Source organism: Dyella flava (assembly GCF_016904955.1).
In the GTDB taxonomy this organism is placed as follows: Bacteria; Pseudomonadota; Gammaproteobacteria; order Xanthomonadales; family Rhodanobacteraceae; genus Dyella_B; species Dyella_B flava.
In genome coordinates, this window is record NZ_JADIKE010000034.1 from 57,672 (window position 1) to 115,342 (window position 57,671).

At 61.6% G+C, this 57,671-nt stretch carries 51 protein-coding genes (2 of these 51 cut by a window edge); 39 read left to right on the plus strand and 12 right to left on the minus strand.

All coding sequences use genetic code 11. The features are described 5' to 3' along the window. The 4 genes from ISP19_RS08490 to ISP19_RS08505 all read right to left on the minus strand — a co-directional run. Positions 1–1,494, minus strand: the 5' portion of a protein-coding gene (locus ISP19_RS08490) for an MGH1-like glycoside hydrolase domain-containing protein (RefSeq protein WP_204680936.1). 687 nt of this gene lie to the left of the window's left edge; only the first 1,494 of its 2,181 coding nucleotides appear in the window; it begins with the start codon at positions 1,492–1,494; its stop codon lies off the left edge, out of view. 285 nt (positions 1,495–1,779) lie between these two features. Beyond that, positions 1,780–4,152, minus strand: coding sequence for a TIM-barrel domain-containing protein (locus ISP19_RS08495; protein WP_204680937.1), 2,373 nt, complete (start codon positions 4,150–4,152; stop codon positions 1,780–1,782). A gap of 174 nt (positions 4,153–4,326) precedes the next feature. Further along, on the minus strand, positions 4,327–5,898 hold the full coding sequence (locus ISP19_RS08500) for an alpha-amylase family glycosyl hydrolase (protein WP_239556682.1): 1,572 nt from the start codon (positions 5,896–5,898) through the stop codon (positions 4,327–4,329). 330 nt (positions 5,899–6,228) lie between these two features. Beyond that, positions 6,229–9,153: a TonB-dependent receptor gene (locus ISP19_RS08505; RefSeq protein ID WP_204680938.1), complete on the minus strand. Its 2,925-nt coding sequence runs from the start codon at positions 9,151–9,153 to the stop codon at positions 6,229–6,231. Positions 9,154–9,612: 459 nt separating this feature from the next. On the opposite strand from ISP19_RS08505, the gene ISP19_RS08510 reads away from it, so the two are divergent. Further along, positions 9,613–11,235 (plus strand): alpha-glucosidase family protein, encoded by a 1,623-nt coding sequence (locus ISP19_RS08510; protein ID WP_204680939.1) that lies wholly within the window; start codon positions 9,613–9,615, stop codon positions 11,233–11,235. Positions 11,236–11,569: 334 nt separating this feature from the next. Next, entirely contained in the window at positions 11,570–13,075 is a 1,506-nt protein-coding gene (locus ISP19_RS08515) for a hypothetical protein (protein WP_275577116.1), read from the plus strand. A gap of 3 nt (positions 13,076–13,078) precedes the next feature. Here the strand turns inward: ISP19_RS08515 and ISP19_RS21395 are convergent, their stop codons facing one another. Both ISP19_RS21395 and ISP19_RS08520 read right to left on the minus strand, forming a co-directional pair. Next, the gene (locus tag ISP19_RS21395) at positions 13,079–13,204 is read right to left on the minus strand and encodes a hypothetical protein (protein ID WP_275577117.1); all 126 of its coding nucleotides are present in this window, start codon (positions 13,202–13,204) and stop codon (positions 13,079–13,081) included. After that, positions 13,201–14,085 (minus strand): patatin-like phospholipase family protein, encoded by an 885-nt coding sequence (locus ISP19_RS08520; RefSeq protein ID WP_204680941.1) that lies wholly within the window; start codon positions 14,083–14,085, stop codon positions 13,201–13,203. Before ISP19_RS08520 ends, ISP19_RS21395 begins: the two co-directional genes overlap by 4 nt. A 407-nt stretch (positions 14,086–14,492) precedes the next feature. On the opposite strand from ISP19_RS08520, the gene ISP19_RS08525 reads away from it, so the two are divergent. The 22 genes from ISP19_RS08525 (at position 14,493) to ISP19_RS08630 (ending at position 38,682) form a co-directional block, all read left to right on the plus strand. Continuing rightward, the gene (locus ISP19_RS08525) at positions 14,493–14,651 is read left to right on the plus strand and encodes a hypothetical protein (protein ID WP_204680942.1); all 159 of its coding nucleotides are present in this window, start codon (positions 14,493–14,495) and stop codon (positions 14,649–14,651) included. Beyond that, on the plus strand, positions 14,648–15,490 hold the full coding sequence (locus ISP19_RS08530) for a ferritin family protein (RefSeq protein ID WP_204680943.1): 843 nt from the start codon (positions 14,648–14,650) through the stop codon (positions 15,488–15,490). Before ISP19_RS08525 ends, ISP19_RS08530 begins: the two co-directional genes overlap by 4 nt. Positions 15,491–15,500: 10 nt before the next feature. After that, on the plus strand, positions 15,501–16,379 hold the full coding sequence (locus ISP19_RS08535; RefSeq protein ID WP_204680944.1) for an SAM-dependent methyltransferase: 879 nt from the start codon (positions 15,501–15,503) through the stop codon (positions 16,377–16,379). A 4-nt stretch (positions 16,380–16,383) separates the two neighbouring features. Further along, positions 16,384–16,827 (plus strand): acyl-CoA thioesterase, encoded by a 444-nt coding sequence (locus ISP19_RS08540; RefSeq protein ID WP_204680945.1) that lies wholly within the window; start codon positions 16,384–16,386, stop codon positions 16,825–16,827. 49 nt (positions 16,828–16,876) lie between these two features. Beyond that, positions 16,877–17,767 (plus strand): alpha/beta hydrolase family protein, encoded by an 891-nt coding sequence (locus tag ISP19_RS08545; RefSeq protein WP_204680946.1) that lies wholly within the window; start codon positions 16,877–16,879, stop codon positions 17,765–17,767. An 88-nt stretch (positions 17,768–17,855) separates the two neighbouring features. After that, complete coding sequence (locus ISP19_RS08550; RefSeq protein ID WP_204680947.1) at positions 17,856–18,650, plus strand: TOBE domain-containing protein; 795 nt, start codon at positions 17,856–17,858, stop codon at positions 18,648–18,650. Between the two features lie 128 nt (positions 18,651–18,778). After that, positions 18,779–19,354: a molybdopterin-dependent oxidoreductase gene (locus tag ISP19_RS08555; protein WP_204680948.1), complete on the plus strand. Its 576-nt coding sequence runs from the start codon at positions 18,779–18,781 to the stop codon at positions 19,352–19,354. A gap of 63 nt (positions 19,355–19,417) precedes the next feature. Further along, entirely contained in the window at positions 19,418–20,989 is a 1,572-nt protein-coding gene (locus ISP19_RS08560) for a porin (RefSeq protein WP_204680949.1), read from the plus strand. Between the two features lie 105 nt (positions 20,990–21,094). Next, positions 21,095–21,313 carry a hypothetical protein gene (locus ISP19_RS08565; RefSeq protein ID WP_204680950.1) on the plus strand — a complete coding sequence of 73 codons (219 nt, stop codon included), beginning with the start codon at positions 21,095–21,097 and terminating at the stop codon, positions 21,311–21,313. A 171-nt stretch (positions 21,314–21,484) separates the two neighbouring features. After that, on the plus strand, positions 21,485–23,860 hold the full coding sequence (locus ISP19_RS08570) for a 3'-5' exonuclease (protein ID WP_204680951.1): 2,376 nt from the start codon (positions 21,485–21,487) through the stop codon (positions 23,858–23,860). A gap of 198 nt (positions 23,861–24,058) precedes the next feature. Continuing rightward, complete coding sequence (locus tag ISP19_RS08575) at positions 24,059–24,646, plus strand: FUSC family protein (protein ID WP_204680952.1); 588 nt, start codon at positions 24,059–24,061, stop codon at positions 24,644–24,646. An 87-nt stretch (positions 24,647–24,733) separates the two neighbouring features. Further along, complete coding sequence (locus ISP19_RS08580) at positions 24,734–26,623, plus strand: DEAD/DEAH box helicase (RefSeq protein ID WP_204680953.1); 1,890 nt, start codon at positions 24,734–24,736, stop codon at positions 26,621–26,623. 819 nt (positions 26,624–27,442) lie between these two features. Beyond that, positions 27,443–27,715: an XAC0095 family protein gene (locus tag ISP19_RS08585; RefSeq protein ID WP_204680954.1), complete on the plus strand. Its 273-nt coding sequence runs from the start codon at positions 27,443–27,445 to the stop codon at positions 27,713–27,715. A gap of 269 nt (positions 27,716–27,984) precedes the next feature. After that, positions 27,985–28,329, plus strand: a complete 345-nt coding sequence (locus ISP19_RS08590) for a hypothetical protein (RefSeq protein WP_204680955.1) — start codon at positions 27,985–27,987, stop codon at positions 28,327–28,329. Between the two features lie 294 nt (positions 28,330–28,623). Then, positions 28,624–28,716: a K(+)-transporting ATPase subunit F gene (gene kdpF, locus ISP19_RS08595; RefSeq protein ID WP_204680956.1), complete on the plus strand. Its 93-nt coding sequence runs from the start codon at positions 28,624–28,626 to the stop codon at positions 28,714–28,716. After that, a complete protein-coding gene (gene kdpA / locus ISP19_RS08600) occupies positions 28,713–30,515 on the plus strand; it encodes a potassium-transporting ATPase subunit KdpA (RefSeq protein WP_204680957.1) in 1,803 nt (600 codons plus the stop codon). Before kdpF ends, kdpA begins: the two co-directional genes overlap by 4 nt. A 19-nt stretch (positions 30,516–30,534) precedes the next feature. Beyond that, positions 30,535–32,607, plus strand: coding sequence for a potassium-transporting ATPase subunit KdpB (kdpB, locus tag ISP19_RS08605; protein ID WP_204680958.1), 2,073 nt, complete (start codon positions 30,535–30,537; stop codon positions 32,605–32,607). 282 nt (positions 32,608–32,889) lie between these two features. Next, positions 32,890–33,093 (plus strand): hypothetical protein, encoded by a 204-nt coding sequence (locus ISP19_RS08610; protein WP_204680959.1) that lies wholly within the window; start codon positions 32,890–32,892, stop codon positions 33,091–33,093. Between the two features lie 65 nt (positions 33,094–33,158). After that, positions 33,159–34,649: an outer membrane beta-barrel protein gene (locus tag ISP19_RS08615; protein WP_204680960.1), complete on the plus strand. Its 1,491-nt coding sequence runs from the start codon at positions 33,159–33,161 to the stop codon at positions 34,647–34,649. A 10-nt stretch (positions 34,650–34,659) separates the two neighbouring features. After that, positions 34,660–35,238: a potassium-transporting ATPase subunit KdpC gene (gene kdpC, locus ISP19_RS08620; protein WP_204680961.1), complete on the plus strand. Its 579-nt coding sequence runs from the start codon at positions 34,660–34,662 to the stop codon at positions 35,236–35,238. 97 nt (positions 35,239–35,335) lie between these two features. Next, positions 35,336–37,987: a sensor histidine kinase gene (locus tag ISP19_RS08625; protein ID WP_204680962.1), complete on the plus strand. Its 2,652-nt coding sequence runs from the start codon at positions 35,336–35,338 to the stop codon at positions 37,985–37,987. Further along, positions 37,984–38,682 (plus strand): response regulator, encoded by a 699-nt coding sequence (locus tag ISP19_RS08630; RefSeq protein ID WP_204680963.1) that lies wholly within the window; start codon positions 37,984–37,986, stop codon positions 38,680–38,682. Before ISP19_RS08625 ends, ISP19_RS08630 begins: the two co-directional genes overlap by 4 nt. 267 nt (positions 38,683–38,949) lie before the next feature. Here ISP19_RS08630 and ISP19_RS08635 read toward each other — a convergent pair whose 3' ends face one another. The 3 genes from ISP19_RS08635 to ISP19_RS08645 are packed head-to-tail and all read right to left on the minus strand — an operon-like array spanning position 38,950 to position 42,134. Continuing rightward, positions 38,950–40,209, minus strand: a complete 1,260-nt coding sequence (locus ISP19_RS08635) for a heme biosynthesis HemY N-terminal domain-containing protein (protein ID WP_204680964.1) — start codon at positions 40,207–40,209, stop codon at positions 38,950–38,952. After that, positions 40,206–41,318 (minus strand): uroporphyrinogen-III C-methyltransferase, encoded by a 1,113-nt coding sequence (locus tag ISP19_RS08640; RefSeq protein ID WP_204680965.1) that lies wholly within the window; start codon positions 41,316–41,318, stop codon positions 40,206–40,208. The genes ISP19_RS08635 and ISP19_RS08640 overlap by 4 nt, the downstream gene beginning before the upstream one ends. 9 nt (positions 41,319–41,327) lie before the next feature. Further along, positions 41,328–42,134, minus strand: a complete 807-nt coding sequence (locus ISP19_RS08645; RefSeq protein WP_204680966.1) for a uroporphyrinogen-III synthase — start codon at positions 42,132–42,134, stop codon at positions 41,328–41,330. 172 nt (positions 42,135–42,306) lie between these two features. Here ISP19_RS08645 and ISP19_RS08650 point away from each other — a divergent pair, with 172 nt between their 5' ends. The 3 genes from ISP19_RS08650 (at position 42,307) to ISP19_RS08660 (ending at position 43,754) form a co-directional block, all read left to right on the plus strand. Further along, positions 42,307–42,789 (plus strand): YiiD C-terminal domain-containing protein, encoded by a 483-nt coding sequence (locus ISP19_RS08650; protein ID WP_204680967.1) that lies wholly within the window; start codon positions 42,307–42,309, stop codon positions 42,787–42,789. Positions 42,790–42,815: 26 nt separating this feature from the next. Continuing rightward, the gene (locus ISP19_RS08655) at positions 42,816–43,232 is read left to right on the plus strand and encodes a hypothetical protein (RefSeq protein ID WP_204680968.1); all 417 of its coding nucleotides are present in this window, start codon (positions 42,816–42,818) and stop codon (positions 43,230–43,232) included. A gap of 78 nt (positions 43,233–43,310) precedes the next feature. After that, positions 43,311–43,754 (plus strand): rhodanese-like domain-containing protein, encoded by a 444-nt coding sequence (locus ISP19_RS08660; RefSeq protein WP_204680969.1) that lies wholly within the window; start codon positions 43,311–43,313, stop codon positions 43,752–43,754. 79 nt (positions 43,755–43,833) lie between these two features. Here ISP19_RS08660 and ISP19_RS08665 read toward each other — a convergent pair whose 3' ends face one another. Beyond that, complete coding sequence (locus ISP19_RS08665; protein ID WP_284385125.1) at positions 43,834–44,907, minus strand: 2Fe-2S iron-sulfur cluster-binding protein; 1,074 nt, start codon at positions 44,905–44,907, stop codon at positions 43,834–43,836. A gap of 84 nt (positions 44,908–44,991) precedes the next feature. Here ISP19_RS08665 and ISP19_RS08670 point away from each other — a divergent pair, with 84 nt between their 5' ends. From ISP19_RS08670 to ISP19_RS08685, 4 genes are all read left to right on the plus strand, one after another. Further along, positions 44,992–45,432, plus strand: a complete 441-nt coding sequence (locus ISP19_RS08670; RefSeq protein WP_204680971.1) for a hotdog fold thioesterase — start codon at positions 44,992–44,994, stop codon at positions 45,430–45,432. A gap of 191 nt (positions 45,433–45,623) precedes the next feature. Then, positions 45,624–46,574: a serine/threonine protein kinase gene (locus ISP19_RS08675; protein ID WP_204680972.1), complete on the plus strand. Its 951-nt coding sequence runs from the start codon at positions 45,624–45,626 to the stop codon at positions 46,572–46,574. A gap of 207 nt (positions 46,575–46,781) precedes the next feature. After that, positions 46,782–47,219, plus strand: coding sequence for a hypothetical protein (locus ISP19_RS08680; RefSeq protein ID WP_204680973.1), 438 nt, complete (start codon positions 46,782–46,784; stop codon positions 47,217–47,219). Between the two features lie 59 nt (positions 47,220–47,278). After that, a complete protein-coding gene (locus tag ISP19_RS08685) occupies positions 47,279–48,451 on the plus strand; it encodes a class I SAM-dependent rRNA methyltransferase (RefSeq protein WP_204680974.1) in 1,173 nt (390 codons plus the stop codon). Positions 48,452–48,581: 130 nt separating this feature from the next. Here ISP19_RS08685 and ISP19_RS08690 read toward each other — a convergent pair whose 3' ends face one another. Next, on the minus strand, positions 48,582–49,226 hold the full coding sequence (locus ISP19_RS08690) for a Pr6Pr family membrane protein (RefSeq protein ID WP_204680975.1): 645 nt from the start codon (positions 49,224–49,226) through the stop codon (positions 48,582–48,584). Positions 49,227–49,303: 77 nt separating this feature from the next. Between ISP19_RS08690 and ISP19_RS08695 the strand changes: the two genes are divergently transcribed. Further along, positions 49,304–50,728 (plus strand): DNA recombination protein RmuC, encoded by a 1,425-nt coding sequence (locus ISP19_RS08695; RefSeq protein WP_204680976.1) that lies wholly within the window; start codon positions 49,304–49,306, stop codon positions 50,726–50,728. A gap of 104 nt (positions 50,729–50,832) precedes the next feature. Here ISP19_RS08695 and ISP19_RS08700 read toward each other — a convergent pair whose 3' ends face one another. Beyond that, the gene (locus ISP19_RS08700; RefSeq protein WP_204680977.1) at positions 50,833–51,657 is read right to left on the minus strand and encodes a shikimate 5-dehydrogenase; all 825 of its coding nucleotides are present in this window, start codon (positions 51,655–51,657) and stop codon (positions 50,833–50,835) included. 129 nt (positions 51,658–51,786) lie between these two features. Between ISP19_RS08700 and folE the strand changes: the two genes are divergently transcribed. From folE to dinG, 7 genes are all read left to right on the plus strand, one after another. Continuing rightward, complete coding sequence (folE, locus tag ISP19_RS08705; RefSeq protein ID WP_204680978.1) at positions 51,787–52,389, plus strand: GTP cyclohydrolase I FolE; 603 nt, start codon at positions 51,787–51,789, stop codon at positions 52,387–52,389. Next, positions 52,389–52,715, plus strand: coding sequence for an EF-hand domain-containing protein (locus ISP19_RS08710; RefSeq protein WP_204680979.1), 327 nt, complete (start codon positions 52,389–52,391; stop codon positions 52,713–52,715). The genes folE and ISP19_RS08710 overlap by 1 nt, the downstream gene beginning before the upstream one ends. Before the next feature lie 195 nt (positions 52,716–52,910). After that, positions 52,911–54,260 carry a TCR/Tet family MFS transporter gene (locus ISP19_RS08715; protein ID WP_204680980.1) on the plus strand — a complete coding sequence of 450 codons (1,350 nt, stop codon included), beginning with the start codon at positions 52,911–52,913 and terminating at the stop codon, positions 54,258–54,260. Continuing rightward, positions 54,257–54,763, plus strand: coding sequence for a DUF1993 domain-containing protein (locus ISP19_RS08720; protein WP_204680981.1), 507 nt, complete (start codon positions 54,257–54,259; stop codon positions 54,761–54,763). The genes ISP19_RS08715 and ISP19_RS08720 overlap by 4 nt, the downstream gene beginning before the upstream one ends. Positions 54,764–54,889: 126 nt before the next feature. After that, on the plus strand, positions 54,890–55,543 hold the full coding sequence (locus ISP19_RS08725) for a DsbA family oxidoreductase (protein ID WP_204680982.1): 654 nt from the start codon (positions 54,890–54,892) through the stop codon (positions 55,541–55,543). A 163-nt stretch (positions 55,544–55,706) separates the two neighbouring features. Then, entirely contained in the window at positions 55,707–57,371 is a 1,665-nt protein-coding gene (locus ISP19_RS08730; RefSeq protein WP_204680983.1) for an NAD(P)/FAD-dependent oxidoreductase, read from the plus strand. Beyond that, positions 57,361–57,671 carry the start of an ATP-dependent DNA helicase DinG gene (gene dinG / locus ISP19_RS08735; protein ID WP_204680984.1) on the plus strand. 1,792 nt of this gene lie beyond the right edge of the window, so 311 of the gene's 2,103 nt are visible here — the first part of the coding sequence; its start codon is at positions 57,361–57,363; the stop codon falls past the right edge of the window. Before ISP19_RS08730 ends, dinG begins: the two co-directional genes overlap by 11 nt.

Here is a 57,671-nt window from a genome sequence, read left to right on the forward strand (position 1 = left end):
ACGCTGAGTGACTTTGGCGGCAACCAGCAAGTCGCCATGCAGGTTGCGTAGGCGATGCAGGGTAATACTGCGATCGGGCATTTGCAGGCGGATGCTGTCACGGTCGCCAAACAGCATCGGCACCAGCGAGACCGGCAGCTTGGGTTCGATGCGTCCGTCCTGAGTGAGGCCGAATACGCCTTCGCTCACCATGTCCAGATAAGCCGCCACCGACCACAGTTGTCGTGGCGAATCGACCACCGGACCACTGAGCTTGCCGTCATCCACGTGGGTGAGCTGGGTCATCAGCTCGTAGTTCTCCATGTTGGAGCCGGACAAGGCGGCGCCGCGCATGATCGATCGCAGTTCGTGGGCAATCCGCGCGGGATCATTGATAGCCCGCGCCGCACGCAGGGCATAGGCGCTAACGAACGGCCAAATGGCGCGGTTGTGATAGATCGGCTGATCGGCACGTTCGGGCCAGATCACCGGGCTACCCGCCGGCCAGGTCGGATAGTGGGTCAGCGCCTGACGCGCGCGATCGCCGTCGGCCACGCCACTGGTGACCGCCAGCGCGGTGCCCAGCAGGTCGTAGGTGTCGTAGGGCGTACCGTCACCACCGATATAACTCATGTACATGCCGCGATCGGCGCGCCAGAAACGCGCATTGATCGCTGTCTTCAACGTGGCCGCCTGTTCGGCGTAGCCCTTCGCTTTTGCCGCATCGCCGTGCTCGCCTGCCAAACGTGCGGCGAGCTGCAAGGCCTGGTAATGCAATACGTTGGTCGACAGCGCATACGACTGCGCAATAAACACCACATTGTCGGCGGTCCAGGCCGGATAGGTCTGCTCGCGCCAATCGAGGAAAGACGTCTCGCCCCGATACAAACCGAAATCAGCATCGAAAGCATACTGGCGATCCTGCGCCAGCGTGTCGCCGAGTGCGCGATAGGTGTCATCGGCAAACGTCTTGTCATCCAGCAAATGTTGCGCGCCCAGGAACCAGACCACGCGGTCGGTGCTGATCGGCCAGCTGCCACCCGAGCCGGTGTCCTGCATCACATACAAGCCTTGCGGTGCCGTGGCGTCACGAACATCCGACAGTTTGAATTGAAGCCCGTTGCGCGCACGCAGCGGATCGAGCTTCCACAGTCCCAGATCGATCGAATAAGACAGATCCCGCGTCCACACGTATGGCCACTTCGCGCCTGTCTCGAAACAAGTGCATGGTATGGGCTGGCCGTGATCGAAAGCGGCGTCACGAATGGCCGTTACGGAGTCTTGCGCAAGATCATCCTGCGCCATGGCGAACAGGCCATCGAACATGGTGCTGGCGGTGTCCACGCGCATGCGTTGCGCGTCGATGTCTCGCTTCCCGAACGGACCGGTCAAGGTGTAGCGTCCGCTGGCCGCGGCCGTCATGCGCGCCTGTTCACCGCCCCAGACAATCTGATCCGACCAGCTATCAACGCCGGTTGTCGCGGCGAGCGCCGCCATCATCACCACACTCAGCATGCACACTCCGCGTTTTGCCGCATCTGCTGGCCCTCGATCATCGGCGGCCTGCTCCACTGCAGGGTTATGTCACGACGCCTGGCTGCACACATGCTGCGACCGCAGCATGAAACGCCATGGTTTTGCGTGAGCGATCATGCATGGTAGGCAACCGGGCGCGTGCCGGCAGCCTTGTGCATACGTATTCATGCATGGAATGGGGGCGACTGAAGCCTGAACCGGCGGAAAGCCCTGGCGCAAAGACGCGAGGCCTTCGCGGCGTAACGAGCGGAAAGCCTCAATGCATCAGTGCGCGGTACCGGCCTGCTTCACCGTCATGTGTTGCGCCACACCCGCCGCCATCCGCACCAGGGTCACGCTGCCATAGCGGTCGTGATCGACCGCCCAGCCTTCGCCTTTGGCGGCGTTCAGAGCAGCCGCATCCGCATAGGGCTTGAGCGCGCCGTCGCCCAGCTGGACGCCCGTTGCTGCGACACCATGCAGTTTCACCAGGTAATACTTCAGTGCCGGCTTGAAACTGCCGTGCGGCTCGTCGGTGTTGAAGCTCACGCCATCCTGGTTGCGCTGGGTCGTGAGCCGCTGCGCGAAGAAGGCACCATGTTCATAGGCATAGGTGTCGCCGTCGTCATCGTAATAATCGAAATGGGTGGCGTGTTCGGCCGGGAACACATCGACCGACAGCTCGGTGACGGGGTGTTCGTCGACATAGTCCATCACAGGCTGCGACGGGATGATCGCGCCCTCCCGGATAAACAGCGGAATGTCGCTCCAATTCTTGCTGTCCACGGCGTACTGAATCGTCTGGCCACCGTGATAGACCGTACCCTTGAAGTAGTCGATCCACTGGCCCGCCGGCAGGTAGATGGCTTTTTCGGCCTGGCCCTTGGTCACGACCGGCGCGACCAGCAAGCTGTCGCCGAACATCCAGGCATCGACGTCGCCGCTTACCTGCGGGTCATTGGGATAGTCGAAGTACAGTGGACGCACCAGTCCCACGCCATCGGTCGTCGCCGCACGTTCGTAACTGTAGATATAGGGAATCAGCGCATAGCGCAGGCGAATCGCATCCGACGCGGCTTTCTCGGCAATGGGACCGTAGACCCAGGGCTGTCGCTTTTCGCCCACGGTGCCGTGTACGCGGAAAATCGGCACGAACGCCGCAAACTCGATCCAGCGCGCGTAGTTTTCATCATCGGGATGGCCTTTGAAGCCACCCGTGTCCATGCCCCACTTCATCTCGCCGACGTCGATCGCGCTGAGCATGCGTTGACGTTGCGCGGCCATGCTGTCAAAGCCGGTGTCGATATCGCCGGACCACAGGCCGTAGGCGTAGCGCTGCGCGCCCAGATAGAAGTCGCGATTGATGGACCACACGCGGATGGGTGTATACGCGCGCTGCCCTTCGTACAGGGCGCGCTGCATATTGAGGAATTGCGTATCGCTGTCGGTATCGTCAGCCTCGTCATTCCACCAGCCGACGATGCCGGTGTCGAACGAATGCTTCAACGCGGCATTGAAGAACCAGGCACGCACGGCAGCCTGGTCGAAATCCAGCTCGCGCACCGGCTCAAGCGAGAAGTAGTCGGTCGTTTGCGGACGACTGGCGGCCCAATAGCTATGCGCCTGGGCGTAACGTCCTTCTTCGGTGTTCACATGGATGCGCGGCTTCATGATGCCGGTCATGTGCATGCCGAGCTGATCCATCGTCTGCTTCAACGCGCCGCTGGGGCCATCCGGAAATTTTTTCGTGTTCCAGCGGAACTCGCCGTAGTTGTCGTCGCCCCAGGCTTTCCAATCGAAGTCGAAAGTGAAGTTGTCGATCGGGATATGCCGGGCGCGATAGCCGTGCACGATCTCCAGCAATTCCTGCTGGTCGATGCCCCACTGGCTATTGGTAAAGCCCATCGCCCATTTCGGGAACAGTGGTGGCGCGCCGCTGAGGTCGGACAGACCTTTGAAGATCTGCGGCGGCGTGCCGGCTATCACGTCGTAACTGACATCCGGACGGCTGATGCCGCTGACCTTGATATGACCATCGGCAAGATCGAACTTGGCGCCGATGGTGTCCACCAGCACGCCATAACCATGCGTGCTCCACACAAAGGGTGCGCCGGGATAACCCTGTTCACCCGCCTTGACGACCTGCACGCCACTGCGTGTCACGCCTTTCCCCGCAGGTTCGAAGGCATCGTAGCCGCCGATACCATAGAGCGTATCGGCTGCATCACGCCGCAGATCGATACGCTCGTCCATCAGCGTCGCCGGATCCGTTTGCAGCAGGGTATGCCCCTGGCTATCGGCGATCGTCAGGCTGTCAGTGCGCTTGTCCCAGGTCACGGACAGTTCGTCGGTTCCCACCATCGCACTATCGGCGGTGGTGCTGACATGCAGATCGGACAGTGCCTCGTGGCTGGCATGCGGGTCCATCACGATGCCGGGCTGGGTGTTGAGGCCTTCGGGCATGCCGTGGATCTGCACGATGTTCGGCGCGACAAAGCGCAACATAATGCGATCCTTGCCATGCGCCAGGACCATGCCGTGCTGATCCGCGTGTTCAAGCTGGAAGCTTGCAGTGCCGGTATCGGCGAGTCCTGCCTGAGTGGATAAGGTGGCTGTAAGCAACAAACCACTGATGACCCAGTTACGCAGTGTTGTCATCCAACCATCCCTTCTTCAGTACCGGATCTTTACGGCATCGGCGCGCCGTCGCGGCCGGTGCTGCGACCGCGGGGTCGCCCGACTATAACCGCAGTTGTTTCGATGCGGGGAGAATAGACGGCCAGATCCTTGGCCCAAAGCCATGCCGATGCGGGTCGGCATGGCGGAATCAGCCTATTGCAGAATGGCCGTGGCGTAAGGCGGAAGACTGATCTTGCCGGCGCCAAGCACTGCGCCCTGCCCGCTCTGCTTCAGCACTGTAGTGACATGCGCATCCGCCGCCAGCGAAACGGTGCGCGTATCGCGCGAGAGGTTATGGATGACAAGCACCCGCGATTGCGTGTCCTGCAGCATATAAGCGAGCACATGCGGATCATCGACCGGCACGTTGTGCAACACCCCATCGCGTAACGCGCTGATCTGCTCACGCCAGCCGATCAATGTGCGATAGAGATTGAGCAAGGAGTCCGGATCGGCCTGCTCCGCCTGCACCGAGATGTCCGGGCCGTCGCTCGTGCTCCAACCCTTCCACTGCGCGACACCGGCTCCATGGCCGTTGCGATACCAACGCATCGGCTCGCGAATATCTTCATCGGGCTTGGTGCCCTGCATGCCGAGTTCTTCGCCGTAGTAAATAAAAGGATGGCCGGGCAGGGTCAGCAGCAAGGCGGCAGCAAGGCGCATGTGCGCCATGTTGTCGTCGAGCTGGCTCATCACGCGTTCCTGATCGTGATTGGACAGGAACGGCGCGTCGTCAAACTCACCTCTGTCATGCGCACGGTACGCCACATAGGTGTATTCCAGCCCCTTGCCGATGCCGAGGTTGCGCTCCTGCTTCACGCTATTGATCAGCTGGGTGGCGACCGGAAAATTGAACACCGTATTCAACGGGCCCATGTACGGCGTCAGGTCATCCGGATTCTGCCGCGCCACTTCGCCGACCAGCCAGACATGCGGATTCACCGCTTCCAGGCCGTGACGGTATTCGGTCCACCATGTCACGTTCTTCTGCAAGGCCACCGGGCTATCCATGTCCGAGCGCAGATCGTCGTAGATGTGCTGCGCGGCATCGAGACGAAAACCGTCCACGCCCTCGCGCAGCCAGAACTTGCCCACGTCGATCATTTCCTTGCGCACCGCCGGGTTGTCGTAATTGAGATCCGGCATGGCGCTGGTAAACACGCCCACGTAGTACTGGCCGTTCGGCGCGCGATGCCAGGCCGGGCCACCGGTCGCGCTGATGGCTTTGAGATCACTGTTCGGCTTGGCCCACACATACCAGTCGTGATGCGGATCCTTGGGATTCAACGCGGCCTTGAACCAGGGATGCTGATCGCTGGTGTGGTTGATCACCATGTCCATCACCACCTTGATGCCGCGCTTGTGCGCTTCATCCAGCAGGCGCTTGAAGTCCTGCATCGTGCCGTATTGCGGATTGATGCCTTCGTAATCGGTGATGTCGTAGCCGTGATAGCTCGGTGACGGATTGATCGGCATCAACCAGATGGCGCTGACGCCGAGCGATTTGAGGTAATCGAGTTTCTGCGTAACGCCGTTGAGATCGCCAATGCCATCGCCATTGCTGTCGTAGAAGGCGCGCACGAAGATTTCGTAGTAGACGCCCGAGGAAGCTTGCGCGGCAGGCTGCGCGGCCGATGCATCCTGTCGGGCATAAGCGGGAAGGGATAGCAGCAGCGCTGCCACGGCCATCACCGCGGCGCGGAAAAAGGCAGGGAATCTTGGCATGGTGATCTCCCGGGGATGGAGGGCATATATGCGCGCAGCGCAGAATGCTTTGGTAGGTTGGCGGTAGGTTGGTGGTAAGCCGCAGGCGCACCCCAACGTCGTCATGCGCGATCTTGCGCTGAGCCAAGCTTCTTATTGACGCCTTCGCCAGTTGCCTCAGCGCAATCCATGCAGATGGCAATGTTGGGGTGCGCCTGCGGCTTACCGCCAACCTACGTCGCACAACGTAGCAACGACGCCTGTCAGGATAAAAGAACCCGACCCTGCAAGCGTCCGCAGGGCCGGGGAGGGGTAGGCCTGGCATTACGAGGACGATGCCAGGCACTAGGCTTACAGACTCAGGTTGACGCCGCCGTAGAACGTGCGGCCGAAGTACTGGATCGTTCCCGTGTTCGACGGGACGCCGAAATACGTGCGCGACGGCATGTTGTTCAAGTTCAGGATCTGGAACAGCAAGCTCACGTTCTTGGTCAGCTTGTAGGCCGTTTGCAGGTCGATCTCGTTTTCCGAATCGTAGTACACGAACTCGGCATTCACCGCGAGCTGCGAGTCGGAGACCCACTTCGAGCGGTAGGTGTCGGTGATGTTGCCCGAGAACCTGCCATCGTCGTAGAAGATCTGCGCGCTGGCCACGTTACGCGACAGACCTGGGAAGGCCGACAATACCGTGACGCTGCCGTCGGGGTTGCTGGTACCGAACGGACTCTGGGTGAACGCATAGTTCGCACCAAAGCCGAAGTTCGACCAGAAGCCCGGCAGGAAGTGAGTCTTCTGGAACGATGTTTCAAAACCACGCAAGATCGTACCCGGCGCATTGTAAGCCGAGGCGTACGAACCATTGAGGTAGGGCTGCCCTGTCGCCGGATTGGTCGGCACAGTGATGCCGGCCGCGGCGAAATCGAATTGGTTATACGAGACTTCTTGGATATACGTATTGATGTGCTTGACGAACACCCCGGCGGTAAACAGACCGGAGGAGTTGTCGAAGTAGTGTTCGTAATCCAGGTCATATGACATGGCCGTCATCGGACGCAGCAACGGGCTGTAGCCACCCCAGACGTTGAACGTAGCACTCGGGCCACTACCCGCTTCCCAGGAACCCGCACCCGCCAGCATGTAATTGAGCGTCGGGCGCGACAAGTCCTTGGATATCGAGAAGCGGGTCTGGTCGTTGTCGTCCCAGTGGTAGATCAGGTTCGTCGACGGGAGCCACTTGGTATAGCTCATGCCTATATTGAGCGGCACGTAGCTGGTGGAGGTGTAGCCGAACCCATCCGTGATCGGCACGCCGGTACCTGTCGGCACCTCTTCCAGGCCCGCGCTGGACTGCGCGGTATACGCCACACGTACACCAACGTTGCCGGTCAGTTCATGCCCCCACAGCGTGGTATCGATGTCCGCCTGGAAGAACATGTCGCGCACCTTTTCGTCCACGGTGCCGCTCTCCACGCCCGTCCAGGACTGGCCGCTCGGGTTCAGGTCAAGCTGCGGGTTCGCCTTCAGGCCATAGGCCGACAGTACGAGCGGCGTGTTGATCTTCAGGAAACAGGGCATGCCGCTGAACGAACCTTGCCAACACTGCACCGACGTATCGCCGCTGCTGAGCGGCAGGGGCGGTTGGCCACCCGAGGCGTCGCCCGTTGTGAAGTTGTTATTGCCATACACCCACGACGTGCGATCTGCCGTGTAATTCTGATTGTTGATGTATATGCCGGCCTGCAAGTCCGAGAAGACCGCGTCGTTGTCGAAGTCATACTGCAGGCTGGTACGGAACCCCTTGTAGTTCTCGCGGTAGATGTAGGGGGACACGTTGATTGACGTCACCGCCATATCGTTCGGGTTGGTATAGATGCCCGGATTGCCTACCGAGAGTTTACCGATGCTCTCGCCGCTATTGACGAATGTCGCGGACTGGTTCATCAGCGTCGCGGTGGAAGGGTTGCCAAGACCGTTGAACGGCCCAGCCTCGGCCCACAGGTTGTAGTCATTGCTCGAGGAATGCGACAGCGACGCATCCATATCCAGATGCCACGGGCCATCGTTCCACTTCGCGTTCAGCCCCGCGGAGAATACGTTGGAGTCGGTGGTGTCGTTTCCTGACACGGTGGCGTTGGAGAACTGCGCATTAGCCGGAGTCGCCGCACTGGTTATCGTGCCGCTGGTCAGCCCGTTGTACGCGTCAAAGCCGGGGTTGGTGATGGCGACACCGCCATTGTCGTACGCCTGCGAAATATAACCGTATTGATATTTGGTGTTGTCGAACTTGGAGTAGTACGTATCGTCCGTGATCTGCCAATGATCGTCGGGGCGCCACACGATCGTCGACAGATATCCCGTGCGACGTTCTTCACCACCCTCCTGAATCACTTCCGTACCTTCAGGGACATACACCTGCTTACCATTGAGGGAGGTGACCTGCCCCGCCAAACCATCGTATTGCTCAGCGACGTACGGCTGGTACATCTGCGCAAAACCCAGGCCCACGCCCAGCGTGTTGTCCAGGAACTTGCCCTGGTAGGCCACGCTCAGGCGGTAACCTTCCGGGTCTGCGCCGATCACGTCGGGCGCCTGGTCGTTGTAGCTGCCGCGTGCATCGACGTTGAGCGACTGGTCTTTGGAGTTTTCCAGCGGATTGGCCGTCTGCAGGGCGATGGTGCAACCCACGCCGCCTTCGATCAGCGACGCTTCCGAGGTCTTGTACACCGTTGCCTGACTGATCAGCTCGGACGGGTACTGGTCGAACTGGATGTAGTTGCTGCCGCTGGTCGACGGCTGCTCGCGGCCATCCAGCGTGGTCTCGATGAAGTTGCCCGACATGCCGCGGCAGTTGACCTGTGATGCCAAGCCAGAGACGCGCTCGGCCGAGACGCCCGGCAGTCGGGTCAGCGCATCGGCGATGGACTGGTCAGGCAGACCGCCGATGTCGGCGGCTGTCACCACGTTCTGGATGGTGTCGGCATAGCGCTGGTAGTCGATCGATTTCTCGACGCTGCCGGCAAAACCGCTCACCGTCACCGTTGCCAGGCTCTTGGCCAACTCCTGCTGGCTCTTCTGATTGCTGGTGGTCTGGTCGGTGGTGCTGCTATTGGCCGTCGTCGCGGTGCCGCTTGTTCCGTTCTGCTGCGTCGTCGCGGTGCCGGTTGTTCCGTTCTGCTGCGTCGCCGATGCCGGCGCCGACTGCGCGGACACGCCAAAGGCCATGCACAGACCCGTAGACGCTAATGCCAGCGCAAGCACATTTCGCTTGAGTATCACGTTCTCCCCTCCCCCAAAATTTTATTAGTCGCCTGGTTTTCTCATCGCTGGCGGCCAGTCTTCTATCCCGCAACATCAACACTGGCCGCTTGCACGCAGACAGGTGATGTCGTCGGCGTGAACGGATGGTAGGGCGCACTTTTCAAAGCAAACCACACCATGCATACGTATTCATAACTGCACCCCTTACGCACTCATCGCAACGCAACATGCGCTGCTTGCGCAGCCCCCGAGGTGGTCATAAACACGCAGTAAAACGCGCAATTCTCGCATTTTTCACTCGATCACGCGACACGCCGCACACGCTTCATCGCGTTCATGTACGGGCAAGGATGACGCATCCGCAGCACGAATGAATACGTATGCAAGACCCTGCGATTCGGCGCGGGCCAACGGCTAAGCTGCACACCGTTCGCAGCGCTTGGCTATGGAAGCCCAGCGCTTACAGTGGGGTTTTCAATGATCGATGCACCCTGGTGGCGCGGCGCCGTCATCTACCAGATCTATCCACGCAGTTTTCTGGACACCAACCATGATGGTGTCGGGGATCTGCCGGGGATCATCCAGCGGCTGGATTACGTGGCCAGTCTCGGCGTGGATGCGATCTGGATCGCGCCGTTCTTCCGCTCACCGATGGCCGATTTCGGTTACGACATCGCCGACTACCGCGATGTCGATCCGCTGTTCGGCACGCTCGACGACTTCGATCATCTGCTGAGCAAGGCCCATGGCCTGGGCCTGAAAGTGATGATCGACCAGGTGCTCAGCCACACCTCCGATCAGCATGCGTGGTTCAAAGAGAGCCGCGAGAGCCGGGACAATCCCAAGGCCGATTGGTATGTGTGGGCCGATGCCAAACCCGATGGCAGCGCGCCGAATAATTGGCTGTCGCTGTTCGGCGGCTCGGCCTGGCAATGGGAACCGCGCCGCGGTCAGTATTACCTGCACAATTTCCTCGCCGCGCAGCCGGATCTGAATTTCCATAATCCGGATGTGCGCGCCGCCGTGCTCGACGATGTCCGTTTCTGGCTGGACAAAGGCGTTGATGGCCTGCGCCTGGATGCGATCAATTTCTGCTTCCACGATCGGCTGTTGCGGGACAACCCGCCCAAGCCCAAGGACAAGCGCGTCGGGCGTGGTTTCAGCCCGGATAATCCGTACGCCTTCCAGTATCACCACTACAACAATACGCAGCCGGAAAATCTCGATTTTCTCGGCGAATTGCGCAACTTGCTCGATCGTTATCCCACCGCAGTGACACTGGGCGAAATCTCGTCCGAAGATTCACTCGCAACGATGGCCGAATACACGCGCGCGCATCGGCTGCACATGGGGTACAGCTTTGAACTGCTGAGCAGCGATTTCAGCGCAACCTATATCCGTCACACGGTTGAACAACTCGAAGCTCAGGTCAACGAAGGCTGGCCGTGCTGGGCCATTTCCAATCACGACGTGGAACGCGTGCTCACCCGTTGGGGCAACGGCAATGCCTCGCCTCGCATGGCCAATCTGCTGACCGCCATGCTGTGCTCGCTGCGTGGCTCGGTGTGCGTGTATCAGGGCGAAGAACTCGGCCTGACCGAAGCCGAAGTGCCGTTCGAAGCACTGCGCGATCCCTACGGCATCACCTTCTGGCCGAATTTCAAAGGCCGCGACGGCTGCCGCACGCCGATGCCGTGGGACAACAGCGCCTTCGCCGGCTTCAGCGACGTCACACCGTGGCTGCCGATCGAGCCTGCGCACCAGGCACTCACCGTCGCGCAGCAGGAAGCCGATCCGGATTCCATGCTGCATGGCTTTCGCCATTTCATGCAGTGGCGCACGGGGCTGCCGGCCCTACGCCTGGGCACGATCCGTTTCCTCGATGTGCCGGAACCCTTGCTGGCCTTTGTGCGCAGCCATGACGGGGAACAGATTCTGGCGGTCTTCAATCTCGGCAAGCAGACGCAAGCGCTGAGCCTGCCCGGTTTCGAGACGGCGCAAACGCTGGCCGGCCACGGGCTGCAGCAGGGCACGCTGGCCAATGGCCGGTTGCAACTGCCGGGGCATGGCGTGCTGTTCGCACGTCTGACCAAAGCCTGAATCGGGCCTTCTGCCCCGATGGCGGACTGTTACGCCGCCTGGGCGTCCCAACGCCGCACCGCGGCCCGCAAGGCGACCGGCAAAAGTTGCTAATGCAACCACTTACGCATGCTGCCAACCTGTCGCCGCCGCGGGAAAGAAGGGTTAAAATCCTGTAGTTCCGGCAGGGCGCACCGCATGATCCCCGTTTGGACGGTTCTTCAGTGACCGCATGCAGGCCCTGAAATCCGGCATACGACGCGCTCCCCCATGGCCATCTAGCGTGCATGCCCGCGCATGCGCGGCCCGGTCATAGTGACGCCGGTGTCGCCCCCGCAATTGAGGAACACAGGTTTTGAATACAGCGAACGATACGGCAGCACAGCAGCGTAACCCAGGCGTAAGTGGCATGAGCCTGTATGTTCCCCAGCCGCGCGTCCCCTTGCAGGACTGGTGTGAATGGACCGGCAACTCCTGGGACAAAGTGCAAGCCGTGGTAGGTCGCAGCTTCCGCAGGCCGGCGCCTTATGAAGACGCCTACACGATGGCCGCCACCGCGGTGCTGCGCCTGATTCGCCAGTACAACGTCGATCCGCGCAACATCGGCCAGCTCTCGCTCGGCACGGAGAGCAGCAAGGACAATTCCGCCGGCGCCGTGATCGTGCGCGGCATGGTCGATCGCGAACTGGAACGCCTGGGATTGCCGCGCCTTTCCCGCCAGCTGGAAGTCCCCGAATTCAAGCACGCCTGCCTCGGCGGCGTGTACGCGCTCAAGAGCGCACTGCGTTATGTCGCCTTCGACGCCAAGGGCAAGCAGGCGATTGTGGTGTGCAGCGATATCGCCGAATACGAGCGCGGCTCCAGCGGTGAACAGACCCAGGGCGCCGGTGCGGTGGCCATGCTGGTCGAAGCCGATCCGAAATTGTTTGAAGTGGACCTGGCCCATGCCGGCAGCGCGTCGGATTATCGCGGCCCGGATTTCCGCAAGCCGTTTGCACGCCATTTCGATCAGGATTACGGCCAGCGCAGCAAGCGTGCGCATGACTTCCCGGTCTTCAGCGGCAAGTACTCCACCTTCGCTTATCTCGACGAAACCGGTCAGGCGGTGGATGCGATGCTGGAGCGCCTGGGCATCTCCGATCTGGACTTCATCAACGGCGCGGATGGCCTGTTCTTCCATCGCCCGTACCACATGATGCCGCTGCAGGCGCTGGCCTTCATCTACGCTCGCGCATTGGCGCGCGCGCCGCAACCCAACGCTGAATTCCAGGCCCTGTGCGAACAGGCTGGCGTATCGGCCGAGGGCGTGGTCGAGGAATGCCGCAACAAGCCGGATCTGTATGGCGAATTCGTCCGCCTCGGCGGCGGCGCTGACGCCGCACAGGAACCGCATCCGCTGACCACCAAGCTGTCCGGCGTGGTGCGTAAGAGCGCGGCCTTCCAGAAGCTGCTGGCCGAACGGGTGAAGCTCGGCACCGATTGGGCGATGGAGTTGGGCAACCTGTACACCGCGGCGCTGCCGGCGTGGATTGCCGCAGGCTTCGAGCAGGCGCTGGAAAGCAACACCGACTTGTCGCATGCCAGGCTCTACGCGATCGGTTACGGCAGCGGCGATGCGTCAGAAGCGATTCCGTTAAAGGTGGTGCCGCAGTGGCGCGAAGCTGCCGGCAAGATTGGCTTCCGCAAGGCGCTGGCCGCGGCCACGGATCTGTCGCAGCAGCAATACGAAGCGCTGCATGACGGCAAGCACGCCGAGTTGAGTTGCCCGCCGCGCGATCAGTTCAGGATCGCACGCACCGGCAACACGTACGAAGCGTCGTTCCAGGACCTCGGTGTGGACTATTACGAGTTCGTGCCCTGATCTTTATCGCAGCACCGTCATTCCGGCCGCTACCGGAATGACGGTGAGCAAGCGGCAGTTTCCACCACACAGCTGGAACAGCCACTCGCCGCCGATCGCATCGCCAACCGGCAAGATCGGATCGATCACCGCAACCGCGCCTTCAACACCTGCTCCGAATCCCGTAGTCCCAGCTCATAGGCATCCCGCACCGTCGTTTTCGGTGTGCAGTCCCAGGTCGAGACAGGGATGCGCTGACTCGGCTGCCAATACGTCCGCCCCAGCCAGGTAAACAGCGGCGGAAGCTTCGGATAGTGACGCGTAAGCATCACCAGCGTACTCGATCGCTCCTGCTCGGACTGCGGAGGAATCGGCGCGTTATCGGTATAGCCGCCATCGATGGCGTGCTCATCCCCCACCAGGCGGGCGGCCATCAAGGGCGGCGCCGAAGCCGCCGCAATCAGAATCGCCCGCGCGACTTCGAAGCTGTCACAGTCATTCAACACCATGAAGTCCTGCCGAAGCCCCAGCAACCCGGGGAGTCGAGGGTGAATGCTGTTCCACAGGTACTTGTCGACCAGATAGGCCAATGTTCCCGCCGCCACCGACCCTCTCACACCAAGCAATCGCGCGGGCCGCGTAAGGGCCACGGTAAGACGCGACGAAGACTGGCGTAGCGTGGAAAACGTAGCCGACGTGAGGAACGACTCGATCCACGCGGGATACATGTACTGGTGCGCGAACTTCAGCTTCAGTTTTGACAGCGCCGACCAATCGAAAATCTTTGGATTGCCTGCATAAAGCCTCAAGCAGGCATGGAATGCCGTATCAGCGCTTTCCGCGAGAAAGGACGCCGCAACAGCCGCCCCCGCACTGGTGCCGACCAGTTGTGCTGGCAGACGCACATGATGCTTCACCAGCTGCCGCAACGCCCCCGCCTGCCACCAGCATCGGTTCCCTCCGCCGGCGAGGACCAGGGTTTCGACCCTGTTGAAGTCGAGTGTGCGAACTTCATCGACCTTCCCAAGCATAGGTTCCTTTCCTGTGTAAGGTCACCGGCTTTGCAAGCTTGGCATTCGCTTCAAAGCATACGCCATCGAATCACCCGATTCGAAATTCACCCATGCGAACGCGCAATGCCGCATGGAGCAACCGACCGGCGACGCCGCGAAAAGACTTTTAGTGCATGTTCGCTGCCGCTCATTGCCGTATTTATCGTCATTCGCACAGAACACCCAATGGGGAGCCGCAAAGCTGTCACCTCTTATAAACGTGACCCATTAGCCAGCTCAAGCCCAAACCGCGAGCCTTTCAGACTTGTCTGATCCAATCCCCAGGAACACCGAGTATAGATTGCGGCGGAACAGATCGGAGCGGCCGCAGAGCAAGGAGTTCACGGATGTACTGTTTATGTTCTGACGCATCACACGACGACATCATGAGCAAGCAGCAACTAGATCCGCTGCCATTTCACCTGATGATCGACGCCTATACGAAATGTGCAGAGGGATGCGGTTCCTGCATCGAAGCATTGCGCGAAAGATTTGAGATGGAATACTCCGACGCTCATGGGGCCACATCCGTCGAGGCCGCATGACGATGCTCTTTCCCTCCATATTCGCCCGTCTCGAAGAGAACCGATGGAATCTCGGGACCGACATCCGCTGGCAGGATTTCGACGCATCGAAACTCACCGAGCGGCAGCTTCACGGCATAAAGATGAATGCCATTCTCGAATGGTCCGCCATGCCGACCGCAGAAATGTTTCTGCGCGACAACAGTCATGACGCGGATTTTTCGGCCTTTATCAGCATCTGGTTCTTCGAAGAGCAGAAACACAGCCTGGTTTTACTGAAGTACCTGAAGCAATTCGCTCCGGAATTCTGCCCCACCGAAGAGGAACTATCGGCTGTACGTTTTTCATTTGACAGCGCACCGCCACTGGAAAGCCTCGCCCTGCACTTCTGCGGTGAAGTAAGACTCAACCAGTGGTATCGCTGCGCCAGCGCCTACCATGACGAACCCGTCATTCGACAGATTTACAGCACACTGGCCAATGATGAGGCGCGGCATGCACGCGCGTATCTGGACTATATGCGCAAGTCGCTGAAATCGAAGACACGCGAGGCATCACTGGCATTCGCGAAGATTGGCGTCCTGATGACCAATGCTCGCCTGAATAAGGCCATGCATCCGACTAATCTGCATGTCAACAAGCGCCTCTATCCCGACGACACCGTCAACGGACGCTTACCCGATCCGGAGTGGCTGGAACATTGGTTGAGCAACGAGATCCGTTTCGACAGTCAGTGGGAAAAGAAAGTCGAGCTGGGCATTCTGAGCAACTTATCCGGACTGCTCGGCCACGAGTTTCCAAACTCGCACGCACTTCGCAGCTACCACAAGCACCTCACCAAAACAGCGGCCGCAGCATAAGGACGACGCCATGGCCACCCAGGCAGATATCGCTTACCACTACGACGTTGCGAACGATTTCTATGAAGCGTTCCTCGACAAGGAACATCGCGCTTACAGTTGCGGAGTCTGGAAGGCCGCAAAAACGCTGGAAGAGGCACAAACGGCGAAGCTCGATCGACTTTGTCGCTACGCCCACGTAGTTCCGGGAGACCGCATCCTGGATGTCGGTTGCGGCTGGGGCGGGCTGATGCACCACGCCGTCGCTCGATTTGGCGCGACTTCTGCGCACGGACTTACGCTAAGCAGAAATCAATACGACCACGTGCACGCAAACGCGACGCCGTCCATCTCGGTTGAACTTTGCTCATGGGCGGACTTCAAGCCTGCGTCACCTCCTTACGACGCCATCATTTCCGTCGGAGCTTTCGAACATTTCGCATCCATGGAAGATCGGCGAATTCAGCGCCAACGCGACGTCTATCGCCGCTTTTTCGAATGGTGCCAAGACGTATCGTCCACCGATGCCTACATAGGCCTGCAAACGATCGTCTCCGCACGAACCCCACAAAACACCACCGAGGTTCGCGACACCCGATACCTTCTTGAAAGAGTATTCCCCGGCTCAGCGCTACCCAGCATCAGCGACATTCAGGCAGCGACACTGGATCTCTACGAAATCTCGTCATCCAGACGGATCGGACTGGACTACGCGCACACACTCAAGCACTGGAACGAACGGCTACTGGGCAGCCGCCCATTCATCGTGGCGAATTATGGTGAAGCGGTGTTCGAGCACTACCGAACCTACTTCCAGTCGGCGATACGCAGTTTTCAATCAGGCGTGGTGGACCTTTTTCAAGTGTCCTTGAAACGCGCTACGACCACGCGCCAAAGCGGCAAACGATGACGCGATGCAAAATCCATCAGAAACCGACCGCGCTTTTTCCCATGCCCGTGATTTCGATCCCATGCCATTCGAGATCGATTTCACGGGCTATATGAGCAATACCGTCGTGGTCCGATGGATGGAGATGCTTCGCGTCCAGATGATGCGCAGGTACTTTTCGGAAATTGACACCGGCTCTTGGGAACACCTGTCGGTCGTCACCAGGACCGAAATCCATTACGCGAACCCCGTCCGATATGGCGAACTCATTCGAGGTACGACCTGGGTGGAAGATATCGGCAGAGCACGATGGCGCGTTGGCTTCGCGTTTCAGAACACGTTTCAACGAAACCTCGCCATCAGCGCACGACAGGACGGCACCTTCCTGAACCCGGAGTCGCTCCGCCCCGTACGCGTACCGGAAATCATTCGAAAGAGGTTTTTTGCCCTTACCCATGCGGTGGCTTAGCACCGGTCCACCTACCCGATAAATCCTTTCCATCCAAAAGGAGCCCGCGATGCACACGGCACAGAAGCCAGCCAAGAAGAACGACGTAGGTTTTGCAGATAAACCCGCCATCGGGGTGCTGCGCGCCCTGTTCCCGATCCTGTCCAGGATTGCCCCTGCCGTGGCTACGAAGCTTGCACTCCGCATTTTCCTTACCCCGCAGCGCTTCAAGACGCCTGAGTGGGAAATGCCATACCAGAATTCCGCCAAGCGCTCTGCGGTCATCGTCAATGGCAACCGTGTCGAAACGTATACCTGGGGCAGAGGCGTCAGGAAAATTCTCCTGTGCCACTCATGGGGCGGCCGGGGCACCCAGCTCGCTCACTTCATTCGACCACTGGTCGAACGCGACTATACCGTGGTGACCTTCGATGCACCTGCGCACGGCCGCTCCACCGGCAAGCGCACCGACATGATGGAGTACTCCTCGACCATCCACGAAATGGTGAAAAGACACGGAGGCTTTGATGCCATCATCGGTCATTCGTTCGGTGCCGGAAACACGATGTTCTCAAAGCATCTATATGGATTTGATGTCAGGAAGATCGTCCTTATTGGCTGCTTTGCCCACGGCGCCTGGGTGATGGATCGCTTCAGTGAAATCCTCAATATTCCCGGCAAGATAGTGCTGCGCATGCGCAAATTGCTGGAAGAAAAGTACGACAACCGCCTCAAGTGGGACGAGCTGGACATCGTCAGCATGGTAGATAGGGATACCTCCCGTGTCATGTTGGTTCACGACAAGGACGATAAAGAAATACCCTATTTCAATGCGATGAAATTCCTGGAGTCTTGCCGGGACAAGGTGGTTTTCCTTGGCTCCAACAAGCTGGGCCATCGGCGGGTTCTGCGCGATTCGCGGGTTATCAACGTGGTGTGCGACTTCATCGCTGCGACCTGACACTGGCTTATCCCGGGCCACGTACCACCCGCACCCACCTTTGGCTAGACTCACCCCCGTCATCACACAAAGATGGGCCGGACGTGCCATGTTCAAGCTGAAGGGCATGCTTTCGCTTCAATCCGACGACCAGACGCTGGGCGGTGCTGACCGCATCGCCCTGCTGGCGAAAATCGGTGAAACCGGATCGATCACCGCCGCCGCCCGCGCCGTAGGCATGAGTTACAAGGGCGCCTGGGATGTGATCGACGCCATGAACAACCTCTCCGACGAGCCGCTGGTCATGCGCGTGGTGGGCGGCAAAGGTGGCGGCGGGACGCGTCTGACCGAACGCGGACAGCGGTTGATCGAAGCCTTCGCGGCGCTCGAAGACGTGCATCGCCGTTTCCTTGAACAGTTCGAAACGCTCGCCGATGCTTCCGCCTCCGACATCAAGCTGATCAGGAGCCTTATGTTCCGAACCAGTGCACGCAATCAGCTGTCGGGCCGAGTGGTGGCCATCCACAAAGGCGTGGTCAACGACACCGTCGAACTGGCGCTTCCCGGCGGCGAACATGTGGTGGCCTCGCTGACCAGCGAAAGCACGCATGATCTAGGACTCGAGATCGGCACCGAGGCGATCGCGCTGATCAAGGCCTCATCCGTGCTGGTGGGATTGCCGGATGAGAGCATGCGCTTGTCCGCACGCAATCAATTCGCCGGCACGGTGACCCAGGTCACCTTCGGCCCCGTCAACACCGATATACGCATCCGGCTTGCGGGAGGAGCGGCGATGTGCGCCATCGTGACCACTGAAAGCGCCCAAGCCCTGGGTCTGGAAGAAGGCGTGGCAGTGGTGGCGATCGTGAAGGCGTCCAGTGTGATCCTGGGGACCAGCCGCTAACTCGTCCGCCGCTGCTCCGGCACCTGTCAGCAATGACCAGCATGGTTGAACCGTCGCTTTTTCTCACCCAAACCGGCATATACTCGGCCTCATAACGCTCCGGTTTGAGCGCAGGGTGAGCCAAACAGATGCTTTTCGACAGCAGATGTATCGCCATCTGGCGAGGGCGTGGCCTGTATCTGCAAAAAGTCGCCGCGGCGTTCCTGCTCGGATGCCTCACCCTGCCCGCTTCCCCGCTGCACGCACAGGCCAATCAAACACCACCGGCGACGATCCGCGTCGTAGTGGATGACCAGCCACCCATCACGCTCGATCGCCCGGCCCTGGCCAGCATGCAGCGCACCAGCGTCGATACGGCGGCCACTCACCACGAGCCATCTGCGCATTGGCAAGGCGTTGCGCTGGAAGATGTTCTGCAACACGCCGGCGCACCTGGCGGCGAACAACTGCGCGGACATGGCATGACCACCATCGTGCGTGTCACCGCCTCCGATCACTACCAGGTGATCTTCAGCCTTGGCGAACTCGATCCGATGCTCGGCAACGAGCAAGTGATTCTTGCCGACACGCAGGACGGTCATCCGCTGGGCAAGGACGGTCCCTTCCGCCTGATCGTGCCCGGTGACAAACGGCCGGCGCGATGGATACGCAATGTCACGACGATTGAGGTAACCAGCACCACCACGCACTCACCTTCGCGCTGATCCATTCCAGCACCACGCGGACGGTGATTGCGTTTCACCACACACTCATGGGGAAACTTCCACATGCTGAAGCGATGGATAGTTGCCAGTACGGCTGTTGCGTTGATAGTCACCAGCATCACTGCGCAGGCCGATGCGTCAGGCGCCGCAGCCCCTCAAGGCGCCGAACCAGCTCCGGCTGCTCCACCTGCCCCTGCGGCCTGCTCAAGCACCCAGGAGTTCTTCGACACGGATTGCCCGCTGACCTGGCATGGCATCACCCTGTACGGCGCCTACGACATCGGCGTGGGCTGGGTCAGCCACGGCATGCCGACCAATGGCCACAACTATGAAGGCGAGTCGCTGGTCAATCGCAACGGCAATCGGTCTCGATATCTCATTGAACCCAACAACCTGCAGCAGACCGGGGTAGGCATTCGGGCCAAGGAGCCGATAACGGACGGCTGGTCCGTGGTGTTCAACGGTTCGACCGGCTTTGATCCGCAATCTTTCGAACTCGCCAATCTGGCAGCCACCAATACCATCAACAACGGCCGGGCCAGGCAGAACTATTCGTTCGCCGGCGATGGCGCGCGTGCGGGCCAGGCATTCAATGACGAAATCTATGGCGGACTGTCGTCGACGGATTTCGGCACGCTCACGTTTGGTCGTCAACGTGCGCTCGGCACCGATGCGACGCTCTTATACGATCCGGCCGGTGGCGCCTATGCCTTTTCATTCATCGGCTATAACGGCCTGATGGCTGGCGGCGGCGACACGCAGGACACCCGTTGGGACAACTCCATCAAATATCGCCTGACCTATGGTCCGGCTCATTTTGGTGTGATGTATAAATTCACCGACGGCGAGGGCGGCTGCTACTCCGCTTCCGCGACCTGGACGGCCGCGACATGTACGCCGGAACAGACCCATAACCAAGCCTATGGATTCGACCTCGGTGGAACCTACGACAAGTTATCCGCCGACGTCGTCTATCAGCATGTCGACCAGGCGATCAGCGTGCTCAATCCGCTGCTGGGGCCCGAGAGTCTGACGCAGCCTTATCAGTCGACCCTCAACAGCATCAATACCAACCCGATTACCGGCCCCAATCTGATCGGGACGGCCAACACCGAATACGGCATCGTGACCAACAACAGCGCCATCATGGGCGCTGCCAAATATACGTGGGATGCGTTCAAATTCTTTGTCGGCTACGAGCACATCCGGCAGATGAATCCCACCAACCCTCTGGGCGTGGGTGCCTCAGCCCAGGGCGGCTACCTGCTGAGCGGCGTCGAAGACGACAATCTGGACCGGCCCAAGGTCGTGCAGGTCTGGTGGTCGGGCGTGAAATACGCGCTGGACAGCAAAACCGACATCACGGCGTCCTACTACCATGAGCTGCAGGACAACTTCCGCGTTCCGTCGACCTGCTCGTCAATCGCCGGATACCGCAGCTCCTGTGGCGGCACCCTCAACGAAGTGTCGCTCTACATCGATCATCACTTCACCAAGCGTTTCGACGCCTATGCCGGTGTTGCCTATTCCGATGTGAGCGGCGGCCTGGCCATCGCCATTCCGCACGGCCCCGGCGTGCCCTATTACCACGACAACAACCTTGCGCCGACGATCGGTGCTCGCTTCATCTTCTGATCGTCGTGACTTTCTGCTGAGCAAAACCGCGCAAATCGTTCGCATGCGCTTTTCTTCCACCGGGTATGCCGCCTATGATCGGCGGCATCACACCGGGACATTCACATGCGCGCCATCCTTTTCATCATCGGTGTCGCCCTGCTGGTCGGCGGCCTTTGGGTCGTATTCGGCAACGGCGGCTATACCGAAACCGACACCGTGTTTCAGCTCGGCACCGCCAAACTCACTGCCACCCATCACAAGGCCTTTCCCGAGTGGATGGGCATTGCAGGCATCGCAGTCGGCGCCTTGCTCGCACTCGGCGGCATTTTCTCCAAACGCTGACGCGCGTAATGCGTAGGCTGGGTAGGTTGGGTTAGCGCAGCGTAACCCAACGGATCTTCATCGAAGCAACAAACACCGTTGGGTTACGCTGCGCTAACCCAACCTACCCAACCTACCTGAGCCTCCGGATTGCCGGAGCCGGCCGGCCGCTCAGCGGCTACAATGCGCCGGATGGATGTCTCCCACCTGATCGATTCGCTCAACGATGCGCAGCGCGAAGCCGTCTGCGCACCACCCGGCCATTATCTGGTCCTCGCCGGCGCCGGTTCCGGCAAAACGCGCGTGCTTACCCATCGCATCGGCTGGCTCAGCCAGGTCGATCGCGTACCGCCGTGGGCCATCCTGGCGGTGACATTCACCAACAAGGCCGCCGGCGAAATGCGCGCGCGCCTTGACCACCTGATTCCCGGCGGCACGCAAGGACTCACCGTAGGTACGTTCCATGGCATCGCGCATCGCTTGTTGCGCCGCCACTGGCGCGAAGCGGGCTTGCCGGAGAGTTTCCAGATCCTCGACGCTGACGACCAGCAACGCCTGGTCAAACGCGTGATCGCCGGCCTGGGCCTGGATGAGGCGCGTTTTCCGCCGCGCCAGGCCACCTGGCAGATCAACAGCTGGAAAGACGAAGGCAAGCGCGCGGAAAACATCGAGCACGAACAGCACCCGGTCACGCGCACCCTGGTGCAGATCTATCAGGCCTACGAAGACGCCTGCCGCCGCGCCGGCCTGGTCGATTTCGCCGAACTGCTGTTGCGTGCGCACGAACTGTGGCTGAAGCAACCGGCCGTGCTGGAGCATTACCAGCAACGCTGGCGTCACCTGCTGGTCGACGAATTCCAGGACACCAACGCCTTGCAGTACGCCTGGATCCGCGTGCTCGCCGGCCAGACCGGCCAGGTCTTCGTCGTCGGCGACGACGACCAGTCGATCTACGGCTGGCGCGGCGCCAAGGTGGAAAACGTGCAGCAATTCCTGCGCGATTTTCCCGGCGCACGCACGATCAAGCTGGAACAGAACTATCGCTCCACCTCCAACATCCTCAAGGCCGCCAACAGCGTGATCGAACGCAATGGCAACCGCCTCGGCAAGCAGCTGTGGACAGCCGGCGAGGAAGGCGAACGCATTGCGGTGTACGCCGCCTACAACGAACAGGATGAAGCGCGCTTCGTGATCGAGCGCATCCGCGAATACATCGCCGAACATGGCGATGCGAAGGATTGCGCCATCCTCTACCGCTCCAATGCGCAATCGCGCAATTTCGAAGAACAGCTGATCCAGCACGATATTCCCTATCGCGTGTACGGTGGTTTGCGCTTCTTCGAGCGTGCGGAAATCAAGGATGCGTTGTCCTATTTGCGATTGACTGCAAACCGGCATGACGATGCGGCGTTTGAGCGTGCGGTGAATACGCCGCCGCGTGGCATTGGTGATCGCACGCTGGATGTGTTGCGGCGGCGTGCGCGTGGCGAGAGTGTGTCGATGTGGGAAGCGGCGTTGAATGAGCTGAGCACGGGCTCCGAGCTTGCGGGTCGTGCGAAGAACGCGGTGAAGAACTTTCTGGCCATGGTCGAAGACATGGCGCGCACCTTTGCTCCCTCTCCCCTCCGGGGCACGCGGGGAGAGCACATGGATGTGCTCGGCTCTGAGGAGCGAGGAGAGGGCTGGGGTGAGGGGTCACTCTTGCCGGAAGCCCCCGCTCCGAACAGCCCCTCACCCAACTCTCTCCCCGGAGGGGCACGCGGGGAGGGGCCAGGGATGGCCCCGGCTTTGAGGAGCGAGGAGAGGGCTGAAGCTCTGCCGCTCGCTGAACAAATCGACCATGCGATTGTGCAATCCGGCTTACGCGAGTTCTACGAAAAAGACAGCCGCGGCAACGCGGAATCGCGCGTGGAAAACCTCGACGAACTGGTCAACGTCGCCAGCCGTTTCGAAATGACACCCGACGACATCGAAGCCGGCCTGAGCGAACTCTCCGCGTTTCTTTCCCACGCAGCACTGGAAGCTGGCGAAGGCCAGGGCGACTCATGGGACAACTGCGTGCAATTGATGACACTGCACTCGGCGAAGGGACTGGAATTCCCGCTGGTCTTCCTGGTCGGCCTGGAAGAAGGCCTGTTTCCCAGCCAGCGCTCGGTGGAAGACGAAGGCCGCCTGGAAGAAGAACGCCGCCTCGCCTACGTCGGCATCACCCGCGCACGCGAACGATTGGTCATCACGCACGCCGAATCCCGCCGCATGCACGGCACCGAAATGCTCGCACGCCCCTCGCGCTTCCTCGGCGAAGTTCCACCATCGCTGCTGGACGAAGTACGCCCGCGCGTGCAAGTCAGCCGCCCGCTGTACGCCGGACGCTTCGCCGAACCGGCGCCGTCTTTGAAAGAAGACCTGCCCGTGAAACTCGGCCAACGCGTCAGCCATCCCAGCTTCGGCGAGGGCGTGGTGGTGAGTGCCGAAGGCAGCGGCGCGCACACGCGGCTGCAAGTCAATTTTGAGAGCGCCGGCAGCAAGTGGCTGGTCGCCGCGTACGCCAATCTGACGCCGCTTTAGGGGCAAAGAGAGAGTGGAGAGGAGTGAGAAGTGAGAGAAGGGCTTTACCACCTTGCTCCTGCTTTGCACCCTCTTCGCTCACGGACACACGACACCCTATCTACGATAAGGAAAAGACAGAGAAGAGCAGCGAGAGAGCGACGCCTTTCTCTCACTTCTCACTCCTCTCCACTCTCTCCTAGCTCCCAGCCTTCCGCCATGAACGCCCGACACCCCATCCGCGACAGCGCACGCCAACTTGTCAACGTCCAGCAGCAACTGGCGCAGATCTACAAGCGCATGCCCTGGCGGCATCGTTTGCTCAAGGGGCTGTTCCTCGGTCTACAGGCCTTGTCCAGCGCGAGCCTGAGTTACTGGCTGGGCCTGCTGCTGCATACGCAGCAGGCGTTCTGGGCGGTGCTCACCGCCATCTCGGTGACGCAGCAGACCTATATCGATACCCGCAACTCCTCGCGCGACCAGGTGATCGGCGCGGCGATCGGCGCCGCCGTGGCGATTGCCGCCACCTATGTGCTCGGTGACAGCTATGCGTGCTACGCCGGCACCATGGTGGCGGTGATCATGCTGTGCTGGTGCTTCAACGTGGGTAATGCCGGCAAGTTGAGTGCGACGACCGCCACCATCGTGATGCTGGTACCGCACGAAGGTGCGTTTTGGACGGTGGCCTTGACCCGTCTGGGCGAAGTCACCCTGGGCATTGCCTGCGCCCTGGTCGTCACCGGCATCGCGCACTGGCTGGAGCGGCGCTGGCTGGATGGCGGCACGGCCACCCATGCGGACCAGTGACCCCCAGCCGGCAGGCTGACCTTTCGCGATATTCCAATATGATGGCGCCGTACTGTGCGACCCCAACCAAGGCAGGGACCGCAATCGATGGCGAAACTGATCCCCTCCCGCAATAGCTGCCTGCCCCAGATGCAGACCGGCGAGAAACGCTTTTCCGAGCGGCTGGAGCAAAAGCTCGAGGACGATTACCTGCTGTGGTACGACGTGCCGATCGGCGCACGCCAGACCCGCCCCGACTTCGTCGTGTTCCATCCGCGCCGCGGTTTGCTGGTGCTGGAAGTGAAAGACTGGAAGCACGAAAACATCACCGCCGCCGACAAGACCCAGTTCACCCTGATCACCACCCACGGCGCGGTCAAAAAGCACAATCCGCTGTTGCAAGCGCGCGCCTACGCGCTGGAAATCAAGGTGATGCTGGAGCGCGATCCGGCGCTGCGTCATCCGGCCGGGCATCGCCACGAAGGCCACCTGCTGATGCCGTGGGCCTACGGCGTGGTGTTGAGCAACATCAGCCGCAAGCAATTTGAAGACGGCAACCTGCAGGAAGTGATTCCCGCCCACCTGGTGATCTGCCGCGATGAGATGTACGACACGGTCGATCCGGAGGCGTTCCAGGAACGCCTGTGGGCGATGTACACGCAAGCCTTTCCCTGCGCGCTGACGCTACCGCAGATCGATCGCATCCGCTGGCACATGTTCCCGGAACTGCGCGTGGAATGGGGCGAGGGACAATTCGGCCTGCCCTACGGCAACGACACCGAAGCCAGCACCGCCGTCGCCATCCCCGATCTGGTCCGCGTGATGGATATGCAGCAGGAGCAGCTGGCGCGTTCACTCGGTGACGAACACCGCATCATCCACGGCGTGGCCGGTTCCGGCAAAACCATGATCCTGGGTTATCGCGCCATCCATCTGGCGCGCAGCCTGGCCAAGCCGATCCTGGTGCTCTGCTACAACAAAACCCTGGCCGGACGGCTCGATCAATTGATGGGCGAGCGCGGTCTCAGCGACAAGGTGCAGGTCTACAACTTCCACAAGTGGTGCCTGAAGATGCTGGAGGCATACCACGAGCCGCTGCCCGAGCAAGGCGAAGGTTTCTTCGAGGCGATGGTCGAGCGCGTGATGAGCGGCGTCGAGCAGGGACGCATTCCGCGCTTCCAGTACGGTGCGGTGCTGATCGACGAAGGTCACGACTTCGAGCCGGAGTGGTATCGGCTGATCGTGCAAATGGTCGATCCGGATACCAATGCCCTGCTCGTGCTGTATGACGATGCGCAGAACATCTACGGCAAAACCGATCGTCCCGCCTTCACCTGGAAGAGCGTCGGCGTGCAGGCGCAGGGCCGCACCACCATCCTGCGCATCAATTACCGCAATACGCTGGAAATCCTGTCGGTGGCGCGGCGCTTCGCGCATGAACTGCTCGACGAACGGCCGGGCGATGAAGACAGCGTGCCGCTGATCGCACCGGAAAGTGCCGGACGCCGCGGCGCGGTGCCTGAATTGATTCGCAGCGATAATGCCGGCGCCGAGCTGCGCGCCGTAGTGGATCGCGTGCGCCACGAGCACGAGCGCGGACGTGCGCTGTCGGAGATCGCGGTGATCTTTCGGCATAAATGGGAAGGCGAAAAAATCCAGCAGGCGCTGGAGCAAGCCGGCGTCGCCTGCCGCCTCGCCGAGAGTGTCGGCAAGCGTTCGCTGTTCAGTGCCGAAGACAGCGTCAAGCTGGTCAGCATGCACTCCAGCAAGGGTCTGGAATTTCCGGTGGTGATCATTCCCGGTCTCGGCGCAATGCCGAAGCACAGCGATGATGAAGCGCAGGAAGCGCGCCTGTTGTATGTCGCGATGACGCGTGCCACCGAGCAGCTGGTGCTGATGCATTGTCAGGAGTCGGTGTTTACGGCGCGCATTCGTGCTTCGATCAATGACATTCAAGCGCAGCTTGCAGGTGTTCCACGGCTGGCCGCACAAAGTTAGCCGCACCGCGCATTGCTCCCTCTCCCCTCCGGGGAGAGGGTCGGGGTGAGGGGCCGCGCTTGCCATAAACGCCGTCGTTAACACACATCTTCGCTTCGATGTATCGAGGCTCCGTAAGCAACTGCATCGCAAGAGTGGCCCCTCACCTCGATCCTCTCCCCGGAGGGGAGAGGAAGAAAAGCAGCGCGCCGATACATCACACTTGCGAGCCTTGGCTCCCTCTCCCCTCCGGGGAGAGGGTTGGGGTGAGGGGCCGCGCTTGCCATAGATGCCGTCGTTACGACGATCTTCGCTCGAATGTTTCGAGGCTATGCAAGCAAATTCTTCGCAAGAGTGACCCCTCACCCCAGCCCCCGGATCAAGTCCGGGGCAGGCTCTCTCCCCGAAGGGGAGAGGGAGCAAAGCTGACGCGGCGAATTTTCCTTTGCGAAAATTTCGCCCCTTCTTGAACACCATCGATCTTGCTTATGCAATCGTATGCGGGTCGGGCGTGCCCATCCGAAGCGATGACCACGGCACGCCCGACACTAGAGAAGTAGCGCGGATCGCCTGGGAGGCACCCCAAACGATCCGCTGGCCATAACAAACTGAAGGACAGTTCACCATGGTTATCCCCGATTTTACGGCACGCACGCCTACGCGTGACCCCGCCAAGCCAACATCAGCGCTACTTCACCGCCGCTCAGACTGCGCGGCGTCGGGCCCAAGTGGGTAATCGTCCTAGCGGAAGTTGCACATTCCGCTGAAACGAGCAGGTTTTCCTGCAGTCCCTTCGCCCGTGCGCAATGCGCGGGCGACCTAAACGCGTGGAGAACGCCGATGGAAACCACCTACATCGACCCGTTCGGGTTGAAGCACTACCTATTGTCTGAAGACGACTACATCGAGCTGAAAAACCTTCAACGCCTGTTGTTGGCCATGGCGAACGTCGCCGCCGACGAGGCGTCGCCTACCGACGACGATGGCACCGTGATGATTCCCCGCTGGGAAATGCAACTCACGTTTCAGCTGATCAGCCGACTGATCGGCGAGGCGCTGGAGCAATTGGAGCAGAACAACCGCATCGAACATCGGGATCACAAGCGGCACTGATCCAGCGCAAGCCGATGGTTTGGTAGGTTGGGTTAGCGCAGCGTAACCCAACGATGGTTGTCGCTTCGACGGAGACCCGTTGGGTTACGCTTCGCTAACCCAACCTACCCAACCTACCCGACCTACCCGACCTGCCAGCCACAACGCCGGTTGGGGCACCCGGACCTGCGGGCCTTACCCATATCAAATCTAAACGCAGGCTCTTGCTGTGAAACCCGACCGGCATACCCCGGTCCATAACTGTCGATGCCTTTGTTTCTCGACAAGTCATGAACAACACCGCGGAAACCCAGCGACAGCTACTTGACCACGACATCTGCGTACACATTTTCACCGCCTCCGCGGCGATGGTCGGTGTCTGCCTGACGGTGATCGGCATCATCAAGATGGTGATCTCCCTCCGGCACAGGGACATGCTGGGCGAGGATCTGCTGGCGATTAACGCCATGGCCTATCTGGTCGCCTGCCTCATGTCCTACTGGGCCCTGCGCACCCGCAGCCTGGGCCGCAATCACCGGCTGGAACGCGTCGCGGACGTGCTATTCCTGGCCGCCCTGACCCTGACCGCGGTGAACGCGGCCTTCATTACCTGGGCGGTGTCGTCGGTCCATTAGCCGACCCGGCCTTCGCAACAACTTCCGGGCCGCACCCCAAGTTCCCCACCCCGTAAAAATTTTACGCGTTCTATACGCGGGTCGGCTTTTTCGCTACCCGCTTCTTATGCGCCGGTGCCTAGAGTACGCAGCTGTGAGGCACTGAGTGATTCCCCGATGGAAGACGTCATTTACCTACTTTTCGGCTTCGTGCTGGCCGCTGCCACGCTCGGCTTTCTGCTGCTGTGCGACCGCCTGGGGCCACGCAACTGAGCACCGGCGGCCCAGCCGCAATTCTCTAACGGAGCAAATCCCATGAATTTCTTCTACGGACTGGCCGCCGTCATTGCGGTGGCCTTGACGATTTATTTGTGCGTGGCGTTGTTGAAACCGGAGTGGTTCGAATGACTCTCAACGATTTCATCCAGATCGGCATCTATCTGGTCGTTCTGTTGCTGCTCGTCAAGCCGATGGGCCGCTACATGGCGCACGTGTATGACGACCAGCCCAACCGCATCACCCGCCTGGGTAGCGGGGTGGAGCGTTTTATTTACCGCTTTTGCGGTGTCCACCCCGATGAAGACATGGGCTGGAAGCGCTACGCCATCGCCATGCTGCTGTTCAACGTGTGCGGCTTCCTGATGGTGTATCTGCTCCAGCGTGTACAGCAGTGGCTGCCGTTGAATCCCCAGCACTTTCCGGCCGTCAGCCCGGATTTGTCGATCAACACTGCGATCAGCTTCATCACCAATACGAATTGGCAGGCTTACTCGGGCGAATCGAGCCTTAGCTATCTGACCCAGATGATGGGTCTGGCGGTGCAGAACTTCATGTCTGCGGCGACCGGTATTGCCGTGGCGATTGCGGTGATCCGCGGTTTCGTCCGTAAAACCTCCAAGAGCATCGGCAATTTCTGGATCGACCTGACCCGCACCACACTATATGTGCTGATGCCGTTCTCGTTCGTGCTGGCCATGCTGCTGGTGTCGCAGGGCGTGATCCAGAACTTCAAGGCGTACGTGGATGTGCCGGTGGTCCAGACCACCACCTACGCCAACCCGGTGACCGATGCAGCCGGCAATCCCGTCAAGGACGCCCAGGGCAACCCGGTCACCAAGCCCACCCAGCTCACCACGCAAACGCTGCCGATGGGTCCGGCCGCCTCGCAGGTGGCGATCAAGATGCTCGGCACCAACGGCGGCGGCTTCTTCAACGCCAACTCGGCCCATCCGTACGAAAATCCCACGCCATTCTCCAACTTCCTGCAGATGCTGGCGATCTTCCTGATCCCAGGTGGCCTGTGTATCACTTTCGGTCAAATGGTGGGTGATCGCCGCCAGGGCTGGGCGATCCTGGCCGCCATGCTGGTGATCTTCATTCCGCTTACCCTCGGCGTGACGGCGGCCGAACAGGCCGGCAATCCGATCCTGCATAGCCTCTCCATCGATCAGCACGCTTCGGCGCTACAGCCGGGCGGCAACATGGAAGGCAAGGAAACGCGCTTCGGCATCGTGGCCAGCACCCTGTTTACGGCCATCACCACCGGCGCATCCTGCGGTGCGGTGAACAACATGCACGATTCGCTCACCCCACTGGGCGGCCTGGTGCCGATGTGGTTGATCCAGCTTGGCGAAGTGGTCTTCGGTGGCGTCGGCTCCGGCTTGTACGGCATGCTCGCGTTCGCGGTGGTGGCCGTGTTCATCGCCGGCCTGATGGTGGGCCGCACGCCGGAATACCTGGGCAAGAAGATCGAAGCGTACGAGATGAAGATGGCGAGCCTCGCCGTGCTGATTCCCTGCGCGCTGGTGGTGATCTGCACCGCTATTGCCGTGATGACGCCGACCGCCACGGCCACCGTGGGCAACCCCGGCGCGCATGGCTTCAGCGAAATTCTCTATGCAGTAAGTTCGGCGACCAACAACAACGGCAGCGCCTTCGGTGGCCTCTCCGCAAACATCCCATTCTGGAATGTGATGCTGAGCGTTTGCATGTTCCTGTCGCGCTACGCACTGGCGATCGCGATGTTGGCACTGGCTGGCTCGCTCGCTGCGAAGAAGCACGTTCCCGAATCGGCCGGCACACTGCCTACGCATACGCCGCTGTTCGTAACGCTGCTGGCGAGCGTGGTGATCATCGTTGGCGCACTCACCTTTTTGCCTGCTCTGGCACTCGGCCCCATCGCCGAATACCTGATGTCAGTGCATTGATTTTTGGGATATCAATTCCATGACTTCGCATACACATGCCGTCCGCACGTTCGATCGTGCACTGATCTGGAAGGCCATTGCGGATGCATTCCGCAAACTCTCGCCGCGCTTGCAGTTCCGCAATCCGGTGATGTTTGTGGTGTTCGTCTGCAGCGTCCTTACCACGTTGCTTTGGGTGCAAGCGCTTGCCGGCCACGGTGAAGCGCCGACCGGCTTCATCTTCTGGGTCAGCATCTGGTTGTGGTTCACCCTGCTGTTCGCCAACTTTGCCGAAGCGCTCGCCGAAGGCCGCGGCAAGGCGCAGGCCGCCGCGCTGCGCAGCTCGCGCAAGGACGTGATCGCCAAGAAACTGGCGGAGCCCAAGCGCGATGCCGCCATCGTGTTTACACCGTCCAGCGAACTGCGCGCCGGCCACTATGTGCTGGTGGAAGCGAACGAGCAGGTGCCGGGCGACGGCGAAGTGCTGGTCGGCGCCGCCAGCGTCGACGAAAGCGCCATCACCGGTGAATCCGCGCCAGTGATCCGTGAAGCCGGTGGCGACCGCAGCGCGGTGACCGGCGGTACGCGCGTGCTGTCGGACTGGCTGGTAGTGAAGATCACCAAGAACCCGGGCGAAAGCTTCCTCGATCGCATGATCGCGATGGTGGAAGGCGCTGCGCGCCGCAAGACGCCGAACGAGATCGCGCTGACCATCCTGCTGGCCAAGTTCACGCTGATCTTCCTACTGGCCTGCGCCACGCTGCTGCCGTATTCCATCTACAGCGTGCAGGTGGCCGGCAAGGGCAATCCGATCACGCTGACCGTGCTGGTCGCGCTGCTGGTGTGCCTGATTCCCACCACTATCGGTGCATTGCTTTCGGCGATTGGTATTGCCGGCATGGACCGCATGATCCGCGCCAATGTGATTGCCACGTCCGGCCGCGCCGTGGAAGCGGCGGGTGACGTGGACGTGCTGCTGCTGGACAAGACCGGCACCATCACGCTCGGCAATCGCCAGGCGGTCGCCTTCCATCCGGCGCCGGGCATCGAAGAACGCACGCTGGCCGATACCGCGCAGCTTGCTTCGCTGGCCGACGAAACGCCGGAAGGCCGCAGTGTCGTGGTGCTGGCCAAGGAAAAGTTCGGCCTGCGCGAACGCGAGCTGGCTTCCCTGCATGCCGAGTTCGTGCCGTTTACCGCGCAAACCCGCATGAGCGGCGTGGACATGGGCGAGCGTCGCATTCGCAAGGGTGCGCTGGATTCGGTGGAACGCTATCTCGACGGCCAGGGCAGCCACCTGCCGCCTGCCGTGAAGCGCATGGCCGAGGATATCGCGCGCCGTGGCGCTACTCCGCTGATCGTGACCGAAGGTGATCGCGCCCTGGGCGTAATCGAACTGAAGGACATTGTGAAGGGCGGCATCAAGGAGCGTTTCGCCGAACTGCGCCGCATGGGCATCAAGACCGTGATGGTGACTGGCGACAACCCGCTCACCGCCGCGGCCATTGCTGCCGAAGCAGGTGTCGATGACTTCCTCGCCGAAGCAACGCCCGAAGCCAAGCTCAAGCTGATCCGCACCATGCAGGCACAAAGCCGTCTGGTGGCGATGTGCGGCGACGGCACCAACGACGCTCCTGCCCTCGCGCAGGCCGACGTGGCGGTGGCGATGAACACCGGCACGCAGGCGGCGAAAGAAGCCGGCAACATGGTCGACCTCGATTCCAACCCGACCAAGCTGATCGAGGTGGTGGAGATCGGCAAACAGATGCTGATCACGCGCGGCTCGCTGACCACGTTCTCGATCGCCAACGACGTGGCCAAGTACTTCGCGATCATCCCGGCGGCGTTCGCCACCACCTACCCCGCGCTCAACGCGCTGAACGTGATGAAGCTGGCGACGCCGCAGAGCGCCATCCTGTCGGCGGTGATCTTCAACGCGCTCATCATCATCTTCCTGATTCCGCTGGCGCTGAAAGGCGTGAAGTACCGCCCGCTTGGCGCGGGCCAGTTGCTGCGCCGGAATCTGCTGGTTTACGGCCTGGGCGGCATCATCGTGCCGTTCATCGGTATCAAGCTCATCGACATGCTGCTCGTCCTATTTGGCGTTGCTTAGAGCCTGTTTAGGGTTTCGGCGTGGCCCGCGCCGGGATCTGTTTGCCTGACGGGCAAGGAGGAACGAAGACGTGTATGTCGATACACAACTGAGTGAGGACGCAGCCCGGCGGGCAAACAGCCCCGGCCCGAAGGGTTGCCGCGGTGCGTCCACCATGCGGCAGCGCGCGGCTTGGCTTGCCAGCCAGGCAAGCGCTGCGCCGTGCACTACCACCTGGCGGACGCACCGCGGCAACGCGGGCTACGCCGAAACCCTAAACAGGCTCTTAGGAGGCGAAGCGTTATGCAAACCCTAAAACTGTCCGTCTCGTTGCCCGATGCAACTCACCCGCAGATGGAATTACGTGTCTCGTCAAATGATTCCGACTGCGATGTAGTGATAGAACTACCGATACGGGACCAGTCCAAGGGGGGCGTCACCAAGGCGCCGAATACGCCACTGACGGCGGAAGAAGAATACGAGCTCGGCGGATACGCCGGCATCTAACCAATAAGAATCGGCGTCGCTTACTGGGCGATGCCGCCCAGTAACGCCCCGTTCGAGAGGAAGGTATGTTTTCCAAGAAGGCTCTTGTCACATCGATCCTGCTGTCCGTCGTGCCGACGTCGCAGGTATTGGCGCAATCGGCTCCATCGTCTACCAACGTCAGCGCCATGCCTGCCAGCAGCCTGCCGGCCTCGCCGGTCGCGGCCGAAAGCGGTGATTGCAGCAAAAATTTCTTCTCCCGCTTTGCCGCCGCCTACCGCGAAGATGCGCAGCCGGCTGATCCGAATGCGCCCACTCCGGCGCGCCGCGCGATGGACGCCCCATTCGATTCACCGCCCTTCCCCAACTCGGAATGGCAGATGGGCGGCGTGCCGGCGCCGATTGGGGTGCCTGATACCAATTCCACCTATCCCTTGGAGAAGGCGCTTGGCTGCACCAAGTTCGGCCAGTGGATGCAGCGCAATCGCATCGAGGTCTTCGGTTGGGTGACGCCGTCGGCGAACCTGAGCACATCGAACGTCACCAACTTTCCGCTCTCGTACAACACGCGCCCGGACCGCGTTGAACTGGATCAGGTCATCACCACGATCACGCGCGTTGAAGACACGGTGCAGACCGATCATCTGGACTGGGGCTTCGACATCTCCAATCTGTACGGCTACGACTATCACTACACGATCACCAAGGGCATTTTCAGCAACCAGCTGCTTAACAACCCTGCCGGTGCCAACGAGCCGCTGCCCGGCAAGATCTACGGCGACGACCCGATGTTGTTCTACTACGACCTGTATATCCCGTGGGTCGCTGAGGGCATGATCGTCCGCGTTGGCCGCTGGTTGTCGCTGCCGGATATCGAGGCGCAGTTCTCGCCGCAGAACTATCTGGTAACGCATTCGATTCTGTACACGGTCGACCCGTATACCCAGACCGGCGTGATGACCACGACCAAGCTGAGCCAGCAGTGGACCTTCCAGATCGGCGTCAATGCCAGCAACGACACCGCGCCCTGGAACTCGGCTGCGCGTCCGTCACTGCAGACCTGCGTGCGCTGGGTTTCGGCCGACAACGACGACATGCTTTACCCCTGCGTGAACAACTGGAACAAGTCCGATTACAACTACAACAACGTGCAGATGTACGTCGCAACCTGGGGCCATCGTTTCACCAAGCGCTTCCACATGCTGACCGAGGCCTACCGGATGTATGGCCGCAATGTTCCTGGCTTTGGCCCCGGCGGCACGCCCGGTCAGGCCGGCTCATCTCCCTATGCCGGCACGGCAGGCGAGTTCGGCATCGTCAACTATCTGAACTACGAATTGAGCAGCAACAACATGCTGTCGTTCCGCAACGAGTTCTATAACGACGAGAAGGGCCAGCGCACTGGTTACGCCACCCGCTACAGCAGTCACACGCTGGGCCTTACGCACTGGGTGACACAGGATCTGGAAATCCAGCCGGAAATTCGCTACGAGCACTCCTACGATTGCAACGCGTACAACGGCGGCAGGAAGGACTACCAGGCCGTCGCCCTGCTCGACGCGATCATTCACTACTGAGGTAACCGCCATGAGCCGGTTGATTCGCAATGCCGTTTCCATGCTGGTGGTGATGACTGTCATCACCGGCCTGGTCTATCCGCTGGTCGCCACCGGCGTGGCGCAAGTACTGTTCCCGCACCAGGCCAATGGCAGCCTGATCATGCGTGACGGCAAGCCGATCGGCTCGGAGCTGATCGGCCAGAGCTTCGACGACCCCAAGTATTTCTGGGGTCGTCCATCGGCCACCACGCCGCAGCCGTATAACGGTACTGCGTCCAACGGTTCCAACCTGGGTCCCACCAATCCGGCCTTGCGCGATGCCGTGCAGCAACGGATCGACGCGCTGCGTAAGGCCGATCCAGGCAACACCGCGCCGGTGCCGGCGGATCTTGTTACCGCATCGGGCAGTGGCCTCGATCCGGATATCAGCCCTGCCGCTGCGCAATACCAGATTGCCCGCGTGGCGCGCGTGCGCAACCTGAGCGTGGATCAGGTGCAACAGTTGGTGGCGCAGTACACGCAGGGACGTCAGCTGGGTCTGCTGGGCGAGCCGCGGGTGAATGTGCTGGAGTTGAATCTGGCGCTGGATAAGTTGGCCGCACGCTGATGCGCTTTGCTCCTTCTCCCCAATGGGAGAAGGAGCAAACGCGAAGGGCCCTGTTTGATCCCTCTCCCCGGAGGGGAGAGGGAGCTAAGATGTGAGCATGACCGAAACCTCCCGTGATGCGCGCGCCGATGCCCTGCTCGATGTCGTGCAGGAAGACAGCAACCGCCGCCTGAAGATTTTCCTGGGTGCCGCTCCTGGCGTAGGCAAGACCTACTCCATGCTTTCTGCTGCGCGCGAATTGAAACGCCAGGGCGTGGATGTGGTGGTGGGTTTGGTGGAAACCCACGGCCGCGTCGAGACCGCCGCCTTGCTCGAAGGTCTGGAAATACTGCCGCGGCTGACGCTCCATTATCAGGGTCGTGAATTCACCGAATTCGATGTCGACGCCGCGCTCGCGCGCAAACCGGCGATCCTGCTGGTCGACGAACTCGCGCATCGCAACGTCCCCGGCACCCGTCACGAACGTCGCTGGCAGGATATTGCCGAGTTGCTGGATGCCGGTATCGAGGTGTACACCGCGCTCAATGTCCAGCATCTGGAAAGCCTCAACGATCAGGTCCGGCGCATCACCGGCATTACCGTGCGCGAAACGGTGCCGGATGCATTTCTCGATCGCGCACGCGATATCGTGCTGGTCGATCTGCCGCCGCGCGAACTGATCGGCCGCTTGCGGCAAGGCAAGGTGTACGTACCGGAAACCGCGGCGGCCGCGCTCGACGCGTTTTTTTCACCGACCAATCTGGGCGCGCTGCGCGAACTCGCGGTCGACACGGTAGCCGGTCACGTCGACAGCGACCTGCGCGAGCACATGCTGGCGCGCGGCAGCGCCATGCCGGTGCGCCGCCGTGTGCTAGCCGCGATCGATGGTTATTCGCAAAGCGAATATCTGGTGCGTATCGTGCGCCGTATCGCCGAACGGCGTGGTGCACCGTGGAGTGTCGTATTCGTCGACACCGGCGCAACGCTGGACAGCGCACGACGCGAACGCATCGACACCGCCATGCGGCTGGCGCGCCGCCTGGGTGGCGACGCGACCGTGCTGCGCGGCCATTCCATTGCCGATGAACTGCTGGTGCACGCCGACCGCGAAGGCGTCGGCCAGATCATTCTGGGCCGCACGCGCGAGCGCCTGCTGGCCCGCATGATCGGGCGCTCGCTCACGCAGCAATTGCTGCGCCGTGGCGCTCATCTGGAACTGACCATCATCGCCACGCCCGCAGAACGCGTGCGCGCGCGCAAGCGCTTGCGCCTGACACCGACGCGCGGACATCGCAGCGAATATGTGTTTGCCACTGTGGTAACGGCTCTGGCGATAGCGGCGGCGTTTGTCGCCGACCGCTACTTGTCGGTGGCCAATCTGGCGCTGATTTTTCTTACCGCGGTGATGACGGTCGCGGTGCGCACGCGTATGGCGGTGGCGGTCTACACCGCGATCCTGTGTTTTATCGGCTACAACTTCTTCTTCGCGCCACCGCGTTACACGCTGGCCATTTCCAATCCTGATGATGTGCTGGCGGTCACCCTGTTCCTGCTGGTGGCGTTGATCTGCAGCCGGCTGGCCACGCGCCTGGCCAGCCAGGTGGAATCGCTGCGCGCCGCGCATGATTACTCGCACACGCTGCTGACCCTGGGTCAGCGGCTGGCGGCCAGCCCGGATGCGGAAGGCGTACGCGAAGTAGGTGCCGGCGCGCTTGCGCACGGTCTGCGTTGCGAGGCCGCCATCCTGTCGCGCGATGTGGAACATCATCTGCAGGTGTCCGCCAACAGCTCGCGCACGCTGAGCATGACCACGCAGGACATGGCTGCGGCGGAATGGTGTGAACAGCACGCCGAGCCGGCCGGGCGTTTCACCGATACGCTCAATGCGGCGCGTTGCTGGATGCTGCCGCTAGGTACTGACGATCGCCGTCTCGGCGTGGCGGCGTTGCATTTCGAGAATGGCAGTTCGCCGGACATCGAGCGGCGCAGCCTGGCGCTCGCCATGGTGCAGGATATCGGCCAGGCGCTGGAACGCGCGCGGCTTGCCTCCGAGCTGGAAGGCGCACGTGTGCAGGGCGAAACCGAGCGCTTGCGCAACGCCCTGCTCTCTTCCGTCTCGCACGACCTGCGTTCACCGCTCGCCTCGATGATTGGTTCGGCAGGTACGCTATCCAGTTACTGGGATCAGCTGCCCGCAGGCGAACGGCAGGAATTGCTGGGAGCTATTCTTGGCGAAGGCCAGCGCCTGGATCGCTATATCCAGAATCTGCTGGATATGACCCGGCTTGGCCACGGCACGCTCAAGCTCAATCGCGATTGGACCGATGCTGCCGAAATCGTGGCCTCCGCGATCACTCGTTTACGCAAGCTGTTTCCCGAACTGCGCGTGGACACCATCCTGCCGGATGAAACAGTGTTGCTGTTTGTGCATCCGGCGCTGATCGAACAGGCGCTGTTCAATATCCTGGAAAACGCGGCGCGCTTCTCGCCACCCGGCGACGCGGTGCGCGTGATTGTGCGCGTCGCCGGCGACCGGCTGTTTATCGATGTGGTCGACCGCGGTCCCGGCATTCCCGAAGACGAGCGCGCGCGCATCTTCGACATGTTCTATTCCGTGGCGCGCGGCGACCGTGCCCCGCAGGGCACCGGCCTGGGCCTGGCGATCTGCCGCGGCATGATCGGCGCCCACGGCGGCAGCGTCGAAGCCTTGCCCGGCGAAGGCGTTGGGACCACCATTCGTATCAGTCTGCCGTTACCGACCCCGCCATGACTGCTGCCAATCCCTGCGTTCTGGTCATCGACGACGAAACGCAGATCCGCAAGTTTCTCGATATCGGCCTGCGCGCCGAGGGCTACGACGTGCTGCTCGCCAGCAACGCGGCGGACGGCCTCGCCATGGCCGCCACGCGCGACCCGGACGTGGTGATCCTGGATATCGGCCTGCCTGATCGCGAAGGCCACGATGTGCTGGCCGAGTTGCGCCAATGGACGCAGGTGCCGGTGCTGATGTTGTCCGTGCGCGACACCGAGCAGGAAAAGGTGAAGGCACTCGATGCCGGCGCCAACGATTACATGACCAAGCCGTTCGGCATCCAGGAGCTGATGGCGCGCCTACGCGCGCTGCTGCGCAATCGCGTAGGCGGCGGCGAAGCGCCGCCGCGTTATGAGGATGAGCGTCTGCATATCGACCTGGGTCTGCGCGAAGTCACGCTGGACGGCGAGCTGCTTTCGCTCACGCGCAAAGAATACGCCGTACTCGCCATGCTGGTGCGCCACGCCGGGCGCGTGGTGAGTCAACAGCAGTTATTGCGCGAAATATGGGGCGGTACCCATGTGCAGGACACGCATTACCTGCGTATCGTGCTGGGTAAATTGCGCCAGAAACTGGGTGACGATCCCGCGACACCGCGCTGGCTGAAAACCGAACCCGGTGTGGGCTACCGGTTCTTGCCCGGCGGCGGCTAGAAAATAGTTGGGAGCGTGCCATCCGAATATCGCGCCCCCAAAGTGACATCCCTGTCCAAAACACTCCCGGATCACCATTAACCACTCGCATTGCGTTTCGCGGATGGCAGGTTGATTCTGCAGAAATGGACTACGGACAGCTATCGGATTTCCCTGAAATTTAAAGGGCGCTTTTCCCGCTACGCCAGAATCGGCCGTAACGATGACGGGTGACATGCCAGGATTCGGCGCAGGTTTGGACGCGCTTAGCTGCGATGGGCCATTCGCTTACTTGCGCAGCCTCGGCACACCGTGCTCATCGCGCTCTTCGATCGCGATAGGCCGTGTATCAAGACGCCCGCCAACCACGTTGCTGGCCGGCAACGGCACGATCACCTCACCGCGCGTGATGGCAATGGCGTTGCGATAACAGCGCTGGGCCAGGACCGCATCGCCCAGTCCTTCGTACGTATCACCCAGCGCTTCCCACGCACCGACACTCGGGACCAGTGCCAGGGAACGCTCCAGATACTGACGCGCTTTGCCCCACAAGCTCATGCGCACGCACATGCGGCCCAGCGCCAGCAGCAGCGAGGGATCATTGGGATGCGCTTCTTGCCAGCCTTCGGCACGGCGCAAACGCGCTTCAAGATCCGTGCCCGGCAGCGCTCCATAGGTTTCGACCAGTTGCGACGACCATTCGCGGCGCAACGCGGATTCCACCTCATCCATGGCCGGCAACACCAGGCCGAAAGCGGTCGCCTTGCGCGCATAGGCATCGACCACGGCAGATGCGCGGCGCTGCCCTTTCGGCAACTGCGACCACAGGGTATTCAGGACCGCGCCATCCGCCGCGGCGTTGATGCTTGCAACCAGCACCTGCGTCTCCAGCGCATTGTAGGCACGCGCGCCAAGCACGCCGCTTTTCTGCAACGGTTCCAGTGCTTCGCGTGCACGGCGCGTATCGCCGCTGGCCAGCGCTGCCAGCGCGAACTCACGCCAGCCACCGGGACTGAGGTTGCCGTTGTCGGCTTCGGGCGTGAGCAAGGTCAGCGCTTCTGCCGGCTTGCCATCGCGGCGCAAGACGCGTGCGCGCAAGACACGTGCGGCACGTGGCGCGACTTGCGCGGCTTCATCGAGTGATTCGAGCGCACGCCCATGCTCGCCGCGACGCGAAGCAGCCTCCGCCGCCGCCAGCAAGGCGGGACCACGCAAGGTATTCAGGCGCGAAGCACGGTTCAGATCACGCTCGGCATCGCTATGCCGGCCTTCCATCAGTGCTACCAGGCCTTCCGCCAGACGCTGCTGGCTCATTCGGCGATGACGACGCGAAAACGCACCGAACGGCCAGCGCGCCAGACGCCAGAGCACGGTGATCGCCACCCATATCAACAGCAGCAGGATGACCGCCGCCAACAAGCTGGTCTGCGCGGTGACGCCACGGAAACGCACCAGCACATAACCCGGATCTTCGGCCACCCAATGCCAGCCGAAAGCCGCCACTGCGGCGACGATCACCAGCAACAGAATCCATCGCCACAGCTTCATGGCTTGGTCCCGGCCGCCGGCGCGGCGTTGTCCGTGTCAGGCTTGAGTGCGTGCACGGCGCGCAGGTTGCGCAGCTCGCTCAACGCTGCCCCCAATTGCACCGGAATGGCCGGCTTGAGCTGGCCGCTGAGCGTGGCGATACGCTCACGCACCTGCTGCACGGCAGGCGCTTGCACATCGAATTGCGCCGCCAGGCCGGCGTCCGCGCGCTTCAACGCAGCGCTGCATGCGTCGTCGTCCCAGGCGATCAAGGCGGCCTGCGCCTGGGCAAGATCCAGCGCCACCAATTCGCGCGCAATCCGCGTATCGGCGATATCGACCGGCGCGCCGTTATCACGCTGAATCTGGATCACGCTGTACAAGGCGTGGCGGATTCGTGCCCATACGCCGTTGTTCTCGCTGGTCACCGGTTCGTCCAGCGGCTTGAGCGGCAGCTTGGGCAGATCGTTGCGTAGCTGCACCACGCTATCGAGCATTTGCTGGCGATCGCCCGACTGGCTCTTCACCAGGGCTTCGTGCTCGGCATCGATGCTTTGCCGAACCCCATCGAAAGCATTGTCGTTGACGCCGGCCAGTGTCTGGCTGGCCAGCGCATACGCCTGGGCTGCGCCCTGCGCATCATGGAACAGGGTGTAACGCTCGGTGCCCATGCGTAGCAGGGCTTCAGTCTCGTCCAGGCGCATCGCATCCTGGCCGGAGAGTGTTTTTTCGGACAGACGGCCGACCGCCTCTTCCAGATCGCGCACGCGCTGATCCTGCGATAGCAGTTCTTCACGTAGCGAGCGGTTCACCTGGTCGGCGTCGTTCAAACGCTGCAACAACACGTTGCTCTGGCCGGTGGCGCCGGACAGCGTGTGTTCGAGGGTATTGACCCGATCTTGCAGGCTGGCCGTGGTGCGTATCGCCGCCGCGCCAAGATGGCTGAGCTGCCATTGCCGCCACGCGACGTAGCCCACACCAACCACGGCGATCAGGGCCAATAGCAGGGCCAGGGCCAAGGTGCCGCCACCGGAACGGGCTGGCGCCGGGGGCTGATTGGCGCGCGTGGTGACGGAGGGCACGCTGGTGGGCGCGGTGTTGCGTTCGGGGGTGAGATCGTCCTGGCTCATAAGCGCATGCTAACAGCCTGTGCGGTCGGCTTCGTGGGGTGGGGATGAACAGGCTTCCTTGACTGCCGTAAGCAAATCCGCCTGACCTGCCGATGCCGCGATGCGCAGCCGCTGGAACCCCGCCGAACGCGCCTGCTCGGCAATGCGTTCGCTGCTGACCACAGCCAGGGCCCTGCACAGCCGCTGCCATGCCGCCTCAGGCAGGCGTTGCATCAGATGCTCCAGCGCTTCACCGCTGGACAGCAGAACGCACGCCGTTGTCGGTAGTTGCCGCACCGCATCGACATGACGCTTGTTCAAACGAGCCGCGCCACGGCCATACACATGCACTTCACGCAGCGTGCCGCCGCGCGACACGATCTGCTGCTGCAGCAGGCCACGCCCGCCGGGCGCAGTGATCAACGCAATACGCTTTCCCTGTAACTGCTGCATGGCGGGCAATTGCAACAAACCTTCGCTGTCCTGCCTGCTCGCAGGTGTCTGCGCGTGGATGCCGTGCCGCAAAAGCGCACGCGCCGTAGCCAGTCCCACTGCAATAACCGTGGCCTGCGTCTGGCATGGCGCAAGCGCGAGCGCGTAGCGCACGGCAGCCGGACTGGTGAAGATCAACACGTCATCATGCTGCGCATCGCCCCATTGCGCGCATGCCGCGGCGGAATCAGCTGCCGCGCGCAACGAAAGCCCCGGCAGCAACAGCGGCACCCCGCCGAGCGCGCGAACCTGCTTCACCAACGCTCGGCCCGTACCCGCTGGACGGGTAATGACGATGGTGCAGCCGGCCAATGCGCCGTCGGACTGGGAGGGTTGCTTGCTCACGCCAAACTCCGTTTAGGAAGGGCAAGGGCCAAGAGAGAGTGGAGAGGAGTGAGGAGTGAGAGAAGAGCTGCATGCGCCTTTCCTCTTACTTCTCACTCCTCTCCACTCTCTCCTACGCTCATAGAGTCTAGCGTCTACACTGTGCGCTTCCCCTCCCCAAAAACGATGTTCGATGGACAAGCTTGATCTGCACGCGGCCGCCCAGGCGCTGGTGGCCTTTATCCGCGAAGGCATTCCGTTGGCTCGCGCGATGGCGGTGGAACTGGGCGGCTATACCGGCGAACAGCTGATCCTGGCCAGCCCGCTGGCCCCCAATGTCAATGACAAGGGCTGCGCCTTCGGCGGGAGCCTGGTCAGCCTGATGACCCTGGCCGGCTGGGGCCTGGTGGAACTGGCGCTGCGCCAGCGGGGCGAGGATTGCGATGTCTATGTCGGCACCTCGAGCGTCCAGTACCTCAGCCCGGTGTGGGGTGATTTCCAGGCCCGGGCGCAGCGGGATGCGGACGCCAGCTGGGACACCTTCTTCGCTACCCTGGCCGCCCGCGGCCGCGCCCGCATCGCCGTGACGGCCGAGGTACCGGGCGAGGACGGCAGGCCAGCCGCCACGCTTGCGGCACAGTTCGTGGCGAAGCGCCGCGCCGCTGCGGCAGAATAAGCAGACCTGGGTGGGGAGTAAGCTCTATGCGTCGTATCGCCGGTCCGATCCTGTTGTCGACTGTGCTGCTGTTGTCCGGCTGCGCCACCGACAAGCGCGGTGATGCACTCACCCACACCATGATCGAGTACGCCAACGCCGTCCGTTGGGACGGTTTCGAGGCGGCCGAGCAGTTTGTCGATCCCAAGGTGCGTGCAGCCCATCCGCTTACCGATCTGGACCGCGAGCGCTTCAAGCAGGTACAGGTCAGCGATTACGACGACGGCAACGGCCCGATCCCGGCGGGCGAGAACGAGGTGCGCCAGGTCGTGCAGATCAGCCTGACCAATGTGCATACCCAGAGTGTGCGCACCATCGTCGATCACCAGTTGTGGCGCTACGACCCGCAAAAGAACCACTGGTGGCTGGAAAGCGGGATACCCGACATCAACCAGGAAAATTGAGCGGGACCGCCCCCTGGCCCGCCGCGCCCGGGAACTCGCCTATAATTGCCGTTTGCCTGCAACCAGCCCGGCCTTTTCATGAACGATTTTCTGCACAAACTGCCCGAATTCCTGGGCCATCACGAGATGCTTGCCCTGGGCTTTGTCGCGCTGGTGATCGCGCTGATCGTCACCCAGATCATGGTGCTGCTGCGCAAGTACAAGGAGCTGACCCCGGCCGGCCTGACCCAGCTGATCAATCGCGACAGCCCGCTGATGATCGACCTGTCCGCCATCGCCGACTTCGAAAAGATGCATGTGCCGGGCGCCAAGCATGTCGTCATGAGCCAGTTCGATCCGGAGAACAAGGATCTGGCCAAGGCACGCGAGCTGCCGGTGGTGGTCATGGACAAGGACGGCCGCAACAGCGACAGCGCCGCCCAGCGCCTGGTCAAGGCCGGTTTCACCCGCGTCTATACGCTCGGTGGCGGCGTGCTGGCCTGGCAGCAGGCGCAGCTGCCCGTAGCGAAAGGCAAGAACTAGGAGTGAGTGGAGAGGAGTGAGGAGTGAGAGAAAGGCAAAGGCGTGCCAGCTCGTGCTTCTCTCTCACTCCTCACTCCTCTCACTCGCTTCTCAGCGATTCGCTGATGCCGGCTCTGCCCGCGAGGATCTGCGCGAGGACATCCGGCGCGTAGTCGAATGAGTCGTAGTAAAGGCGTTCTTCGGGTAGGCCGGCGTCGATGAACAGTTTGCGTCCGGCGTCGATCATCGCGGGTGGCCCGCTCATATAGACGTCATAAGTGGAGAGATCGGGTTGATCCTCCAGCACTGCTTCATGCACCAATCCGGCGCGCATGCCGGCGATGCTCGCCTGTTCCGGGTCGGACAGCACGGCGTGGAAACGCAGATTTGGCGTGATCTCCGCCCAGCTTTCAGCGAGCTTGTGCAGGTAGAGATCCGCCGCATGGCGCGCGCCCCAATACACCTCGATCGATCGGCGGGTGCCCAGCGCCATGAAGTGTTCAAGGATGGCTTTCACCGGCGCAAATCCGGTGCCGCCCGCCATGAAGATCATTGGGCGCTCTGAATCCTCGCGCGGCACGAAGGTACCCAGCGGTCCCTCGATACGCAGTTGGTCGCCCACTTTCAACACTTCGCTGACCCAAGAGGTGAAACCACCACCCGCGACGTGGCGAACATGCAACTCGATCACGCCGTCGGCCCGCAATCCGTTGGCGATGGAAAATGGCCGGCGGCGGCCTTCGTCCAGGAGCACGTCGAGGTATTGCCCGGGCAGCCAGTTCAAGCGCAATTCGCCCGGCGCTGCTTGCAAATGCAGCCCGATCACATCCGGCGCCAGCTGCCATTTGCGGCTCACCTGCACCGTAAGCTGGCGGCGCGCCACGTCTTCGACCGAGGTCACTTCACGCGCTTCCAGCAACAGATCACTGACCGGCACGGCCTGGCAGAGCAGCACCGCGTGATGGGCGCGCTCGTTGGCGTCCAGAGCCGCCGGTGGATTGCGCGGATATGCGCAACGCTGCCCTTCGATCACCACCGCCTTGCAACTGCCGCAAACGCCGGCACGGCACGAATACGGCAAGGCGATACCGGCGCGCTGCGCGCCCTCCAGCACGGTTTCGCCGGGCATGACGCCGAAGCGGCGGCCGGAATGTTTGAGAGTGACGGTGTACACAATTAGGTGCCTGGAGCGATCCCGCATTGTCGCCGCGGTGGCGGTCGGCGGACAATGCGGCCTCCCCGCACGAGTATCAACCACATGCGTATCTGGAAGCAGGACACCGACCTCGCCCGCCTCAACAGCTGGAGCAAAAACACCCTGATGGAGGCAATCGGCATCCGCATAACCGCCGTCGGCGATGACTGGCTGCAGGGCACGATGCCGGTGGACCCGCGCACGCACCAGCCATATGGACTGCTGCATGGCGGCGCATCCGTGGCGCTGGCCGAAACGCTGGGCAGCTCGGCGGCCATGCTTACGCTCGATCCGGAGAAAGAACGCGCGGTAGGGCTGGATATCAACGCCAATCACGTACGCGGCGTGCTGAGCGGCAGCGTGACCGGCACGGCCCGCCCGTTTCATCTGGGCCGCTCGACCCAGGTATGGGAAATCCGTATCGAAGACGAGGCCGGCAAGCTGGTGTGTATCTCGCGGTTGACCATGGCGGTCGTGCCGGCGACGGCAGTGGGCGGACGTTGATGCGTACCTTTGCCAGGGTTACCCCCACTCCGCTGCGGGGAGCGGCCAGGGTGAGCGGACAACCTCGCGCAGAGCTGCCCACGTGCTGAAAAACAGACGCCCCATCTTCCGATGCGCGATGACCAGCAACATCGCAGGACCGGCCTCTCACCCCTGCCCGTTCCTCGGACCGGAGCGGGAGCGGACCGCGCATGTCTGACGAGACCCCCTACGCCCGCCTCAGCCCCGATCTCGTGCTGGATGCCGTTACCGCCTGCGGCCTATGGCCGGACGGCCGCTTGCTGGCATTGAACAGCTACGAAAACCGGGTCTGGCAGATTGGCCTGGAAGAAGCCGCGCCGGTCATCGCCAAGTTCTATCGGCCGGGCCGGTGGAGCGATGCAGCGATCCTGGAAGAACACAGCTTCGCCAACGAACTGGCCGACGCGGAATTGCCGGTGGTCGCGCCCAAGCTGTTTGCAGGACGCACGCTGTTGCATCACGACGGCTTCCGTTATGCGCTATCGCCGCGTCACGGCGGCCGCGCGCCGTCGCTGGAATCCGCCGATCAACTGGAGTGGCTGGGGCGTCTTATCGCGCGCATGCATGCGGTGGGCGCACGCAGCAGCTTCGTGCATCGAGGACGGCTCGATCGCGATACGCTGATCAGGCAACCCATGCAGGCCGTGCTCACCGGCAGCCTGCTACCGGCCACACTTGCCGAACGCTATCGCCACGCCGTCGAACGCCTGGATCGCCTGGTGGCGGCCCGCTTCGACGCAGTCGGCCCCGTGCGCAGTTTGCGCCTGCATGGCGATTGTCATCCCGGCAATGTGTTGTGGACCGATGCCGGCCCGCATTTCGTCGACCTCGACGATGCGCGCATGGGCCCTGCCGTGCAGGATCTATGGATGCTCGCTCACGATGAACGAGCCATGGAGGCGTTACTGGAAGGCTATGCTTCAATGCGTGACTTCGATCACGCAGAACTCGCCTTGATCCCCGCGCTGCGCGCCATGCGGCAAGTGCATTATGCCGGCTGGATTGCGGCGCGCTGGCACGACCAGGCTTTTCCCGCCGCGTTTCCATTTGCCGCTGAAGCTCGCTGGTGGGAACAGCATATTGCGGACCTGCATGAGCAGGCGAATGAATTTGAAGAGTGAGTGGAGAGGAGTGAGAAGTGAGAGAAAAGCAACGGCATACCAGCTCATGCTCCTCTCTCGTTTCTCACTCCTCTACACTTACTTCTCGCTTTTAATGAGTGAGCGTAGATAAGCAAGGAGTGAGAGAAAAGCAGAGGCACGCCAGCCCACGCTCTTCTCTCACTCCTCACTCCTCTCCACTCACTCCTCGCTTTTATGGGGTGTTGAATGCGTCTGATCCTGTTTCGACTGATCGGTATCCTGGAAATCGCCGGCGGCTTCTACGGCATGGCGAACTGGCTCCCGCGCCTGCTGGCCTTCGGCCCGCTGCGCACGGCAGCGATCGGACTGGTTGCGTTCGCGCTGTATGCCTTCGTGCTGATCGCCGGTGTGCTGTTGCTGGAAAACAGCGAGCGCGGCGTCCGGCTCTCCAGTGTCGCCCAGTTACTGCAACTGCCCCTGATCGCCACGCCGATCCTGAGCTATGCCTTGCATTGCGGCGCATGCATCGACCTGTTCGCCGCCTTGCATATTCCCACCCGGCCGGAGTTGAGCTGGGCGTTCGGCAGTCAGCGCTTTGTACTTGAGTTTTCCGGTCCGGCCACGTCCCGGCTGGGCGTGAACGTGCTGGCGCTGCTGTCGTGGATGGTGCTCAAGCTGCGCTGAAAGCGCGATTGTCGTTCGCAAGCAAAGAGCCATCGCCCGCAGCCGGTTATCATAGGCGGATGAATACCCCCGCCGAATTGCCCGTTATCCGCCTGAAATCCGACCGCACGCCCGGCCACCCCTGGGTGTGGTCGGCGCAGGTGCATAAGCCTGAGTCACGCATCCCGCCAGGCAGCGTAGTCAACGTCATCGACACCCGCGACCGCTTTGTCGGCCGCGGCTTCTGGAACGGGCATGCGCGCATCGCCTTGCGCCTGCTCACGGCCGCTGCCGATGAACCGGTCGATGCTGCGTGGATCGCTGCACGTATCGATCGCGCCGTGGCGTTGCGCCGCGAACTGCTGACACTCGACACGGTCACCGACGCATGGCGTGTCATACATAGCGAAGGCGATGGGCTTTCGGGCCTGGTCGTCGACCGCTATGCGGATATCCTGGTGATCGAATATTTCGCCGCCGGCATGTGGAAGTTTCGCGATGTGATCCATGCCGCCTTGCTGCGTCACTTCCCCGGCGCGCGCCTGTACTGGTTTGCGGAAAGCCACGTGCAGAAGCAGGAATCCTTCGACTGCCGCGCGATGGACGCCCCGACGCCGGTGGAAGTACACGAACACGGCCTGCGTTTTCATGCTGCGCCGGGATACGGTCACAAGACCGGCTTCTTCGCCGATCAACGTGAAAACCGCCGCCGCTTCGCTGAACTCGCCCGCGGCCGGCGCGTTCTCGACCTGTGCTGCAATGCTGGCGGCTTCGCCGTGCATGCGATGGCTGGCGGTGCCAGCGAAGCGATCGGCGTGGACATGGATGCAGGCATCCTGGACATCGCGCGCGCCAATGCCGAAGCGAATAACGTGGCTGCACGCTTCGAACAAGCCGATATCTTTGAATGGCTGCGCCAGGCTGTCGCTCGCGGCGAACGCTACGACGCGGTCATCCTTGACCCGGCCAAGCTCACCCGCGATCGCACCAAGGTGCTCGATGCACTGAAGAAGTATTTCGCCATGAACCGCCTGGCGCTGGATGTGATTCCACCCGGCGGTGTGCTGCTGACCTGTTCCTGCACCGGACTGGTCAGCGAAGCGGACTTCCTGGAAATGCTGCGCCGCGTGGCGTTGAATGCCGGACGTGAAATCCAGGTGCTGGAAGTGCGTGGTGCCGGTGCTGATCATCCGGTGCGCACCGATGTACCGGAAAGCCGCTATCTGAAGGCCGTTTTCTGCCGCATCGACTAACCCACCACCGTAGCCGTAGGTTGGGTAGGTTGGGTTAGCTCCGCGTAACCCAACGGAACTCCATCGAAGCGATAACCATCGTTGGGTTACGCTGCGCTAACCCAACCTACCCAACCTACGACCAGACAGGCTAATCACGCTTTGCGCCGATGCGCCAGGCCAGCATCAACAGATAGGCCAATAACAGAAACGCGATCAGCAGCAGAAAACCGTTGCGCACAGCGACGGCATAACCAAGCGCCGATGCGTCGATAAATCCATACGGATAGCTACCGATCAAGGCACCGCGCAGCAACGCGTACGCGAAGTAGATCAGCAGATAGATGCTCCACCATAGCGGTGCCGTCCAGCGCAGGGCGCTACCGCGCAAGACGATCAGGCTGTAGATCACGCATAGCGCGGGCGAGACATAGTGCAACAGCACATCCGCCAGCAAACGCAGGCCTTGCGGCTGCCACACATGTCGAAGCAATACGTAATAGGCGATGCCGACGAAGGCGATGCTGGCCGTCACCCAGCCCGTCACGATCGGCCGTGCAAAGTACCGGCCTGGTCCCGAGTTTGGCGCCAGCAACGGCCAGGTCACAGCCAGGCACACCAGCAGATTGGTCAAGATGGTGAAATAGCCGAAATACATCACCAGTCCCTGCCCCATCGTCTTGCCTTGGGCCAGGGCGAGCGCCAGCGACAGGTAAAGCTGCAACAGGACGGCCAGCCAGCCGGTCGCTGCAACCAGCATGGCCAATGGCCTGGCTTTGCCGTTTAACGAGTTCATGGAGGTCATCAGCACATGGTTCTCAAGGACTGATACGCCAGCGCGTAAACTGTACCCGGATACTTCTGGAATCACCCATGCCCCTGATCTACATCCTGCTCGCCCTCACCGTCATCCTGCTGGTCCTGCAAGTGCTCGTGCTGCTGCGCGGGCGTGGCGACGCGGGCGTGCATGCGCGGCTCGATGCGCTGAAAGACGACAACCGCCATCTGCGCGAAGCCCTCGCCCAGGAGCAGCGCGCCGGACGCGGCGAACTGAACCAGGCGCTGTTGCAATTCCGCAGCCTGGTGCAGGAGCAATTGGATGCCATGGCCGCACAGCAACAGGAGCGCATCAGCCTGTTCGGCCAACGCCTGGATCTGCTGACCGAGCGCACCGACAACGGCATCCAGGCACTCGCGCAGCGCCTGACGGAAGACGCGCGCCGCGGCCGCGAAGAACTCGCCGCCAGCCTGGCCCGGCTGGGTGAACAACAACAGCAGCGCCTGGCGTTGCTGACCGCCGACAACGAGAAACGCCTGGGCGAAGTACGCGCCACGCTGGAAACCAAGCTCACCGCCATCCAGCAGGACAACGCCACCAAGCTCGAACAAATGCGCGCGACGGTTGACGAGAAACTGCAATCCACCCTGGAAACCCGGCTTGGGCAGTCCTTCACGCTGGTATCCGAACGCTTGGAAGCGGTGCAGCGCGGCCTGGGCGAAATGCAGTCACTGGCCAGCGGCGTGGGCGACCTCAAGCGCGTGCTCAACAACGTGAAAACGCGCGGCATTCTCGGCGAAGTGCAGCTTGCCGCGCTGCTGGAACAAATGCTTACCCCCGAACAATACGCCGCCGATGTCGCGACGGTTCCGGGTTCGGACAACCGCGTGGAATTCGCCGTCCGCTTGCCGGGTGGCGATCGCGACAGCCAGGTGTGGCTGCCGATCGACGCGAAATTCCCCATCGAAAACTACGAACGCCTGCTCGACGCCCAGCAGCAGGCAGACGCCGATGCGGTCGAACGCGCCGCATCAGCGCTGGAACGGCACATCCGCGAAGAAGCCAAGACCATCCGCGCCAAGTACGTTGCGCCACCGGCCACCACCGACTTCGCCGTGCTGTTCCTGCCTACCGAAGGCCTTTACGCCGAAATCATCCGCCGTCCCGGCTTGTTTGAAAGCCTGCAACGCGAACAGCGCGTCATCGTAGCCGGCCCCACCACGCTTTCCGCCCTGTTGAACAGCTTGCAGATGGGCTTCCGCACGTTGGCCATCCAGCAGCGCAGCAGCGAAGTGTGGCAGCTGCTTGGTGCAGTGAAGAACGAATTCGGCAAATTTGGCGATGTACTGAAGATGGTGCGCAAGAAGCTGGACGAAGCGGGCAAGCATATCGATGCGACCAGCGTGCGTACGCGGGTCATCGAGCGCAAGTTGCGCGACGTGGAGTCCTTGCCGGGAGAGCAGACTCAGCAGTTGCTTGGCGACACCCTCGCGGTCGAAGAAGAAAGCCCGGAAGAATGAGCCCTTCCAGACAGCGTGGATACGTAGGTTGGGTTAGCGCAGCGTAACCCAACTTTTTTATGGCTTCGATGAAGTTCCGTTGGGTTACGCTGCGCTACCCCAACCTACCCCGAGCTGCGCAGCGCATGCGCAGCGGCCTGCGCAATCAACGCATCATCCGGCCGCACCCCGGTGTAGAGCACGAACTGCTCCACCGCTTGCAGCACAATCACGTCGGCGCCGGTAATCACCGGCTTGCCCTGTGAACGAGCCAGCTTGATCAGCGGTGTTTCCGGCGGCAGCGCCACCACATCGAATATGACATGCGCACGTTCCACCTCGACGCGATCGAAGGCCAACTGATCCGCCTCCGGACCTTCCATGCCGAGCGGCGTCACGTTGATCAACAGCTGCGCATCCAATCCCGCTGTGTCGGCCACCCAGGAAAATCCGCTGACCTCGGCCAGCCGGCGACCGGCAGCTTCATTGCGCGCCACGATATGTCCGTGTCTGAAGCCTGCATCGCGAAACGCACACGCCACGGCTTTGGCCATGCCGCCGCTGCCGCGCAAGGCCAGCCGCGTAGCGGGCGACAGCGCATGTCGTTCGATCAATGTGCGGATGGCGATGTAATCGGTGTTATAGGCGTGCAGGTGCCCATCGTCATTGACGATGGTGTTGACCGAAGCGATCGCCCTGGCCGAATCATCCATCGCGTCGACCAGCGGAATGCAGGCTTCCTTGAACGGCATCGAGATGGCGCAGCCACGAATCCCCAAGGCGCGAATGCCGCCGATCGCCGCCGGCAGATCCCCGGTGGTAAAGGCCTTGTAGACGTAATTCAGGTCCAGCGCCTGGTAGAGAAAGTTCTGGAAGCGGGTGCCGAAATTGCCCGGGCGGCCGGACAGCGACATGCACAAGCGGGTATCGCGATTGATGGATAGGGACATCGGAACAACTCGTACGGCATCAATGGGGAGAGAGGTTGGGGTTCAGCCGGGCCGCCCCCATGTCCCCGCGACCCTACCATCTTGACGCCAGCGCTACACTCGTAGCCCTGAATAGACCAAGGAAGCCGCATGAGCGAGCACCACGAGCCCACCGACGTTACCCGCGAGCAAGCCGAAGAAGCGGTGCGCATCTTGCTGCGCTGGGCCGGCGAAGATCCGCAGCGCGAGGGCCTGCTCGATACGCCCCGCCGCGTGGTCAAGGCGTATCGCGACTGGTTCAGCGGCTACCAGATCGACCCGGGCGAGTACCTGCGCCGCACCTTCGAGGAAGTGGCCGGCTACGATGAAATGGTCGTGTTGCGCGATATTGAATTCGAAAGCCATTGCGAGCACCACATGGCGCCGATCATCGGTCGTGCGCATGTCGGTTATCTGCCCACCGACCGCGTGGTCGGCATCAGCAAGCTGGCGCGCGTGGTGGACGCCTTTGCGCGCCGCTTCCAGGTGCAGGAAAAGATGACCGCGGAAATCGCGCGCTGTATCCAGGAAAACCTGCGTCCGGCCGGCGTGGCCGTGGTGGTGGATGCCAGCCATGAATGCATGACCACCCGTGGCGTGCACAAGCGCGGCGTGTCGATGGTGACCAGCCAGATGCTGGGCTCTTTCCGCGACGATGCCCGCACCCGCGCCGAATTCCTGGATTTCATCGGTATACGCGGCGGCGTTCGCTGATGCGTGCCGCCGTCGCTCTGCTGCTGTGGTTGACGGCGACGGCCGCCGTGGCGCAGAGCACGGCTTCCGGCTTGTTCCAGGCCATGGATACCAACGGCGACGGGCGCGTCAGCGAAGCGGAATACGTGGCCTATATGAGCCAGGGTTTCTATCGCCTGGATCGCAATCACGATGGCGTGCTGGAGTCGGACGAACTTCCGGGCGGTCACGGCAAGCCCATCACCTTGCAGGAATGGCAGGACAATCTGCGCAAGGAATTTCGCAAGCTCGACCGGCACCACCACGGTTACCTGACTGAACAGGAATTGATGCAGCCGCCACAATAGAGCGGCCGTACGCAGGTATGCCGGTCTCGCCACTCGTCCCTTTTAGCCCGCATTCGCGGCCACTTTCCTTACCCGCCCATCCGCCAGAAAGAAACCGGTGCGACGTTATGCATACGATCTGCTCATGCCAACTCGCCCGCCATCAGCTATCGTTGCGGCTTTGATCCTTTGAACTACCCCTCGGCGCCCCGACGCATGGCTTCCGCCCCGCCCCCCGCTTCCTCCGGCCAGAAAGCCGCATTCGCCTTTATTTTCGTCACGGTGATGCTGGACATGCTGGCCTTCGGCATCATCATTCCCGTGCTGCCGCACCTGATCGTGGATCTGATCGGCGGCAGTATTGCGCGAGCGGCCGTATGGTCCAGTGCATTCGGCACGGTTTACATGCTGATGCAGTTTGTTTTCTCGCCGGTGCAGGGCACGCTGTCCGATCGTTTCGGCCGCCGCACGGTGATCCTGATTTCCAGTTTCGGCCTGGGTGTCGACTTCATCGTGATGGCGTTGACGCCGACGCTGTGGCTGCTGTTTGTCGGCCGCGCCATCTCCGGTATCTGCTCGGCCAGCTTTTCGACCGCCAATGCGTACATCGCCGATATCGTGCCCAAGGAAAAGCGCGCGGCGGCCTTCGGCATGATGGGCGCGGCCTTTGCCATCGGCTTCATCATCGGGCCGGCGCTGGGCGGATTTCTGGGGCACTTCAGCATCCGCCTGCCGTTCTGGGTCGCGGCCGGGCTGTCGCTGGTCAACTTCTGCTACGGCTTCTTCGTGCTGCCGGAATCGCTGCCGCTGGAGCGCCGCACGAAGCGCTTTGACTGGCGCCACGCCAATCCTTTTGGCGCGCTGGTGCTGTTGCGCCGGTATCCGCAAGTATTCGCGCTGGCGGCGGTATTCTTTCTGATCAACCTGGCGCAGTTCTCGTTGAACTCGACCTACGTGCTGTATACCGACTACCGCTATGGCTGGGGTCCACAAACCGTTGGTTACACACTGGGTCTGGTCGGTTTTTGCAGCGGCCTGGTGCAAGCCGTGCTGGTACGGCGTTTGATGCCCAAGCTGGGCGAGCAGCGGATGATCATGCTCGGCCTGCCGTTGTGCGTGATGGGCTACCTGATCTTTGGATTCTCCTCGGTGAGCTGGATCTTCCTGCTCGGCATTCCGTTCCTGTGCCTGGGCGGGCTGGCCGGACCACCTGCGCAGGCCTTGATGACGCAGCAGGTGGATCCGCACGAACAAGGCCGCCTGCAAGGCGCGCTTAGCAGCCTGGCCAGCCTGGCCGGCATTTTCGGACCGGTGGTGTTTGCCAATCTGTTTGCGCTCTTTATCAGCAACCACGCGCCCGCACACTTGCCAGGCATCGCCTTCGTGCTTGCCGCATTGCTGCTGACGAGCGCAGCGGTATTGGCCCGTTATGCCATCCGTCATCTCCATCCTGTGCATGCGGCGCCGGCTTCGCCTTCCGCCGCATTGAGCACCGAATTTTCTCCCGTGGCGGACGTCGTTCCCCACGAACCTATTCCTCATGACCAAACGGAGTCATCCCCATGAGTATTTCGATGTACCAGGTTTCCATTCCTGTCTTTGTGCGTGCGCTGAACAACCTGCATCACGTGTTGAAGCAGGGTGAGGCCCATGCAAAAGCCAAGAGCGTGGAAGACTCGGTCATGCTGCAAATGCGTCTGATCGCCGACATGCTGCCGCTGGTCAAGCAGGTGCAAATCGCCACCGACCTGGCCAAGAACGGTGCGGCGCGCCTGGCGGGAGTTGATCCGCTGAAGTTCGAAGACAACGAAACCTCGTTCGATGAGTTGTACAACCGCATCGAACGCGCCATCGACTACATCAAGAGCTTCAAGCCCGAGCAAATCGACGGCAGCGAAACCCGCGCCATCACCCTCAAGATGCGCAGCGGCGATGTGCATTTCGAAGGTGAAGCTTATCTGCTGCACTTCGTGCTTCCCAACCTGTTCTTCCACTGCACGACTGCCTACAACATCCTGCGCGAGGCCGGCGCCAACATCGGCAAGCAGGACTTCATCGGCAAGCCCTGAGCATACTCAAGGCATCGGCTTCAGACGGCGCGGCCTGGTCCGCGCCGTTTTATTTCCAGCATCGTTGATTTGGCCGGCGGCGATCCCCATCGTTAGGCCCATCTCACATCCCCTATATGAAGCGTCATGGCCAAGCCAAAATCCCTGAAAATCGACTTCGTCTCCGACGTTGTCTGCCCCTGGTGTGCCGTCGGCCTGAAGTCGCTGGAACAGGCGCTGGGCAATTTGCATGGCGAAGTGACCGCCGACTTGCATTTCCATCCGTTCGAGCTGAATCCGCAGATGGTGCCGGAGGGTGAGAATATTGTTGAGCATCTGGCGCACAAGTACGGCAGCACACCGGAACAGCTGGCAAAGAATCAGGAAGCCATCCGGCAGCGCGGAGCCGCACTCGGCTTTACCTTCAACATGGATAAGCGGCAAAACATTTACAACACCTTCGATGCACACCGCCTGCTGCACTGGGCGGAGCAGCAAGGCAAGCAACATGCATTGAAGCTGGCTTTGCTGGAGGCTTATTTCAGCGAGGGCGAAAATGTCAGCTCGCACGATGTGCTGGCGCGTGTCGCCGGGAAGGTGGGGCTGGATTCCGCCAAAGCCCGCGACGTGCTGGCCAGCAACCAATTTGCCGAAGAAGTCCGGGAGCAGGAGCGCTTCTATCAGGAACAGGGCATCCACGCGGTGCCTTCGGTGATCATCAACGATCAATACCTGATCCAGGGCGGACAGCCGCCGGAGGCGTTCGAGCAGATTCTGCGCCAGGTGGCGGCGGAGGCCTGAGGCCCGCCCCGCTCCCCTTCGAGGCCCGGCGGGGGAGAGAACACAGCCAGGCGACCATCCCGGCAAGGATGGTCGCTCCAATGGAATGGAGCAGAACAGGATGGGCAGCGGTTTGCGGCCGGCTCTGAGACAATAGCCCACCGTTCCATCCGCCCCGCCCCGCATGCTGCGACTCACCGATATCAAGCTGCCGCTGGACCACGCCGATGAGGCGCTGGCGGCGGCCATTCGCGCCAAACTGCATATCGGGGCCCAGGCTATTCGCAGCTATAGCGTGTTTCGGCGCGGCTATGACGCGCGCAAGCGTGGGGCGATCCAGCTGATCTACACCCTGGACGTCGAAGTCGCTGATGAAGCGACATTGCTGCAGCGCTTTGCGGATGATCCGCACGTCCGTGCTACCCCCGATACCCAGTACCGCTTCGTGGCCCACGCCACGGCCGGCCACGGCCAGGCACCACACCGTCCGGTGGTGATCGGCATGGGACCTTGCGGGCTGTTCGCGGGTCTGTTGCTGGCGCAGATGGGTTTTCGCCCGATCATCCTGGAGCGCGGCAAGGCCGTGCGCGAGCGCACCAAGGACACCTGGGATCTGTGGCGCAAGCGCAACCTGCATCCGGAATCGAACGTGCAATTCGGCGAAGGTGGCGCCGGCACGTTTTCCGACGGCAAGCTCTACAGCCAGATTTCCGACCCGCATCATTACGGCCGCAAGGTGCTCACCGAATTTGTAAAAGCTGGCGCACCGGAAGAAATCATTTACGTCAGCAAGCCCCACATCGGCACGTTCCGTCTGGTGACGATGGTGGAAAACATGCGCAACACGATCGAATCGCTGGGCGGAGAGATTCGTTTCCAGCAGCGCGTCGACGATCTGCTGATCGAAACGGATGCACAGGGTACGCGCCATGTGCGCGGCGTGGTGCTGGCGGATGGCGAGCAGATTCGTACCGATCATGTGGTGCTGGCGCTGGGCCACAGCGCACGCGATAGCTTCGAGATGTTGCACAAGCGCGGCGTATATCTGGAAGCCAAACCGTTCTCGATCGGATTCCGGGTCGAGCATCCACAGTCGATGATCGACCGTGCGCGCTTCGGTCCGCAGGCCGGCCATCCACTGCTCGGCGCCGCCGACTACAAGCTCGTACATCACTGCCGCAACGGCCGTTCGGTTTACAGCTTCTGCATGTGCCCCGGCGGCACGGTGGTCGCCGCGACCAGCGAGCCGGGACGCGTGGTGACCAACGGCATGAGTCAGTATTCGCGCAACGAACGCAATGCGAATGCGGCGATTGTGGTCGGCGTCGATCCCGTCGATTTCGTGCCCTACGACGGCAGCGGCAGTCCGCTGGCCGGCATCGCCTTGCAGCGCCATTGGGAAAGCCGCGCCTTTGAGCTCGGCGGCGGTACGTATGAAGCGCCGGGGCAACTGGTGGGTGATTTTGTTGCTGGACGTGCATCGACTGCGTTCGGCGAGGTGCAGCCTTCCTACAAGCCCGGCGTACATCTCACCGATCTCGCACACGCCTTGCCGGACTACGCGGTTGAAGCGATCCGTGAAGCGATGCCGGCCTTCGATCGCAAGCTCAAAGGCTTCGGCCGCCACGATGCGATTTTTACCGGCGTCGAGACGCGCACCTCTTCGCCTGTTCGCGTGCGCCGCAATGACGACGATTACCAGAGTCTCAACACGCGCGGGCTGTTTCCGGCCGGCGAAGGCGCGGGCTATGCCGGTGGCATTCTCTCCGCCGGGGTCGATGGCATTCGTGTGGCGGAAGCCGTGGCATTGAGCATCACCGGCGAACGACGGGCCGCGCATGCTGACTGATGTGCTCAAGAGCAACATTCGCGATGCCTATGCACGCATCAAGGATGGCCTGCCTGGATTCCGCGCGCGTCCCGCACAGCTGCGCATGATCGCCGAGGTCGCCAAGGCGCTCGCCGAACCGGCTGGCGCAGCGGTGATCGAGGCACCGACCGGCACCGGCAAATCGATGGCCTATCTGATCGCCGGCGCGGAAGTGGCGAAGGCCCACAAGAAAAAATTGCTGATCGCCACCGCGACGGTGGCCCTGCAGGAACAATTGGTCGAGCGCGATATCCCGCTGTACTTGAAGCTTAACGGCAG

Excerpts from the sequence above, each read along its gene's own strand:
- ISP19_RS08495 (WP_204680937.1), bottom strand. The coding sequence starts at position 4,152 with ATGACAACACTGCGTAACTGGGTCATCAGTGGTTTGTTGCTTACAGCC.
- ISP19_RS08500 (WP_239556682.1), bottom strand. The coding sequence starts at position 5,898 with ATGCCAAGATTCCCTGCCTTTTTCCGCGCCGCGGTGATGGCCGTGGCA.
- ISP19_RS08510 (WP_204680939.1), top strand. The coding sequence starts at position 9,613 with ATGATCGATGCACCCTGGTGGCGCGGCGCCGTCATCTACCAGATCTAT.
- ISP19_RS08520 (WP_204680941.1), bottom strand. The coding sequence starts at position 14,085 with ATGCTTGGGAAGGTCGATGAAGTTCGCACACTCGACTTCAACAGGGTC.
- ISP19_RS08525 (WP_204680942.1), top strand. The coding sequence starts at position 14,493 with ATGAGCAAGCAGCAACTAGATCCGCTGCCATTTCACCTGATGATCGAC.
- ISP19_RS08530 (WP_204680943.1), top strand. The coding sequence starts at position 14,648 with ATGACGATGCTCTTTCCCTCCATATTCGCCCGTCTCGAAGAGAACCGA.
- ISP19_RS08535 (WP_204680944.1), top strand. The coding sequence starts at position 15,501 with ATGGCCACCCAGGCAGATATCGCTTACCACTACGACGTTGCGAACGAT.
- ISP19_RS08540 (WP_204680945.1), top strand. The coding sequence starts at position 16,384 with ATGCAAAATCCATCAGAAACCGACCGCGCTTTTTCCCATGCCCGTGAT.
- ISP19_RS08545 (WP_204680946.1), top strand. The coding sequence starts at position 16,877 with ATGCACACGGCACAGAAGCCAGCCAAGAAGAACGACGTAGGTTTTGCA.
- ISP19_RS08550 (WP_204680947.1), top strand. The coding sequence starts at position 17,856 with ATGTTCAAGCTGAAGGGCATGCTTTCGCTTCAATCCGACGACCAGACG.
- ISP19_RS08555 (WP_204680948.1), top strand. The coding sequence starts at position 18,779 with ATGCTTTTCGACAGCAGATGTATCGCCATCTGGCGAGGGCGTGGCCTG.
- ISP19_RS08560 (WP_204680949.1), top strand. The coding sequence starts at position 19,418 with ATGCTGAAGCGATGGATAGTTGCCAGTACGGCTGTTGCGTTGATAGTC.
- ISP19_RS08565 (WP_204680950.1), top strand. The coding sequence starts at position 21,095 with ATGCGCGCCATCCTTTTCATCATCGGTGTCGCCCTGCTGGTCGGCGGC.
- ISP19_RS08570 (WP_204680951.1), top strand. The coding sequence starts at position 21,485 with ATGGATGTCTCCCACCTGATCGATTCGCTCAACGATGCGCAGCGCGAA.
- ISP19_RS08575 (WP_204680952.1), top strand. The coding sequence starts at position 24,059 with ATGAACGCCCGACACCCCATCCGCGACAGCGCACGCCAACTTGTCAAC.
- ISP19_RS08580 (WP_204680953.1), top strand. The coding sequence starts at position 24,734 with ATGGCGAAACTGATCCCCTCCCGCAATAGCTGCCTGCCCCAGATGCAG.
- ISP19_RS08585 (WP_204680954.1), top strand. The coding sequence starts at position 27,443 with ATGGAAACCACCTACATCGACCCGTTCGGGTTGAAGCACTACCTATTG.
- ISP19_RS08590 (WP_204680955.1), top strand. The coding sequence starts at position 27,985 with ATGAACAACACCGCGGAAACCCAGCGACAGCTACTTGACCACGACATC.
- kdpF (WP_204680956.1), top strand. The coding sequence starts at position 28,624 with ATGAATTTCTTCTACGGACTGGCCGCCGTCATTGCGGTGGCCTTGACG.
- kdpA (WP_204680957.1), top strand. The coding sequence starts at position 28,713 with ATGACTCTCAACGATTTCATCCAGATCGGCATCTATCTGGTCGTTCTG.
- kdpB (WP_204680958.1), top strand. The coding sequence starts at position 30,535 with ATGACTTCGCATACACATGCCGTCCGCACGTTCGATCGTGCACTGATC.
- ISP19_RS08610 (WP_204680959.1), top strand. The coding sequence starts at position 32,890 with ATGCAAACCCTAAAACTGTCCGTCTCGTTGCCCGATGCAACTCACCCG.
- ISP19_RS08615 (WP_204680960.1), top strand. The coding sequence starts at position 33,159 with ATGTTTTCCAAGAAGGCTCTTGTCACATCGATCCTGCTGTCCGTCGTG.
- kdpC (WP_204680961.1), top strand. The coding sequence starts at position 34,660 with ATGAGCCGGTTGATTCGCAATGCCGTTTCCATGCTGGTGGTGATGACT.
- ISP19_RS08625 (WP_204680962.1), top strand. The coding sequence starts at position 35,336 with ATGACCGAAACCTCCCGTGATGCGCGCGCCGATGCCCTGCTCGATGTC.
- ISP19_RS08630 (WP_204680963.1), top strand. The coding sequence starts at position 37,984 with ATGACTGCTGCCAATCCCTGCGTTCTGGTCATCGACGACGAAACGCAG.
- ISP19_RS08635 (WP_204680964.1), bottom strand. The coding sequence starts at position 40,209 with ATGAAGCTGTGGCGATGGATTCTGTTGCTGGTGATCGTCGCCGCAGTG.
- ISP19_RS08640 (WP_204680965.1), bottom strand. The coding sequence starts at position 41,318 with ATGAGCCAGGACGATCTCACCCCCGAACGCAACACCGCGCCCACCAGC.
- ISP19_RS08650 (WP_204680967.1), top strand. The coding sequence starts at position 42,307 with ATGGACAAGCTTGATCTGCACGCGGCCGCCCAGGCGCTGGTGGCCTTT.
- ISP19_RS08655 (WP_204680968.1), top strand. The coding sequence starts at position 42,816 with ATGCGTCGTATCGCCGGTCCGATCCTGTTGTCGACTGTGCTGCTGTTG.
- ISP19_RS08660 (WP_204680969.1), top strand. The coding sequence starts at position 43,311 with ATGAACGATTTTCTGCACAAACTGCCCGAATTCCTGGGCCATCACGAG.
- ISP19_RS08670 (WP_204680971.1), top strand. The coding sequence starts at position 44,992 with ATGCGTATCTGGAAGCAGGACACCGACCTCGCCCGCCTCAACAGCTGG.
- ISP19_RS08675 (WP_204680972.1), top strand. The coding sequence starts at position 45,624 with ATGTCTGACGAGACCCCCTACGCCCGCCTCAGCCCCGATCTCGTGCTG.
- ISP19_RS08680 (WP_204680973.1), top strand. The coding sequence starts at position 46,782 with ATGCGTCTGATCCTGTTTCGACTGATCGGTATCCTGGAAATCGCCGGC.
- ISP19_RS08685 (WP_204680974.1), top strand. The coding sequence starts at position 47,279 with ATGAATACCCCCGCCGAATTGCCCGTTATCCGCCTGAAATCCGACCGC.
- ISP19_RS08690 (WP_204680975.1), bottom strand. The coding sequence starts at position 49,226 with ATGAACTCGTTAAACGGCAAAGCCAGGCCATTGGCCATGCTGGTTGCA.
- ISP19_RS08695 (WP_204680976.1), top strand. The coding sequence starts at position 49,304 with ATGCCCCTGATCTACATCCTGCTCGCCCTCACCGTCATCCTGCTGGTC.
- ISP19_RS08700 (WP_204680977.1), bottom strand. The coding sequence starts at position 51,657 with ATGTCCCTATCCATCAATCGCGATACCCGCTTGTGCATGTCGCTGTCC.
- folE (WP_204680978.1), top strand. The coding sequence starts at position 51,787 with ATGAGCGAGCACCACGAGCCCACCGACGTTACCCGCGAGCAAGCCGAA.
- ISP19_RS08710 (WP_204680979.1), top strand. The coding sequence starts at position 52,389 with ATGCGTGCCGCCGTCGCTCTGCTGCTGTGGTTGACGGCGACGGCCGCC.
- ISP19_RS08715 (WP_204680980.1), top strand. The coding sequence starts at position 52,911 with ATGGCTTCCGCCCCGCCCCCCGCTTCCTCCGGCCAGAAAGCCGCATTC.
- ISP19_RS08720 (WP_204680981.1), top strand. The coding sequence starts at position 54,257 with ATGAGTATTTCGATGTACCAGGTTTCCATTCCTGTCTTTGTGCGTGCG.
- ISP19_RS08725 (WP_204680982.1), top strand. The coding sequence starts at position 54,890 with ATGGCCAAGCCAAAATCCCTGAAAATCGACTTCGTCTCCGACGTTGTC.
- ISP19_RS08730 (WP_204680983.1), top strand. The coding sequence starts at position 55,707 with ATGCTGCGACTCACCGATATCAAGCTGCCGCTGGACCACGCCGATGAG.